At 43.2% G+C, this 51248-nt stretch carries 50 protein-coding genes and 1 pseudogene; 46 read left to right on the top strand and 5 right to left on the bottom strand.

The window, feature by feature from the left end; genetic code table 11:
* The 16 genes and pseudogenes from RT269_RS14975 to mscL all read left to right on the top strand — a co-directional run.
* Window positions 1–719: pseudogene (locus tag RT269_RS14975) on the top strand (thymidine phosphorylase); the annotation flags it as partial.
* Between the two features lie 17 nt (window positions 720–736).
* A complete protein-coding gene (gene deoC, locus RT269_RS14970; protein ID WP_313183722.1) occupies window positions 737–1387 on the top strand; it encodes a deoxyribose-phosphate aldolase in 651 nt (216 codons plus the stop codon).
* A 256-nt stretch (window positions 1388–1643) separates the two neighbouring features.
* Window positions 1644–2150 (top strand): CarD family transcriptional regulator, encoded by a 507-nt coding sequence (locus RT269_RS14965; RefSeq protein ID WP_313183721.1) that lies wholly within the window; start codon window positions 1644–1646, stop codon window positions 2148–2150.
* 27 nt (window positions 2151–2177) lie between these two features.
* Window positions 2178–2993, top strand: a complete 816-nt coding sequence (locus RT269_RS14960) for an alpha/beta fold hydrolase (protein WP_313183719.1) — start codon at window positions 2178–2180, stop codon at window positions 2991–2993.
* Between the two features lie 65 nt (window positions 2994–3058).
* Complete coding sequence (locus RT269_RS14955; RefSeq protein WP_313183718.1) at window positions 3059–3703, top strand: hypothetical protein; 645 nt, start codon at window positions 3059–3061, stop codon at window positions 3701–3703.
* Between the two features lie 425 nt (window positions 3704–4128).
* Complete coding sequence (locus tag RT269_RS14950; protein ID WP_313183716.1) at window positions 4129–4695, top strand: thymidine kinase; 567 nt, start codon at window positions 4129–4131, stop codon at window positions 4693–4695.
* Window positions 4696–5031: 336 nt separating this feature from the next.
* Window positions 5032–6525, top strand: a complete 1494-nt coding sequence (locus RT269_RS14945; protein ID WP_313183714.1) for a PTS transporter subunit EIIC — start codon at window positions 5032–5034, stop codon at window positions 6523–6525.
* Window positions 6526–6540: 15 nt separating this feature from the next.
* Complete coding sequence (locus RT269_RS14940; RefSeq protein WP_313183713.1) at window positions 6541–7188, top strand: N-acetylmannosamine-6-phosphate 2-epimerase; 648 nt, start codon at window positions 6541–6543, stop codon at window positions 7186–7188.
* A gap of 128 nt (window positions 7189–7316) precedes the next feature.
* Window positions 7317–8129, top strand: coding sequence for a MurR/RpiR family transcriptional regulator (locus RT269_RS14935; RefSeq protein ID WP_313183711.1), 813 nt, complete (start codon window positions 7317–7319; stop codon window positions 8127–8129).
* Window positions 8130–8299: 170 nt separating this feature from the next.
* The gene (locus tag RT269_RS14930) at window positions 8300–9220 is read left to right on the top strand and encodes a YIEGIA family protein (RefSeq protein ID WP_313183709.1); all 921 of its coding nucleotides are present in this window, start codon (window positions 8300–8302) and stop codon (window positions 9218–9220) included.
* Window positions 9207–9398, top strand: coding sequence for a capping complex subunit for YIEGIA (locus RT269_RS14925; RefSeq protein WP_313183707.1), 192 nt, complete (start codon window positions 9207–9209; stop codon window positions 9396–9398). Before RT269_RS14930 ends, RT269_RS14925 begins: the two co-directional genes overlap by 14 nt.
* A 20-nt stretch (window positions 9399–9418) precedes the next feature.
* Entirely contained in the window at window positions 9419–11743 is a 2325-nt protein-coding gene (locus tag RT269_RS14920; protein ID WP_313183706.1) for a xanthine dehydrogenase family protein molybdopterin-binding subunit, read from the top strand.
* The gene (locus RT269_RS14915; protein WP_313183705.1) at window positions 11740–12570 is read left to right on the top strand and encodes an FAD binding domain-containing protein; all 831 of its coding nucleotides are present in this window, start codon (window positions 11740–11742) and stop codon (window positions 12568–12570) included. Before RT269_RS14920 ends, RT269_RS14915 begins: the two co-directional genes overlap by 4 nt.
* A 24-nt stretch (window positions 12571–12594) precedes the next feature.
* Window positions 12595–13065: a (2Fe-2S)-binding protein gene (locus tag RT269_RS14910; RefSeq protein WP_313183703.1), complete on the top strand. Its 471-nt coding sequence runs from the start codon at window positions 12595–12597 to the stop codon at window positions 13063–13065.
* 79 nt (window positions 13066–13144) lie between these two features.
* Window positions 13145–13351, top strand: coding sequence for a hypothetical protein (locus tag RT269_RS14905; RefSeq protein WP_313183702.1), 207 nt, complete (start codon window positions 13145–13147; stop codon window positions 13349–13351).
* 158 nt (window positions 13352–13509) lie between these two features.
* The gene (mscL, locus tag RT269_RS14900; RefSeq protein WP_313183701.1) at window positions 13510–14004 is read left to right on the top strand and encodes a large conductance mechanosensitive channel protein MscL; all 495 of its coding nucleotides are present in this window, start codon (window positions 13510–13512) and stop codon (window positions 14002–14004) included.
* 33 nt (window positions 14005–14037) lie between these two features.
* On the opposite strand, the gene RT269_RS14895 is transcribed toward mscL, so the two are convergent.
* A complete protein-coding gene (locus tag RT269_RS14895) occupies window positions 14038–15714 on the bottom strand; it encodes a S8 family peptidase (protein ID WP_313183700.1) in 1677 nt (558 codons plus the stop codon).
* 179 nt (window positions 15715–15893) lie between these two features.
* On the opposite strand from RT269_RS14895, the gene RT269_RS14890 reads away from it, so the two are divergent.
* The 17 genes from RT269_RS14890 (at window position 15894) to hslO (ending at window position 33727) form a co-directional block, all read left to right on the top strand.
* Window positions 15894–17567, top strand: a complete 1674-nt coding sequence (locus RT269_RS14890; RefSeq protein WP_313183698.1) for a S8 family peptidase — start codon at window positions 15894–15896, stop codon at window positions 17565–17567.
* Window positions 17568–17707: 140 nt separating this feature from the next.
* Window positions 17708–18232 carry a hypothetical protein gene (locus RT269_RS14885; RefSeq protein WP_313183696.1) on the top strand — a complete coding sequence of 175 codons (525 nt, stop codon included), beginning with the start codon at window positions 17708–17710 and terminating at the stop codon, window positions 18230–18232.
* A gap of 450 nt (window positions 18233–18682) precedes the next feature.
* Window positions 18683–19156: an acyl-CoA thioesterase gene (locus tag RT269_RS14880; RefSeq protein WP_313183695.1), complete on the top strand. Its 474-nt coding sequence runs from the start codon at window positions 18683–18685 to the stop codon at window positions 19154–19156.
* Between the two features lie 202 nt (window positions 19157–19358).
* Window positions 19359–19844 (top strand): GNAT family N-acetyltransferase, encoded by a 486-nt coding sequence (locus RT269_RS14875; RefSeq protein ID WP_313183694.1) that lies wholly within the window; start codon window positions 19359–19361, stop codon window positions 19842–19844.
* 39 nt (window positions 19845–19883) lie between these two features.
* The gene (locus RT269_RS14870; protein WP_312425611.1) at window positions 19884–20141 is read left to right on the top strand and encodes a hypothetical protein; all 258 of its coding nucleotides are present in this window, start codon (window positions 19884–19886) and stop codon (window positions 20139–20141) included.
* 774 nt (window positions 20142–20915) lie between these two features.
* The gene (locus RT269_RS14865) at window positions 20916–21170 is read left to right on the top strand and encodes a hypothetical protein (protein WP_313183692.1); all 255 of its coding nucleotides are present in this window, start codon (window positions 20916–20918) and stop codon (window positions 21168–21170) included.
* 179 nt (window positions 21171–21349) lie between these two features.
* Window positions 21350–23026: a peptide ABC transporter substrate-binding protein gene (locus RT269_RS14860; RefSeq protein ID WP_313183690.1), complete on the top strand. Its 1677-nt coding sequence runs from the start codon at window positions 21350–21352 to the stop codon at window positions 23024–23026.
* A gap of 135 nt (window positions 23027–23161) precedes the next feature.
* Complete coding sequence (locus RT269_RS14855; protein WP_100042159.1) at window positions 23162–24100, top strand: ABC transporter permease; 939 nt, start codon at window positions 23162–23164, stop codon at window positions 24098–24100.
* A gap of 2 nt (window positions 24101–24102) precedes the next feature.
* Entirely contained in the window at window positions 24103–25008 is a 906-nt protein-coding gene (locus tag RT269_RS14850) for an ABC transporter permease (RefSeq protein ID WP_313183688.1), read from the top strand.
* A 10-nt stretch (window positions 25009–25018) separates the two neighbouring features.
* On the top strand, window positions 25019–26008 hold the full coding sequence (locus tag RT269_RS14845) for an ABC transporter ATP-binding protein (RefSeq protein WP_313183687.1): 990 nt from the start codon (window positions 25019–25021) through the stop codon (window positions 26006–26008).
* Window positions 26009–26017: 9 nt separating this feature from the next.
* Window positions 26018–27010 (top strand): ABC transporter ATP-binding protein, encoded by a 993-nt coding sequence (locus RT269_RS14840; protein ID WP_313183685.1) that lies wholly within the window; start codon window positions 26018–26020, stop codon window positions 27008–27010.
* A gap of 17 nt (window positions 27011–27027) precedes the next feature.
* The gene (locus tag RT269_RS14835) at window positions 27028–27795 is read left to right on the top strand and encodes a copper homeostasis protein CutC (RefSeq protein WP_313183683.1); all 768 of its coding nucleotides are present in this window, start codon (window positions 27028–27030) and stop codon (window positions 27793–27795) included.
* The gene (locus RT269_RS14830) at window positions 27774–28535 is read left to right on the top strand and encodes a DeoR/GlpR family DNA-binding transcription regulator (RefSeq protein WP_092250318.1); all 762 of its coding nucleotides are present in this window, start codon (window positions 27774–27776) and stop codon (window positions 28533–28535) included. The genes RT269_RS14835 and RT269_RS14830 overlap by 22 nt, the downstream gene beginning before the upstream one ends.
* A gap of 61 nt (window positions 28536–28596) precedes the next feature.
* Complete coding sequence (locus tag RT269_RS14825) at window positions 28597–31176, top strand: transglutaminase-like domain-containing protein (RefSeq protein ID WP_313183681.1); 2580 nt, start codon at window positions 28597–28599, stop codon at window positions 31174–31176.
* A gap of 227 nt (window positions 31177–31403) precedes the next feature.
* Window positions 31404–31913: an SEC-C metal-binding domain-containing protein gene (locus RT269_RS14820; RefSeq protein ID WP_313183680.1), complete on the top strand. Its 510-nt coding sequence runs from the start codon at window positions 31404–31406 to the stop codon at window positions 31911–31913.
* 178 nt (window positions 31914–32091) lie between these two features.
* Entirely contained in the window at window positions 32092–32850 is a 759-nt protein-coding gene (locus RT269_RS14815) for a class I SAM-dependent DNA methyltransferase (RefSeq protein ID WP_313183679.1), read from the top strand.
* A gap of 1 nt (window position 32851) precedes the next feature.
* Window positions 32852–33727 (top strand): Hsp33 family molecular chaperone HslO, encoded by an 876-nt coding sequence (hslO, locus tag RT269_RS14810; protein WP_313183677.1) that lies wholly within the window; start codon window positions 32852–32854, stop codon window positions 33725–33727.
* Window positions 33728–33836: 109 nt separating this feature from the next.
* Here the strand turns inward: hslO and RT269_RS14805 are convergent, their stop codons facing one another.
* On the bottom strand, window positions 33837–34034 hold the full coding sequence (locus tag RT269_RS14805) for a cold shock domain-containing protein (RefSeq protein ID WP_025233342.1): 198 nt from the start codon (window positions 34032–34034) through the stop codon (window positions 33837–33839).
* 220 nt (window positions 34035–34254) lie between these two features.
* Between RT269_RS14805 and RT269_RS14800 the strand changes: the two genes are divergently transcribed.
* Window positions 34255–34800 carry a DUF5662 family protein gene (locus RT269_RS14800; RefSeq protein WP_313183676.1) on the top strand — a complete coding sequence of 182 codons (546 nt, stop codon included), beginning with the start codon at window positions 34255–34257 and terminating at the stop codon, window positions 34798–34800.
* A gap of 160 nt (window positions 34801–34960) precedes the next feature.
* Window positions 34961–36301, top strand: coding sequence for a PQQ-dependent sugar dehydrogenase (locus RT269_RS14795; protein WP_313183674.1), 1341 nt, complete (start codon window positions 34961–34963; stop codon window positions 36299–36301).
* Window positions 36302–36439: 138 nt separating this feature from the next.
* Here the strand turns inward: RT269_RS14795 and RT269_RS14790 are convergent, their stop codons facing one another.
* Window positions 36440–37534 carry a ribonuclease H-like domain-containing protein gene (locus RT269_RS14790; RefSeq protein WP_313183673.1) on the bottom strand — a complete coding sequence of 365 codons (1095 nt, stop codon included), beginning with the start codon at window positions 37532–37534 and terminating at the stop codon, window positions 36440–36442.
* Between the two features lie 239 nt (window positions 37535–37773).
* Between RT269_RS14790 and ruvA the strand changes: the two genes are divergently transcribed.
* From ruvA to RT269_RS14755, 7 genes are all read left to right on the top strand, one after another.
* Window positions 37774–38385, top strand: coding sequence for a Holliday junction branch migration protein RuvA (ruvA, locus tag RT269_RS14785; RefSeq protein ID WP_313183671.1), 612 nt, complete (start codon window positions 37774–37776; stop codon window positions 38383–38385).
* A gap of 20 nt (window positions 38386–38405) precedes the next feature.
* A complete protein-coding gene (gene ruvB / locus RT269_RS14780) occupies window positions 38406–39404 on the top strand; it encodes a Holliday junction branch migration DNA helicase RuvB (RefSeq protein WP_313183669.1) in 999 nt (332 codons plus the stop codon).
* Window positions 39405–39536: 132 nt separating this feature from the next.
* Window positions 39537–39905: a cell division protein ZapA gene (locus RT269_RS14775; protein ID WP_025233336.1), complete on the top strand. Its 369-nt coding sequence runs from the start codon at window positions 39537–39539 to the stop codon at window positions 39903–39905.
* 122 nt (window positions 39906–40027) lie between these two features.
* Window positions 40028–42163, top strand: coding sequence for a U32 family peptidase (locus RT269_RS14770; protein ID WP_313183729.1), 2136 nt, complete (start codon window positions 40028–40030; stop codon window positions 42161–42163).
* Between the two features lie 7 nt (window positions 42164–42170).
* A complete protein-coding gene (locus RT269_RS14765; RefSeq protein ID WP_313183667.1) occupies window positions 42171–43496 on the top strand; it encodes an FtsW/RodA/SpoVE family cell cycle protein in 1326 nt (441 codons plus the stop codon).
* Window positions 43486–44913 (top strand): peptidoglycan D,D-transpeptidase FtsI family protein, encoded by a 1428-nt coding sequence (locus RT269_RS14760; protein WP_331664164.1) that lies wholly within the window; start codon window positions 43486–43488, stop codon window positions 44911–44913. The genes RT269_RS14765 and RT269_RS14760 overlap by 11 nt, the downstream gene beginning before the upstream one ends.
* Before the next feature lie 134 nt (window positions 44914–45047).
* Complete coding sequence (locus RT269_RS14755) at window positions 45048–45500, top strand: NUDIX hydrolase (protein ID WP_002603763.1); 453 nt, start codon at window positions 45048–45050, stop codon at window positions 45498–45500.
* A 93-nt stretch (window positions 45501–45593) separates the two neighbouring features.
* Here the strand turns inward: RT269_RS14755 and RT269_RS14750 are convergent, their stop codons facing one another.
* On the bottom strand, window positions 45594–46415 hold the full coding sequence (locus RT269_RS14750; protein WP_313183663.1) for a CZB domain-containing protein: 822 nt from the start codon (window positions 46413–46415) through the stop codon (window positions 45594–45596).
* Window positions 46416–46608: 193 nt separating this feature from the next.
* On the opposite strand from RT269_RS14750, the gene RT269_RS14745 reads away from it, so the two are divergent.
* The 4 genes from RT269_RS14745 to cysK all read left to right on the top strand — a co-directional run bounded on the left by RT269_RS14745 (window position 46609) and on the right by cysK (window position 50592).
* Entirely contained in the window at window positions 46609–46842 is a 234-nt protein-coding gene (locus RT269_RS14745) for a hypothetical protein (protein ID WP_025233331.1), read from the top strand.
* Window positions 46843–46874: 32 nt separating this feature from the next.
* Window positions 46875–47951 carry a 5'-3' exonuclease gene (locus tag RT269_RS14740; protein ID WP_313183662.1) on the top strand — a complete coding sequence of 359 codons (1077 nt, stop codon included), beginning with the start codon at window positions 46875–46877 and terminating at the stop codon, window positions 47949–47951.
* Between the two features lie 111 nt (window positions 47952–48062).
* A complete protein-coding gene (locus RT269_RS14735) occupies window positions 48063–49559 on the top strand; it encodes a carboxypeptidase M32 (RefSeq protein WP_313183660.1) in 1497 nt (498 codons plus the stop codon).
* Window positions 49560–49662: 103 nt separating this feature from the next.
* A complete protein-coding gene (gene cysK / locus RT269_RS14730; protein ID WP_313183659.1) occupies window positions 49663–50592 on the top strand; it encodes a cysteine synthase A in 930 nt (309 codons plus the stop codon).
* Window positions 50593–50653: 61 nt separating this feature from the next.
* On the opposite strand, the gene RT269_RS14725 is transcribed toward cysK, so the two are convergent.
* Window positions 50654–51248, bottom strand: a 595-nt coding sequence (locus tag RT269_RS14725; protein ID WP_313183657.1) for a YihY/virulence factor BrkB family protein, incomplete at its 5' end; no start/stop codon positions are given.

The raw sequence follows: 51248 nt of genomic DNA, 5'->3' as shown, positions 1-51248 counted from the left end.
GCGGAGCATTTATGAAGACCCTGGAAGACTCCATCACCCTGGCAGAGAAGATGGTGGCAATCGGAGAGCACGCAGGAAAGAGAACCATGGCTCTCATAACGAATATGGACATTCCTCTGGGAAGCCTGATCGGCAACAGCCTGGAAGTCATTGAGGCAGTGGAAACTCTTCATGGAAGAGGGCCTGAAGATTTAAGGACGGTTTGTTTAAGCCTGGCTGCCGGAATGCTCTATCTGGCAGGAAAAGGGAGTATGGAAGAATGCCGGGCGCTGGCAGAAGGAGCCATTGCCGACGGAAGTGCTTTGGCGCGGCTTATTGCCATGGTGGAAGCTCAGGGAGGGGACTCTTCCGTGATCAGAGACACTTCACTTTTTGCCAGAGTAGCCTTTGAAAGGGAAGTGAAAGCCTTAGAGAGCGGCTATATCACCCATATGAATACAGAGCAATGCGGGATCGCTTCTTCGCTTTTAGGCGCCGGCAGAGTTACGAAGGAGAGCGTGATTGATTATTCGGCTGGAATCGCCCTTAAGAAAAAGGCAGGCCAGAAGGTGGAAGAGGGAGAGACCATAGCCGTGCTTTATGCTTCAAAGGAAGAGCTGTTTGCGGCTTCTGAGGAGGAATTTTTAAAGGCAGTCACCATAAGCAGTCAAAAGCCGGAGGCAGAACCCTTAATTTATGCCAGCGTTACCAAAGAAGGCGTAAAACGCCTGACAGAATAGAAAGGTAGGAAAAAATAATGACAGATTTAGATATGTTGAGCTACGTAGACCACACACAGTTAAAGGCATTTGCCGCTTGGGAGGACATTGAGGAGCTTTGTAAGGAAGCTGTGGAATATAAAACCGCTTCCGTATGCATCCCTCCCTGCTATATCGGCCGGGTACATGAACAATTTCCAGGCCTTAATATCTGTACCGTGGTCGGATTTCCTCTGGGCTACAGTGTGACAGAATCAAAGGTCCTTGAGACAAAGAAAGCCATTGAAGACGGAGCCTCTGAGGTGGATATGGTAGTAAATATCAGTGATGTGAAAAATGGAGAATACGATAAGGTAGAAAAGGAAATCGCAGAACTGAAAAGAGCAACCGGCAAAAACATCTTAAAGGTTATCATCGAGGCCTGTTATCTTACAGAGGAAGAAAAGATAGCCATGTGCAAGGCGGTTACGGCAGCAGGAGCTGACTATATTAAGACTTCCACCGGATTCGGAACCGGGGGCGCGACTCTTGAAGATATTGAGTTATTTAAAAAGCACATCGGACCCGATGTAAAGATAAAAGCGGCCGGCGGGGTCAGAACCCTTGAGGATTTAAGGGCTTTTATTGAGGCTGGATGCAGTCGTGTGGGTGCCAGTGCAGCTGTTAAGCTGGCAGCACAGAAGCAGTAAATTATTTCAGGAAAATAAAATATATGTTCAACGCTCCAAAAGCGGCACTTTTACAAATGTCTGAATTTTGGAGCGTTTATTGATTATTTCTATACAATTTCCACAAGTAATAGCAAGGGGTTCTCTGGCTAAATTTCACGAAAATATTTAAATAAATAAAAAACACTGACAAAAATTTTTTAAAGTGTTAGACTTAAGATATAGAAATTGTAACTTTATGTATCAAAGTGTTGGCATTCAGGCAGGAGGAATAATTATGTTTCAGGTAAATGATCTAGTAGTATTCGGAACCCATGGAATCTGCAGGGTAGAGGCGGTAGGGAGCCTTAACATGTCCGCAGTGGACGATGACCGCCTTTACTATACGCTGAAGCCTCTTTATGAGGCACAGCAATGTGTTGTTTATACGCCCGTAGACAATTTAAAAGCACCCATGAGAGAAGTATCTACAAGAGAAGAAGCCATAGAGCTGATTAATCTGATTCCAGATACTCCAACTACATGGGTGCCTGACGAAAGGCAGCGAGAAGGAACCTATAAGGAAATCATGATGAAAAATGAGTGCTCAGGCTGGCTTCAGATCATCAAGACACTATATTTAAGGAAACAAAAGGGGCTGGTAGAAGGTAAGAAAAATTCGGCAAAGGATGAATTCTATTTTAAGATGGCGGAAGATCTGCTTTACGGTGAACTTGCGGTAGCTTTAGAACTGGAACCGGCCGTAGTGAAAGACATGGTGGTGACACGGGTGAGCGCTGAGTAAAACAGGAAAAAGAGGTATGAAACAAATATGATATGTAAGATAGATCATCATCCTGTTTACTATGAAGAAATTGGTTCAGGAAAACCAGTCCTTTGTATTCATGGGTTTCCAGAGGATCATAGAACAATGATAGGGTGTGTTGAACCAGTCATGGAGACTTTGGAACATTATCGAAGGATTTATATTGATTTGCCGGGATTTGGCAGTTCAGAGATGAATCCGAGTATAAAAAATGCAGATGATATGTTATCCTTTCTGATTAATTTTATAAAAGAGGTCATTAAAGACGAAAGCTTCTTATTAGTTGGTCAATCTTATGGCGGGTATTTATCATTGGGGCTGATGTCAAAAGCGAATCTAAATATTAGTGGGGTATTCTTATTATGTCCTTGTGTAATAAGTAAACATGAAAGCCGTAATCTTGCGCAAAAAGAAATTCTTGTTATAGAGCAGGATTTAAAACCTGGAGCCAGTGAGAAGGATGAATTTCAGGATTTTATGGATTATGCGGTTATTGCTACAACTAAAACATGGGAAAGATATAAAAGCGAAATCTTGCATGGTCTAAAAGATGCTGACATAGACTTTGTTAATGCATACCAAAAAGATGGATATGGTTTTTCTTTTGAAGCATCGCTAAAAGATATAAACTTCAACAAACCTATTGTTGTATTAACAGGAAAACAAGATAATTGTGTTGGTTATGAAGATGCATGGGGATTAGTAAAGCATTTACCGCGCTTGACCTTCCTGTGTCTTGATAAAGCAGGACATAATCTACAAATAGAAAATAAACCATTGTTTGATTTGCATTTTCACGATTGGCTAAATAACTGTAGTTAAGTAGTTTGGGTCAGTTTCCGGCTCCAATCAGGGAATAAGAATTTTATGTGCAATACGAGGTGGCAATGATAGACTTTTTCAATAGAGTTAGAAGACCAGTAGCCATACCGGGATCCCAAAAGATAATTGATTCATTTTCAATTCTGCTTGCAGGGATTATATTAGGAATCCTATCGAAAAAACTTGACACGACTGCCAGCAATTTATTGCCTTCTTTTCTTGAGTCACTCGACTTAAGGAATTTCTTTTCAAGAATGGGGGTTTGGATTTTTTTAGCTGTATTGATTTCTGTATATAGCAAAACCCCTTTAAGAGCAGCCGCTAATGTATTCTTATTTTTTACCGGGATGGTAAGCAGCTATTATCTGTATACGGTGTTTATTGCCGGTTTTTTCCCGAAATCCTATATGATGATTTGGGTTGCAATGACATTTCTTTCGCCTTTTATGGCATTTATTTGTTGGTATGCAAAAGGAGAGGGGATCATTTCAATTATTATTGCAGCTTTAATTTTAATATTTATAACCAGACAAACATTTGTCTTTGGCTTTTGGTATCTTGATCTTATAAATATCTTAGAGTTGTTTTTATGGGTGGGTACAATGTTTGTCCTGTATCAGACTCCGAAACAATTCACTAAAGTCGTGACAATAGGATTATTAATGTTTTTTCTCACTTCGCCGCTTAATTTATTTTGGGGAATGCTATAGTTTGATTTGATTCTTTAAAGTTGTTAAACAACCCAAAATGAATATATTGCCGAGTCAATCAATTGAATATGTATAGAAGACTACTAGCTGTCAGTAATTAAGTTAGTAGTTTTTTTGCAATAATTTAACCTCATTAAGCAACAACATTTCAATGATAAAATTCTTGAATTAGAAGTTAGGGCTTTTAACAAAAGGGCTGTAAAGTGTTATATAAAAGCAGGCTTTTTCAAAGTGCATTCATATATTAAAGAAACGCCCAACGGCATGGATACGTTTATATTAATGCGATATGACGAGAGTGGTTTATAACTAACTTAAATATTAGATACGCAGCTTTTGGGTTCCTGTTGCAAAACTGTTTCATGATTTTATGTTAAATTATCATGGAGCATGGATCTGTTTTATTTACAGTAAAGGAGAAATAAATGGCTAGATTGTTTTTCAGATATGGTGCGATGGGAAGTTCTAAGACGGCTAACGCACTAATGACAAGATATAACTTTTTAGAAAAGGGAAAAAACGTTTTATTAATAAAACCTGATTTAGAAACCAGAGATGAAAAAACGAAAATCAGATCTAGAATCGGGCTGGAAGCAGATTGCATTTTATGGTCTGAATTTAAATATGATGATTATAATTCAATCAAAGAATTGGATGCAATCATTGTGGATGAAGTACAATTTCTTTCTGAAAATGATATTGAACAACTTTCTAATATTGTAGATGAATACAATATTTCAGTTTTCTGTTATGGTCTCAGAACGGATTTTACATCCCATCTTTTTCCTGGATCCAAACGTCTGATGGAACTGGCAGATGAAATTGAGGAACTTAGGACCGTCTGCTGGTGCGGGAATAGCGCCAATATGAATGCAAGGATTGATAAAGACGGAAACATAATCAGAGAAGGACAGCAGATATTAATGGGGGCAAATGATAAATACATTTCATTGTGCCGCAAACACTATAAAGAAGGTAAAATCAGGCAATAGTTTATACGAAATCATATGCATATTAACAGCCGGGGCGATGGCCCCGGTTTAAAACACATTTTTCCACTGCTTTATGCTCATGGAGCAGTATCGTAATTGGCCATTTCCAGCCAGTTTCCCCACATACCATTGTTCTTGCGACATATCACATATTTCCCTTAACTGCTGCAATACCGGTTGAAGAACCTGGATTATTTTTCATGTATGATTAAAATAATTATTATCAAAAAGTGATTGACTAAAATTATTTTATAAAATATAATGAAATCAACCAAAAAGAAATGCATATTGAAACATTACTTGTACAATATGCGCCCAAGGAGGAGGTATATTATTATGTTTAAGCAGCTTCAAAAATTAGGTAAGGCATTTATGTTACCGATTGCCATTCTTCCGGCAGCAGGTCTCCTGTTAGGAATCGGTGGGGCAATGTCCAATCCAAACACAATCGCAGCCTATCCATTTTTGAACATCTTTGCTCTGCAGGCAATATTTACTGTTATGAGCAAAGCGGGAGAAGTGGTGTTTGGAAATCTGTCGCTAATCATGTGTATTGGTCTGGCAGTGGGGCTTGCGAAAAAAGATAAAGGAACGGCAGGTCTGGCAGCTGCGGTCGCGTTTCTTGTCATGAATGCATCGATCGGTGCATTGCTGTCCGTCTTTAAACCGGATGGAAACACAATTGATACCGGAGTTGTAGGTTCAATTGTTATTGGCTGTATGGTTACCTATTTTCATAACCGGTACCGGGATATACAGCTGCCTGCGTTTCTGGGATTTTTCGGAGGATCACGTTTTATTCCGATTGTATCCTCATTTGCGGCAATTTTTATCGGCGCTATATTTTTCCTGATATGGCCTCCTTTTCAGTCATTATTGATTTCCAGCGGCCAGACCATTGCAAGTATGGGCGTTTTTGGGACTTTCCTGTATGGATTTTTGATGAGGCTTTGCGGAGCAGTTGGCCTGCATCATATGATTTACCCTATGTTCTGGTATACGGAATTAGGCGGAGTTGCTACTGTGGCGGGCCAGGAAATTGCAGGTGCTCAAAAGATATTCTTTGCCCAGCTGGCTGATCCTGATTTTACAGGAATGTATACCGAGGGTACACGGTTTTTTGCAGGCCGTTTTGATACGATGATTTTCTGCTTACCGGCCGCATGTCTTGCAATGTATCACTGCGTTCCCCAAAATCGCCGTAAATTAGTATTCGGTTTATTCTTCTCGGCAGCCCTTACATCATTTTTAACCGGCATTACAGAACCAATTGAATTCATGTTTCTATTTGTAGCTCCTTGGCTGTATGTGATTCATGCATTTTTAGATGGTCTCTCTTTTGCGATTGCTGATCTTTTAAGCGTTCGTATCGGCAACACGTTTTCCGGCGGAATCATTGACTTTACCTTATTTGGAGTCCTGCAGGGCAATGCAAGGACTCACTGGATCTATGTGGTAGTGGTGGGAGTATTCTGGGCGCTTCTGTATTATGTGCTGTTCCGTTTCCTGATCACAAAGTTTAATATTCCGACTCCGGGCCGCGAGGCAGGAGAAGAAGACGAGGTAAATGTAGAGACAAAGGGTACAATCGCTGAAACGGCGGTTCGTGTACTTGCGGCTCTGGGCGGTAAGGAAAATATCGAAGATTGTGATGCTTGTATTACCCGTCTGCGTGTAGCAGTAAAGGATATTGCAAAGGTTGACAAAGAGGCCATAAAACGGGAAGGCGCAGCGGCCGTATTGGAGGTTAAAGGTGGCATTCAGGCAATATTTGGAGCGAAGGCAGATTTAATAAAATCAAAAATAAACGACATAATTGGCGAAGATTAGGGAGATGTAATACTTATGAATAGAGGTTTAATTGTATCCTGTCAGGCGCTTCCGGAGGAACCCCTGCACAGTTCATTTATCATGGGGCGTATGGCCCTGGCAGCAAAAGAAGGTGGCGCGGTCGGTATTCGTGCAAACAGCGTGGAAGATATTGAAGAAATCAAGAAGCATGTGGATCTTCCGATCATCGGAATTATCAAAAAGGTATATGAGGAAGGCAAACCTTATATCACACCCACATTTGCAGAGGTAGGTGCACTGGTTCGGACCGGTGTTGATGTGGTCGCTGTAGATGCTACCATAAATCAGGATGTGGATTTTCTATATAAGCTTCATGAGAAATATCCTCATCAAAAATTTATGGCTGACATATCAACGGAAGAAGAGGGGCTGCGTGCTGACGAGATTGGTTTTGATTTTGTAGGCCTGACACTGCTGGGATATACGCCTCAGTCTCAAGGACTGGATAAATTTCAGGTGCTTCAGTCTTTGATTGCAAAATGTAAGCACCCGGTAATTGCAGAAGGGAATTTCAACACACCGGAGCAGGCTGCAAAGGCGATTGAATCAGGAGCTTATGCAGTTGTTGTGGGTACTGCAATTACACGCCCCCAATGCATCACACGTGGATTTGCTGAGGCAGTATCAAAGGTTTTTAATTAAAATAACACCTTCCATCCTGTTTCCTCTAAAATCTTTTCGTTTTTATTAAAAAGTGATATAATAAGAACACTTTATTAATATGGGTTCAGTTTTTCACAAATTAAAGACGAAAGCATAAGAGGTACAATATGGATATTCTTTCATCAATTCAAAAGAAATATAATACATTTACTGATAAAGAACGTAGTATCGCTGATTACATTTTGAAGGAAGGCAATAACATTCGGAATATGAATATCTCTGTCCTTGCAGCTACCGTGGGAGTTTCAGACGGTACAATCACCCGTTTCTGCAAAAAGGTAGGGCAAAAATCTTTTGCAGAACTGAAAATCCAGCTTGGAAGCGCAGGGGCAGGAAACAAGATTGCTCACTCAGACGATCTTGTATCTCAGGTTTATGATTTTTATAGGACCGTAATTGAACATTCCAATCAGATGATTGATAGAAAGGCATTGGAGTACCTGGCTGACCAGATTGCAGCGGCAGGTAATATCTATATATTCGGAGTGGGATCATCGGGGCTGACTGCCTGTGAAACCATGCTTCGCCTGTCCCGCATGGGATTTCATGTACAAAGTGTGACAGACTCTCATTTGATGGTAATTTACAGTTCTATTTTAGGTCCCGGTGATCTGGTTATTGCAATTTCCATATCCGGTGAAACCGCGGAAGTTATCAATGCTGTCAGGGCGGCAAAACAAAATGGAGCAAAGCTCATCGGTCTGACCAGTTTTACCGACAGCACGATCGCACAGTGCGCTGATTTTTGTTTACCAGTAGTAAATCCTTTGTTTGTTGATCAGGAAAGGTTTGTAAACAGTCAATTATCTACTCTTTATACGATCGATCTTCTTTGTCTGATTCTTCTAAAGGATGAGGCCCGAAAGAAAAAGATGAATATTACAGTAGAAACCATTGTCAACCAGTCTCATTTAAAATGACCTGCTTTAAAATAAGCAGCGGATTCTCTCATATGGAAACCAGCGGCGGCTTTGAATTCCGATTTCAAAGCCGCCGCTGGTTTTATGCATATTGTAAAACAAAAAGGAGATAATAGACCAAAATAAGGATTGGAGAAATATGGTTTCACGAGTGATACCATGATAAAAATATGGAAAAAACACTGGCATTTCACGATCTTTTCATTATTTTGTGCGGTATAGTAATGGGTACTATTGCGCGGATTTTTACACTTCGTATTGATACACGCCAAAATCCCAGCTATCCTACCGGTGGCTTCATTAACATAGTGATAGGCATTCTGGCTTCTTCTCTGGGGGCTGTAGCAATTCCATCCCTGTTAAATAAAGAATTTACGGCCGTTACTTTTATTGCCTTAGCCATCCAGCATTTCCGGGATGTGAGAAAAACAGAAAAAGAAAGCCTTGAGGATCTGGAAAAAACAGAATATGCAAAAAGAGGGGCTGCTTATATTGATGGCATTGCCAAAACCTATGAATCCAGAAATTATTTATCCCTGCTTACTTCCCTGTTTGTTGTATTGGTTTTAAGTATTGTATCTGCTGACAGTCTGGTCATTAACATGATAGTTGCAGCAGTTAGCGGTTTTGGTATGATTTATTTTCTGACAAGAATAACAAAAGGCAAATGCATCGGTGACATCTGCGACATAAGAGAAGGGAAAATAACCATAGACCATTCGGATCTGTTTGTAAATGGCATGTATGTTACCAATGTACTGGGAACTGAGAGAAGCCGGGATTTGTTTTTAAAAGAAGGGATCGGCATTGTTATAGAGCCTAAAAATGATAAATTCAGAATCACGGTTGAGAATTATGGACAGAGACAGGCCATGCTTTTTGAGGCTACCCGGACCTTTGGCGTAAAACGGTACAGCTTTACCCGAAAAAATTATACGAATGGAGCGTTGTTATTGGCTTTTGTGCCAATTATCCGTGATCCTGATGCCATAATAGACGTAATCAAAAAGACGCCTGTACTGGAAAGCAGCAGAAAAATCACTACAATTATGGATATAGATATAGGAGGGAATATCAATGGGGAAGAGTAATCCGGAGATAATGGTTTATATAACAGATAACAAAGAAAGAATCATATCAGGTGATCCCTTAACCCTTTATATCCCTGATTCCAAGGAACGGGAAATATGTCTGATTGATTTAGGGAAGGCACTTCGGGCGGATGTGGTGCAGCTGAAAAACGGTGATCATGTATTAATAAGCAGGTAGAATTTTACAGGAGGCAGCCAATGGAAACCCAACTGGGAAAAGACACGGTAAGGAAAGAGGCAAAAGATAAAGTAGCAGGCGCAGCCCAATATACAAATGATATAACAGATTCACCAATGCTCTACGCCAGATTATTAACAAGCATTCATGCTCATGCCCAGATCATATCCATAGATACCAGGGAAGCCTCTGCCATGCCGGGAGTAAAAGCGGTCATTACTGCAAAAGACCATCAGGTCATCTGTGGATCCATGCTTAAGGACAGACCTCCCTTAGCCAGAGATAAAGTACGTTACTACGGGGAACCGGTTGCCGTCGTTGTAGCAGAGGATGAAATGCAGGCAAAGGCAGCAGCGAGAAAGATAGTTGTAGAATATAAACCTTTACCGGTTGTGAATTCCGTAAAAGAAGCTTTTAAAAGGAATCCGGTGATCATTCATGAAGCTCTCATGTCATATACAAAAGCCACAGAGGAAGTCTATCCTGTAAAAGGTACTAATATCTGCCATCATCAAAAAATCAGAAAAGGTGATATGCAGAATGGCTGGCTGGAAAGCGAAATTGTTGTAGAGGGCAGTTTTTCCCTGCCCCAGTCTGATCACGCCGCCATGGAAACAAGAGCAGTTCACTGCATGTTCATGCCAGATGGCAGTGTAACGATCAAGACATCATCCCAAGCTCCTTATGAGGTCAAGGAATTAATCAGTAAATTTCTTAATATTCCGGAGGGAAAGATTGTAGTCCAGGTTCCTCTGGTAGGCGGTGCATTTGGAGGAAAAGCATGTGTACAGCCAGAGGTGCTTGCAGTGATTGCGGCAATGAATGTGAAAGGGAAATGGATTAACCTTGCAAATACAAGAGAAGAAGATATGGTCACTTCTCCATGCCATTTGGGGTTGGAGGGATCCATAAGGATCGGAGCGAAAAAAAGCGGACAGATCATGGCGGCTGAAATGACATTCCAGATAGATACCGGTGCTTACTCTGACATTTCTCCTAAGATAACGAAAGCAATCGCTGTGGAGTGTGCCGGGCCCTACCGGATACCCAATATCCAATGCGATTGCTACAGCGTTTATACAAACCATCCCTATATAACCTCTTTCCGTGGGTTCGGTCATGAGGCACACAACTTTTGTCTGGAAAGAATGATGGATAAACTGGCTTTCGAAACAGGGCTGGATCCTTTTCAGCTAAGGCTTATAAACCTGGTTCAAGCCGGCGATTTAACTCCCACCCAGGTCAAAGTCACAGCCAGCAATACAGGGAATGCGGCAGAATGCCTTGAGAGGCTGAAAACAGTCATTAACTGGGAGGAAGGTGCCCGCATCGCAGACGAGAATGGTTTGGTCAGAGCAAAGGGGATCAGCTGCCTGATCAAGACCTCTGATACTCCCACAGATGCTGGCGCAAGCGCTGTTATAACTTTTAATTCTGACGGAAGCATCAATCTGGATTGCGGTGCTGCGGAGATAGGACCGGGAATGAAGACAACGGCAGCGCAGATATTGGCGGAAAAAATGAGAATCAGTGTCAATGACGTTTATGTAAAGCTGGATGTAAATACCCAGTCGACCCCATATTTATGGAAAACCGTTGCCAGTATGACAACTTTTCTGGTTGGACGGGCCGTATTGAATGCGGCAGATGATGCCATATCCCAGCTGATGAGTCTTGCAGCCATTGTCCTGCGTTGCCCGACGGAAGATCTGGACTTTGAGAATAAGATGATATATGTAAAACATGATCCTGAGCTTTATATCATGTTCGAAGACCTGGTAAAAGGCTACAAATATTCTAACGGCAATTCTCTCAAAGGGCCTGTGATTGGAAGAGGCAGCTATGTCATGAATCATCTGACGCCCCTTAATGAGGCATCGGGACGGGGAACGCCTGGCCAGAGCTGGACGGTAGGAGCCCAGGCCGTTGAAATTGAATATGATACCAGGCAGCATACTTACCGGCTGCTAAAAGCGGCTACTGTGATTGATGCGGGGAAAGTCATAAATCCCAAGACTGCAAGAGGCGTGGTTATGGGCGGTATGTGTATGGGACTGGGGCTTGGTACCAGTGAGGATTTCGTCTATAATGAAGACGGAATTGTAGAAGATACAAGCTTTCGCACCTATAAAATGATCCGATATGGAGAAAACCCGGAATATGTGGTTGATTTTGTAGAAACACCTCAAATTGATGCGCCCTATGGGGCCAGAGGTATTGCAGAGCACGGCATTATTGGAATACCTGCCGCATTGGCTAACGCTATATCATTGGCAGCTCATATTGATGTAAACCGGCTTCCCATTACGCCTGAATTCATATGGAGAGAAAGGATGAAACGATGATTCCTTTTGATTTTGATTATTATAAACCAGAAAGCATGGATGAAGCATTTAAGCACTATCAGGACTTGCTTATTAATAATAAAAAACCTCTTTATTATGGGGGAGGAACGGAAATTATCAGTATGGCCAGGGTAGGGGGGATAGAATTTGATTCGGTTATTGATTTAAAAGGAATACCCGAATGCAGCCAGCTTGAGGTTAGCGGTGGAAAATTCAGGATTGGAGCCGCACAAACCCTTACAAACATTGCAGAATACAATGCATATCCCTTATTGTCCAAAACCATAAAAAGAATTGCAGACCACACGATCCAGGGGAAGATCACCATAGGCGGCAATCTGGCCGGCACAATTAAGTACCGTGAGGCGGCCTTACCGTTAATGATAAGTGATTGCACCCTGCAGGTAATGACACGGAGCGGTTTGGCCGAAATGCCTTTTTCAAAGGCATTCAATGGAAAACTGCAGCTTAAAAAGGGAGAATTTCTGGTATCCATATTGATCGGAGAAAAAGATTTGAATTGCCCTTACAATCATGCAAAAAGGACAAAGCAGGAGAAAATAGATTATCCATTGATCACCATGGTGGCATCGAAAAATAACAAGGCCATAAAAACATCGATTTCCGGGTATGGCGATCATCCAATTATTTTATCCGAACGGATCATCAATCATAAATTATACAGCATGGAACAAAAGATCAAAAAAATTATTAATTTAGCCCATAGTGATTGCAAAGGTGATTTATCAGGAAGCAGGGAGTATAGAGAATTCGTATTGGAAAACATGCTTCAGGATATGTTTCGTAATTTTGAAAAGATCGGATGATCCTTTCAGGAATTGAGGGATTGTATGCATTTATCAGGTAATAGTATTATAGTTCTTAATGTAAATGGTGAAGATAAAACTGTTATGGTTAAGCCGGCCTATACTCTGCTTCATGTTCTTCGGGAGGAATTGTCATTGACCGGAGCCAAAAGCGGCTGTGAGAACGGAGATTGCGGCGCCTGCACGGTATTGGTAGATGACATGCCGGTCAAATCCTGCCTAATGCTGGCAGTGGAGGCGGCCGGTCATAGGATCACCACCGTGGAAGGGCTTAAGAATGCTCCGATACAAGATGCATTTATTAAAAACTGGGGATTTCAATGCGGTTATTGCACTTCCGGGTTCCTGATGGTTTGCCACGCACTGGCCAGGCACAAGCCAGATGCGGATGATCAAACCATAGAGGAATGGTTACAATCCAATCTATGCAGATGTACCGGTTATGAGGAAATTGAAAATGCCGTAAAATCAATATTATCAGGGAATTATAATTGAGAGAATCCGAACTTATTCGTATGATTCACATCTTGTCTGGTCATCCCATACAATATAGTATCATTATGAAATGAGGTATATGATATGGGATGTTCAAATTCTTGGTCTGGTGGTTGTAACTGCAACAATAATTGCAACAACTGGAATAATCGCTGTGATAATAGATGCCGTAACAAATGCAACGTTGATCCTTGTGCTGAAGCAAAAAAAGAAGCATATTGTGAAGGGTTCAGAGATGGATGTAACGATCCATGTTGCAGGAGTGGCAAAAGATAGGCGAGGCTGATAGCAGGATGAGCGGGTATCCGGTATTCCGGACCCGCTTTTTTATATTCATCCAACCGGCCGTTTTAGTTTCCGATTTACAGGATCTGCTTTTTCATGATATGATAATTTCAGAGTTAACCATTGGTTTCATAAATCTGTAAGAGAGGATGCATGTCTATGGGAAATAAAAAAGGTATTATAGCTGAGTTTAAAGAATTTGTTTTACGCGGGAATGTGGTTGACCTGGCAGTTGGCGTTATTATCGGTGCTGCTTTTCAGGCGATCGTCAATTCCCTGGTAAAGGATATTATATCTCCTTTGATCGGAGTGATTACCGGAGGAGTGGACTTCTCCAATAAATTTGTTCCTCTGTATGCTGCTCCGGCAGGTGCGGATGTTTCCACACTTTCCGCTGCACAAGCACTTGGTCCGGTATTTGCTTATGGTTCCTTTATCACGGCAGTAATCAATTTTATCATTATGGCTTCTGTTATTTTCATGATGATAAAAGTGATTAATACCCTGCGGGGAAAAAAGCAGCAGGCGGAACCGGCTGCTTCTACGGACAAGGAGTGCCCATATTGCTTTACCCGTATCAATGTAAATGCTACCCGCTGCCCCAATTGTACAAGCGAACTTCCCGTACAGCCTGATACAGTACAGGAAGATTAAAGGAATAGAAGACCGGGACGCCAGATCAGTAAATTACATGATTGAGGAAAAGAGTTCGAATACACGGTTTACATCCAATTGACCAAATCCCCATATATTGTTGGGATAGCTGTAGGCAGGATTTCGCTGTGCTCCTCTTATTATTATGCGGTTGACTTGTTCGCCTGTAATATAAGTAAAGTTGCCTTTATTCTGAGACCATTCAAAAATGATGGCAGTTGCACCCGCTGCAATGGCGGCAGAAGCGCCGGCGCCTGTTAAGGTCCCGTATTGATTTTCAGGAACCGCACAAGGGATCTGATAGCCTGGAGCTGCAATATCAGGTTTGACATAGCCGCTTCTTGTGAAACCTCTTCCTGATTCATCTAAGATATTAGAGGTCATCTGATTATAAGCGGCAGCAGTTAAGGTACGTCTGGAATTTCCGGGAGAGGTTATGGTGATATCCGGATCGGAATTTAAAAAAAAGGTCTCGTCTGATATCAAGTTTCCGCTGGGGAGCCAGGAATTAATAGTAAAAGGTTCATTTTCTATGTTTCGGACACGGAAGTACCAGATTCCGGGAAGGGGATTCTCAAACCGCAATAATATCAGCTGGTCGCCGCTTTCCCTTTCAAAAACCATATTATTCACCCATAAGATGCTCTGGCTGTTCTGGAAAACATGCCTATGGCAATCATTGAAGGAAGGATAAATCGAAGAGACCATTTCCCGGTCAGGTGCAGAAATTTCAATAGAAAGCCGACCTGGAATGTGTGCCCAGATTTCCATGGAAAACTGCTTGTCACTTCCTGCTATATTCAACTGGAAATCATTAAAGTGAGGCGTATATATGGTTCTGTTAAAATAGTGCCTGCCGCTGTTTCCCTGGTTACCTGCTGATATGGAAATATCCACATCAGGACGCTGAACCAGGCTCTCAAGGTAGGTGCTTAAAACCCCCCTGCCATCGTGGCTGCCCTGGCTGCTGCTTAAAGCTATGCATATTGCAAGAGGACGTTTTAAGCGCTGGCCTACGGCAATTAAATAGCGTACTCCAAGAACAATATCTGATTCCTGAAAACAATGTTTGTCTTCCGGAACAGAAAAAATCATTTTGAGATTTGACTTTGCTTCTTTTAATTTCACAACAACCAATTCTGAATTTGGAACAACGCCGCTAAAGGTGTTCCTGGTGTCCGGAGAGCCTGCAGCGATACTTGCTATGGCTGTACCGTGGCCAATTGTATCAGCGGAAGGAACAGCGGAAAGTGGGTTTTCATATAGCAGTGCGTCATTGATGGAAGCTTTGGTATATTCCGTACCGTAAGTAAACCCATTGGGAGGCGGCCCATTCTGAATGGTCTGGTCCCAAATGGATAGAATCCGTGTTGTTTTATCTTTATTCATGAAAGCAGGATGCCGGTAATCAATTCCGGTGTCTACGATGCCGATAATCACTCCTTGCCCTAATAAGGTATGATCATTTACTGGTGTGACGCTTACCATGTTGGGTGTTGGAGGTGCTGCGTCAGCAGAAATGGTATAAAGGGTCGGAAAAACATGGTAAGGACTTTGGCCGAGATCACATGGCTGCATATTATTTTTTGCTAGATGCAGCAGGGAAAACCTGTCATTGAGCAATGTAACCTCATCACTGATACCAAAGGTAGGAACTAATAAATTACTTATAATCAAGTCGTAATAATTATTGTCCAGAATTTTCTCCATAATTAAATCTCCCTGATAAGATCTGGTTAGAACATATAATATATTTTATGCAGCAATGCTTTCGATATGAGCGCTGCCTGCCTGCAGGTGACGCCCCTTATTTTCTTATACTCATAATAGAGGTACGGTTGCATAAAATATATCATATGTGCCAGTAGTATAGACAGGGAGGCCTGATCATGCAAAAAATATTGGATGACAATTATTATGACTTGATCATCAGTAATATAATGATTCCCACATATGATACCGGAGATAATATAACACCTATGGACTTAAGGCATTCTTTGGCTCATATCCCTGTTGATTCAGCGAATCCCTGCGACTTGGGAGTTTATCCTTATAATGCATTTCCTTCTTTGCTGACCTTAAGCTCCACCGTCAGCCTTGAAAAATCCGGTATCGGAACGGTTCAGAGAAATCCTTATCTGGCTTTATTCGGTCGGGGGGTGATTGTTGCGGTCATAGATACCGGAATTGATTACCAGCATCAGGCGTTTTTATATAATGACGGAACAACCCGTATTCTTTCCATATGGGACCAGACCATTCAGGATGGAACACCGCCAGAGGGATTTACGTACGGCACCGAATACACCAGGGAGTTTATCAATGTTGCACTTAAGTCGGAAGATCCCTTATCCATAGTCCCTTCTGTAGATACCAATGGTCACGGAACTGCAATCGCAAGTGTAATTGCGGGAAAACCGAGCCTGGAGCAGGCATTCAGTGGTGTTGTACCGGAATCCGACATTCTGGTCGTAAAATTGAAGCAGGCAAAGAGCAGCTTGAAAAAAATCTTTTTTGCTCCTCCAGACGCTGAATGCTATCAGGAGTCGGATTTAATCATAGGGATCGGTTATGTGACTTCCGTGGCTCAAAAACTGAACCGTCCCATTACCATATGCATTGCAATGGGAACAAACCAGTCAAGCCATGACGGACGGGGAGCGACCAGCTTCATTACCAATTATTTGGCGCAGCAGCCGCATATAGGAATAACGATAAGCACCGGTAATGAAGCAAACAAACGCAGGCATTACTTTAACAGCACCACAGCGGAACCCTTCCAGAATAGTTTTGAATTAAGAGTTGGGGAAAATGACAAACTGTTTGCCATTGAGCTATGGCCGTTTGCTCCGGCAAGGCTGTCAATCGAAATAACCGCTCCAAACAGAGAGACAACGGGGCAGGTTTTTCCTGCCCTGGGAGAATGCAGAAGATTTGCCTTCGTATTTAACCCAAGCGTCATATGGGTGAATAATTATATTTTTGAAGAAGAGACCGGGGACCAGCTCATATTGATGCGATTTCAGGATCCCCTTCCAGGAATCTGGAACATTCGGGTGCAGAACCTAGATAACGGACCATTTTCTTTTCATACCTGGCTGCCGTCAGGAGAATTGATTTCAGAAGACACCTTTTTTATAAATTCCAGTCCAGATACTACCATAACTTCACCGGCAAATGCAACCAATCCCCTGACAGTTACCGCTTATAATCAGTTTAATGATACCGTACTTCCTGAATCGGGAAGAGGCTATACACGAACAGGATTTGTTAAACCAGATATTGCAGCACCGGGATTTGAGCTTACCTGTGCAGTTCCGGGAAACCAATATGGCAGCATAACAGGAAGCGGGGCTGCGGCAGCTCAGGCAGCAGGGATTGTTGCCATGGTTTTTGAATGGGCTATTCCAAGGGGGAATTATACCAATATTACCGGAAACGACGTAAACCGCCTGCTTATACGCGGAGCAGAGCGAACCAGCGGAACTACTTATCCCAACAATATCTGGGGGTATGGACAGATCGATGTAAACACGCTGTTTGAAAGGCTTACAAATATTTAAGCGGACAACAGATCAATGGATATTATTGCAGCTTGTTTTTATTTTATGATTGAGGTTATTGAAAACATTCGATATAATGGAAAGGCTGGCTTTCGGGAAAATATGTTAAAAATAATAGGATACAGGAAAGAGGAGAAGGAATGGAAGATACGAAAAGGTGTGGGTTGGAAGCGCTTGAAAAAACGGCTGAAATCAGCGAATTCAAATGGTATATTTTTGATATCATAAATGAAGGACTGGAACAGGACGGAATTGAAAAAAGCCAATTCAGCCTGGATGAGGAGAAGGCAGATGCGGTCTGTTTCACAGTAGGGGATGGAAGTTTTTCTGTTTGCGGCAGAGGCAGAGAAGCAGCCAAACAGCACCACAATATTTATCATGCTGCCTGTGATTTTTTTAACAGAATCTATGAGAATGAGGGAAATGCAGAGAAGGCTGTGACTCGTTTCCTCATAAGAACTCTTGATTTACCGGCCCTGATGAAGAAGCCAAGCCGTTCCATGCTGATAGACCAGATCAGCAAATGTCAGGAAGAGGTCGATGCCCTGGAAGAAAAGATAAAAAAGGAGCCGGGAAAAAAGGAAGCAGCCTTGCTTTCCCTTAATCGTGTTTATTTAAAAGGATTAAAAGAGAAAATGGAAAGAAATTTTGGGGAGACGGTATAAGAAAAAATAATCTTTGTTTTATATGAATAAAACATCTGGATCAGGCCATAATAGGATTATACCAAAGATGAGTGAATACTTATCCTCCCCTTTTTAGTGAGAGAAGTCACGTAAACCAATGTTTATATGGCTTCTCTCATTTTTTTGCCGGAGTTTAAATGGTAAAACGGTTGCCAAACGGTTGTCCAAATGATTAACTTCAATAATGCCGCTGAATTAAATACAATATGAGCAGTCGGAGAATATAACCGGTTGCTTTTTTATGCTTAAAACAGATACTGTCAACTATCAATCATTATATTGGGGAAAGCCCATTAGTTTTCTTTTCGTAGGCTTTTTGTCTGAGGCAACATTTATCCAAACTGTTGACATTATAATATCTCTGGATTTATAGTATTAAAAAGTATATAAGTAATAAATTTGATTGTACAGCAGAAGAAGGGAGAACCAATGAAAGAATTAAAAACAGTAGAGGAATCCATGGTAGAGCAGGTTCACCTTTTGATGCCTATCCACATCAATGGAAGTGGCAGACTTTTTGGCGGGCAGCTTCTGGAGTGGATTGACGTTGTGGGCGCGATAACTGCTAAACGCCATGCTGAATGTAACACGACGACAGCTGCAATAGATAATCTTCAATTCAAGGCAGGTGCCTTTATTAATGATACCATTGTGTTGATAGGAAGATTAACCTATGTGGGTAATACCTCAATGGAAGTAAGAATGGATACCTACTCGGAGGATCTTTCAGGGATAAGAAAACCGATTAACCGTGCCTATCTGGTATATGTAGCGATTGATAAAGAGGGGACTCCTGTTAAAGTGCCGAAACTTAAACTTACGACAGAAGGACAAAGGGCTGAATGGGACAGTGCGGTAAAGCGGAATGATTTACGTAAATTAAGACGTAAGGAAGGCTTCTAAGAATATTTCCCCCAAAATACAATATGTAAATCTGTGCCGGAAATCTTCGCGTTGAAGGTTTATGGTAAACAGGAAAAATGATATTAACCAAGCTTAATTCTAAATGAAAAATTACGAATTAACAAACGAAACTTAACATTGATATTTATTGAGATTTGCTGTATTCTTCATATATAGATGAAACTAGAAAGGAATTTTAAATATGAAAACAGAAATAACAATCGCTTATGATAATATTAGTGAAATTAAAGAATTGTTTTTAGAGTATACTCATATGTTGGTTGAAAACGACCCTGATTTTGCTGAATATTTAAAAATCCAAAATTATGATTCAGAATTTGATCATCTGGAGGATAAATACGCACGTCCATATGGTAGATTATACATAGCAAAAGCAGAAGATGAAGCAGTTGGATGCATTGGTTTAAGAAAAATAGATGATGAGAATTGTGAAATGAAAAGGCTGTATGTTAAACCAGCATTCCGAGGACATAAAATTGCAAATAAGCTGGTGGAACTAATTATTGATGATGCGAAAGAAATCGGTTATAAAAGCATTCTACTGGATACACTGCCTTTTTTGGAAGGAGCGATACGGTTGTATAAGAAACTGGGATTTTATGAAATTGAGTCGTATAATAACAGTCCAATGGATAATTTAGTATATCTGAAGTTAGATTTGAATTAATAAATCATCATCAAAGAAAAACCAGAGAGGAAGGATGTTATGGAATTTTATTTTAAGTCTAAAGGTGCAAAAACCCATCTTTACCGGGAAAGTGGGTTTATCGATGAGGATCTGGGGGAGCTGACGGAAACATTTTCCGGTAAATTGAAGACTAAAAATTTTCTAGGTGAAAACTTTGAGTTGGAAGACATTTCTGGCTTTTTTTCAAAAGGAAACAGGTATTCCATTAAAAGTTCGAAAGGATTAAATGGTATTATTGAGAAAAAGGGCTTTGGTGACAGGTATATTTTAAAATAACGATGTTTTTATAGATGTGCAATAGATGGGGCATTGGAGAATAATCCAGTGCCTTTCTTCAAACTTTTAATTGTAATAATAGAATGAAGTAATTGAAGGTGTCCGCTATCCGTACCTAAAAGCGGCAGTCAGACTAAAAATCCTGGAAATAAAAAAATAGAACATATGTTTGCATTCGAGGCATATATGTGTTATAATATGCATAAGGATTAAACGAAAAAGTATTCCGTTAATACAGCAAGGAATCTGGACTTACGCCGCCGAGTTAAGTAAAAGTATCGAAAGAAGGCCGCTTAATGCCGCTTAATGCAGCTTAATGCCGCTCATTGCAGGATAAATGACAGGGCTTTCTGCAAACTAAGAAATCATAATAACCCAAAGTGATTAGTAAGGATATCTGTTGTTTCTGAAATTGTTAATTGCTTGATCCTGTTTTTCTTCATCTTTATGATCAAAGAATTCCTCTACTGAAGCATGATGCTCACTAAGCATTAACGCCACATGTTGATAATCAGATATTTCTTTTAAAATAGCACCCTACGATAAACTGGCATTTACTGATGCAAAAGATCTGAAAACATATAAACTGAAATATAGTTTTTCATTTGACCAAGAGAAATAAACCGGCAGGCGAAAGGCCAGTTGAATACCTTAGGGATACAGATACCGTATGATTCAATACCAGATAGAGGTTCTTTAGAAAATCACTATAATGTGGTTTTAATTTTTAATCACGAAACGAACATTTGTTCTATTATGAAAGGAGACTCGCGTATGATGATCACAAGAAACAACTTAAATGAAATATTGTTTGAAAACCAGGATGCAAGGCTGCTAATTGAACGGGTGGTTTCCCATACGCAAGCTACCCTGTATTATTACCATGACGATGAGATCACCGTAGAGAAGGCATTGGAGATATACAACCGAGCAATGAGAGCGGAAAAGGAAGATGCCTCCTCCTGTGTATCATTCCTGGATTTTTCCAGGGAAAAAAACAAATTGCTGTATTCAGGAAATCCCTGCTGATATGGTTTTTTGGATTCGGTTTATTTTCGACGGAAAATTAAAACGATTCGAAACAGGATGAAATAATAAAAAATATTGACATAAATAATAAAATTATGTATAATTCAAATAATTTCATAGGCGAAATGCCGATGAATTAAGACAAAACAAGAAAAACAATATCAAAAGGAGAGGGAAAAATGAAAAAAAGAGTATTAGCTTTAGGCACTGTAGCCTGTCTTGCTATTGGAACCCTGACAGGTTGTGGCTTTACAGGGTCAACCAGCAGCCCCACAACAGGAGGATCTTCCCAAAGTGTGGAATCAAGTGAAGCCGCTTCTGACAAAAAGGAGGCTCCGGCAGCCGGCGATCAGGTGCTTAGCGTATATGCAAATGCTGAGATCAAAACCCTGGTACAATGGGCGGCTTCTGATAATCAGTCATCAAAGGTAAACAATAACGCATTTGAAGGTCTGCTTCGCCTGGATGAAAATCATGATGCGCAGCCTGCACTTGCGGAAAGCTATGATGTTTCCGATGATAAACTTACATACACCTTTCATTTGAGAGACGGCCTGCAATGGAGTGATGGGACTCCTTTGACCGCTAATGATTTTGTATTTGCCTGGTTAAAGCAGATGAGTGCAGAAGCCACCAATGGCTACAGCTTCATCATGACAGACTATATTGTAAACGGCGCTGAGTATAACGAAGGCAAAGCCAGCGCAGAAGATGTGGGAGTAAAGGCCCTTGATGACAAGACCTTCCAGGTGGTTTTAAAAGCACCTACCCCTTATTTTTCACGGTTAACTGTTCTTTGCCAGTTCTTCCCGTTAAATGAAGCATATGTCACCTCAAAAGGCGACCAGTATGGTTTAAGCGCAGAGAACATGATTTACTGCGGCCCATATGTTATTACCAGCTATGATCCGGCGGTAGGAGCTACCTTGAAAAAGAATGATAAGTACTGGGATGCTGCAAATGTGAAGGTTGAAAATGCTCAGGTAAGGGTAATGAAGGATGCTTCTGCAGCCCTTAATGCTTATCTGGCTAATGAACTGAGCCAGGTGGCTCTTGATTCTGCCAACGTAGCCGCTTATCAGAATGATCCGGAATTCAGTTCTAAGAGCGAGTTCAGAACTGAGTATCTGCAGTTCTCCTTAAGCAATCCGGTTATGGCAAACAAAAATATCCGCAGAGCTGTTTCCATGGCTATTGACCGTGAGACCTTAGTTAAGGCGATTCTTGCTGATGGTTCTGCTCCAAGTGCCGGTCTGATTGCGGAAGGCATGTATGGAAACGATAGCAAAAGCTTCCGCGATTTAAACGGAAACATTTGCCAATTTGATCCGGAACAGGCTAAGAAATACTGGGAAGAGGGCTGTAAGGAATTGGGACAGACACCTACTCTTACGTTGCTGGTAAGAGATGATTCTGTGACAAAAGCGGTTGCAACCTACATACAGAGCGAATTAAATAAGAATTTAGGCATTGATATCGTGATCGATACCAAGACGGTTCAGGCAAGAAATGAATTAATGGATAACGATAATTACATGTTTGCATCTACCGCATGGGGCGCCGATTATGATGATGCCATGACATACCTTGATTTATGGACCAACGGTACTCCATACCGCGGCTCCTATCAAAATGAACAATATAATAAGCTGATTAACGACGCAAGAGTTGAAACCGATGACGCCAAGCGTCTGGATATGCTGCTGCAGGCGGAGAATCTTCTAATCGATGAGGATGTGATCGTTGCACCTTTGTACCATAGAGGCTCTGCAACCCTTACAAAATCCAATGTGAAAGGACTGATCAATCATCCTTTCGGGCCGGATGTGGAATTTAAATACGCTTATTTTGAGTAAGCCGCAGCGGACAGTGATTTGACCTGACCAACGGAATGCGGAAAATGAGAAGAGCCGTCCTTCCCTTTTCAAAATTGGAAAAGGGCGGCTCTTTTTAAAATCTCATGGGAATATGAATGCAAAGGAGGACACAGCATGATAAAATATATCTGCAAGCGACTGATATATCTGGCGCTGACATTATGGGTCATTGTAACAGCTACTTTTTTTCTGATGAAAAAGCTGCCAGGATCTCCTTTTGATGCGGAGCGCTTTAATATGATGTCTGTTCAGCAGCAGCAGGCCATTTTAGAGCAGTATGGGCTGAATGAGTCCGTGCCCCGGCAATACGTAAAGTATATGGGAAATATCCTGCATGGAGATTTCGGGACATCCTTTACCTATACTGGACAGAAGGTATCTACCGTAATCGGAGGAAGGATCGGCCCCTCCGCTTTGATTGGCCTTCAGGCAGTACTGATCGGTCTGGCTGTTGGTCTGACATTGGGAATTATCGCGGCGTGGAGACATAACAGCGGAATTGACTATTTCACTATGATCGTGGCTGTCCTTGGAGTCTCTGTACCCAATTTTGTAGCTGCGGCTCTTTTGCAGTATTACGTGGCATTAAAATGGGGGATCCTGCCCGTTGGTTTTTGGACTGACTGGAAATGTTCGGTACTTCCGTCCATTGCCTTATCCTTTTCTGCAACTGCCATGATTGCCCGGTTTATCCGGACTGAGATGCTGGAGGTGCTTGAGCAGGATTACATTGTCACTGCCAAAGCCAAGGGGCTTAGCCCAATGAAGGTACTCATGCGCCATGCGGTAAGGAATTCGATCATCCCTGTGGTGACGATTTTAGGGCCGATTGTTGTAAATCTGCTTACAGGCTCCCTGGCGGTTGAGAATATTTATACCATCCCTGGAATTGGCAGCTTATTTGTAGACAGTATAAAGGCTAATGACTATTCCACGATCATGGGAATCACGATTTTTTACAGCGCTTTCTATATTTTTGTAGTGCTGATCGTTGATATCGCTTATTCCCTCATCGATCCCAGGATTCGTCTGGCAGCCGGTAAGGAGGGGTAAGCATGGATGAATTATTTGTAAAGGCATATGTGGATGAATCGGAGAAAGAACATATTGCCCGACCCAATTTAACAGCCCTTCAGGATGGCTGGCTTCGTTTGAAAAAAAATAAGGCGGCAGTCGTTTGCCTGTTTACATTGATTGCAATCGGGCTTCTTGCAATACTGGCGCCGGAGTTTTCAAGATATTCTTATAAAGAAACGAATTATGACATCATTTATCAGATCCCCTCTATGAAGCATCTCTTCGGAACGGATCAGTTCGGCCGTGACCTTTGGGTCAGGACGTGGATGGGAACCCGCATTTCCCTTCTCATCGCCTTTGTGGCAGCAATTTTGGATTTGACATTGGGAGTGGCCTATGGAGCGGTTTCCGCTTTGGCCGGCGGAAAAGTGGATGCCGTTATGCAGCGGATCATTGAAGTATTGGTGGGAATTCCCCATCTGATCATCGTCATCCTTTTGATGATGGTTATGCCGGCAGGTATCTGGACAATTGTAGTAGCACTTTCCATTACCGGCTGGGTGAATATGGCACGCCTGGTCCGCGGATCCATATTAAAGCTTAAGAATCAGGAGTTCGTGCTGGCAGCCAGAGTACTGGGAACCAGTACTGCCGGAATCATATGGAAACATCTGATTCCTAATACCGTGGGAGTCATTGTCATTAATGCTATGTTTACCATTCCGTCCGCCATATTTACAGAAGCATTTTTAAGCTTTATCGGCATTGGCATGCAGGAGCCGAAAGCATCTTTGGGAGTTTTGATCAATAACGGTTACCAGGTGCTTCGCAATTTCCCCCATGTATTGATTTTCCCGGCAATCGTGATCGTCCTGATTATGGTATGCTTCAGCATTCTTGGAGACGGCTTGCGGGATGCTCTGGATCCAAGAATGAGAAAGTAGGTGATACGTCATGAGCAGATTATTGGAAGTCAATCAGTTGCAGGTACATATAAAGACACAGCATGGCGTAGTCCAGGCTGTGCGGGGGATAAGTTTTTATCTTGATGAGCAGGAGACTTTGGCAATCGTGGGAGAATCCGGCTCCGGCAAATCCATTTCCGTGAAAAGCATCATGGGCCTGCTTCCGAAGAATGGAAAGATTGTGGGTGGCAGTATTCTCCTGGAAGGTAAGGATCTTTCTAAATACAGCGAGCGGCAGATGCAGACGGTGCGGGGATCGGATATTTCCATGATATTTCAGGATCCCATGACCTCTTTAAACCCTACTATGACCATAGGGAAGCAGATTGTGGAGGTATTAAAAGAGCATCGGAAGGATATGAATAAAGTTCAAATGAAGAATCGGGCTCTTGAGTTGATTTCTCTGGTTGGAATTTCCAATCCGGAAACAAGGTTTGACCAGTACCCCCACCAGCTTTCCGGCGGCATGAGGCAAAGGGTCGTGATCGCAGTGGCTTTGGCCTGTGATCCAAAGATTTTGATCGCAGATGAACCGACTACGGCTTTGGATGTAACCATACAGGCACAGATTCTGGATCTGATGAAGGACTTGCAGAAGAAGATTAAAACCTCTATTATTATAATCACCCATAATCTGGGAGTTGTAGCGAATATTGCGGACCGGGTTGCCGTTATGTACGGAGGCCAGCTGGTGGAAAGCGCTGAAGTGCGTGAGCTGTTTTACCAGACGGAACATCCTTATACAAAGGGACTTCTTGCATCCATACCAAAGGCTTCCCATAAAGGAGGCGAGCTGACGGCCATTCATGGAACTCCGCCGGATCTTATGGATCCGCCAAAAGGCTGCCCATTTGCAGCCAGATGCACAAAAACCATGGAGGTCTGCAGACAGTATCCTCCGGAGGATATGCTTTGCGGTGAAAGCCACCATGCGCGCTGCTGGCTTCTTGATGAGCGGGCAAAGGCTTTCAGGGAATAGGAGGAAATCATGATGTCGGCAGATAAGAAACCATTATTAGAAGTAAAGCATTTGAAAAAATATTTCCAGGTGGGAAAAAATCAGATATTGAAAGCAGTGGATGATGTCAGCCTGGATATATATAAGGGAGAAACCCTTGGGCTGGTGGGGGAAAGCGGCTGCGGGAAGTCTACCTTTGGCCGGACCGTGATCCAGCTGTATGAGCCAACGGATGGCCGGATCGTATATGACGGACAGGACATTAACGGCAGTCTGGCGGCGGCGGAGCGCCATAGCTTTACAAGAAAGATGCAGATGATTTTTCAGGATCCTTATGCATGCCTTAATCCGCGGATGAAGGTCATAGATATTGTAGCAGAGGGAATTGATGCTCATGGAATCATGAGTGGAGAGGAACGGAGAAAGAAGGTACTTGAACTTCTGGAAACAGTGGGGCTTTCCGAAGAGCATGCAAACCGCTTCCCTCACGAATTCTCCGGCGGACAGCGTCAGCGTGTGGGGATTGCCCGGGCATTGGCTGTGGATCCGGAGTTTGTGATCTGTGATGAACCCATTTCCGCGCTGGATGTTTCCATTCAGGCACAGGTGATCAACTTGCTGAAAGAGCTGCAGGAGAAGAGAGGGCTTACCTATCTGTTTATCGCTCATGATCTTTCTATGGTTAAGCACATCAGTGACCGGATCGGCGTTATGTACCTGGGGTCCATGGTGGAACTGGCAGACAGTGAGAGCCTGTTTGAGGCTCCGCTCCATCCCTATACCCAGGCATTGCTTTCCGCAATTCCCATCCCTGATCCTGATGTGGAAAAGAGCCGCAGCCGGATCATGCTGGAGGGAAGCCTGCCAAATCCTGTTAATTTGAAGGAAGGCTGCCGGTTTTCTTCCCGCTGCCCTTATGCAGAGCAGCTGTGCCGGGAAAAAACGCCGGAAATGAAAGAAGTCAGGCCAGGGCATTTTGCAGCCTGCCACAAGGCAATGCAGGATGCCGGCAACAAAAAATAGATGGTTAGGAGATAATAATGAAAGACTATATCTTGGAGGTCTGTGTGGATTCTGTAGAATCCGCTAAAGCAGCGGTACAGGGAGGAGCCGACAGGCTGGAGCTCTGTGCAAATCTGGTGATTGGGGGAACGACCCCTGGCGTTAGTCAGTTTAATCAGATCCGCAAAGCCTGTGATGTTCCAATCAACGTTCTGATACGGCCCCGGTATGGAGATTTTCTGTATACAGATCATGAATTTCAGATGATCTCAGAGGATGCGCAGATGTTTCGGGATCTCGGCGCCGATGGGATTGTCGTGGGATTTTTAAAACCGGACGGGGATCTTGACATGGAACGGCTAAAAGTGCTCAGAGAAAAGGCGGGAACGGGAAATATGACCCTGCACAGAGCCTTTGATGTATGCCGGGATCCTTACAGAAGCTTAAAAGAGGCCATTGAGGCAGGGGTGGATACCATACTGACCTCCGGACAGCAGAATACCTGCATGGAAGGAAAAAAACTGTTAGGGGAACTGATGGGGCAGGCGGCTGGCCAGATCGACATTTTGGTAGGCAGCGGAGTCAATGTAGATGCCATTGCCTGCCTTATGGATGAGATAGATGCCCGGTGTTTTCACATGTCTGGAAAGACAATCGTAGACAGCGGCATGATCTACCGGAAGGAAAATGTAAATATGGGAATACCGGGAATTGGGGAGTATGATATTTTCCGTACAGAAGAGGAACAGATTCGCCGGGCAAAAAGGCTGATGGAGGAGAAAGCATGTTTACGGAAGAACGTTTAGACAGGATTTTACAACTTCTTCACGATCAGGGCATGGTGAAAGTAAAGGATTTAAGCGCCCTTTTTCAGGTGACAGAAGACTGCATACGAAAGGACTTAAAAAACCTGGAAAATGCCGGAAAGCTGAAACGGACCTATGGCGGAGCCTTATTATCCCAGGATTATCCTCTGAAACGGGATGTGATTGACCGGAGAGACACGAATATTGAAAAAAAGAATTTAATTGCTCAGAAGGCTTTTGAACTGATCAGGAGCAATGAAACCATATTTCTGGATATTTCCACCACGAATATCATGGTGGCGGAACGGCTTGCCAAATCCCACAAACGGTTGACCGTGGTGACGAACATGATCGATATTATGCAGACACTGGCAGTAAATCCGGATATTACCTCCATTGGGACCGGAGGAATCATGTACCGCACGGTAAACGGCTTTATGGGGGCAGCTGCCATTGAGATCATAAAACAGTACAGCTTTGACAGGGCCTTCATCGGGACCTGCGGCCTGGACCTTACGGACAACTCCATTACCACCTTAGGAGTGGAGGATGGTCTGACAAAAAAGGCGGCCATTGCCAGCAGCAGGCACAAATATCTGGTAATGGAAAAGGATAAGTTTTATTTTAATGATTCCTATAAATTTGCTCATTTTGATGATATAGACGGAATCATCACGGACTCCATGCCTGATGAGGCTACAGCCAGGAAGCTTTACTCTGCAGGAGTTACCATTCAGTAACTTCGGCCGGACTGTCTGGGTCAGAAAATAATTAATTGATTTCGCAAAGGAGAATATAGTCATGTTTTCAGAACATTTGCAGAGATATGCCCAGGAAAAATATGAGCTTAGACTTCCCTTTCTTGGAGGTCTTAAGGAAGAGATCGAAAGGGCGATGGAACGGTGTACTCCCATAGAACAGGTACTCATAAAATTTTTATATGGGACAATGCCCTTACGGGATGCCGGGGAGTATGATTTTGACGTGTTTCTTGGATTTGTCAGGCATTCCATCATGGTTTATGAACAAATGGAATGGTGTCAGGAAATTCCGGAAGATATGTTCCTCCATCATATTTTATATTACAGGATCAATACGGAGAATATCGAAGACTGCCGGAGATTTTTCTATGACAAATTGATTGACCGGATCAAAGGGCTTTCCGTAAGGGAAGCGGTGCTGGAAATCAATTATTGGTGTGCGGAGAATGGAACCTATGAGGCTTCAGACAACAGAACCATATCTCCTGTGACTGTGTATAAATCCGGGAAGGGCAGATGCGGGGAAGAATCCACGTTTGCTGTAACAGCTTTCCGGAGTGTGGGAATTCCTGCCAGACAGGTGTATACCCCCAGATGGGCTCATTGTGATGACAATCATGCATGGGTTGAAGTGTTTGTGGAGGGAAAGTGGCATTTCCTGGGAGCCTGCGAGCCGGAAGAAGTGCTGGATAAGGGGTGGTTTACCAATGCTTCCTCCAGGGCATTGCTGGTACACACCAGAACCTTTTCCGATTATTCCGGTGATTCGGTGACGGAATGCCTGGGGAAGGAAGATTTAATGGTTTATTATAATGGGACTGCAACCTATGCCCTGACCAAATCTTATGAGATCCAGGTCCTTGATGAGGATAAAAACCCAGCAGAGAATGTCCAGGTTTCTTTTGAGATTCTTAACATGGCGGAATACTGCAGCGTGGTAAACTTATATACAGACAGGAATGGAAAGGCTTCCCTTACCGTTGGTCTTGGAGATGTCCATGTCCGTGCAATGAAGGAAGGGTTATGCTGCGAGGCGTGGATTTCTCCGGAGGATGAAGATGAAACGGTTCTGGTGTTAAAGAAGGAAGAGGAGAAATCAGGAATAAATGCCTGGGTGGATGCGGACGTCAGCGCTCCAAAGGATTACCCCGTAAATCCGGTGAAGCTTACAAAGGAACAAAAGGAAAGAAACAGAAAACGAATCCAAGAGGCTAATCAGATGCGGGAAGGCAGGATCGCAGGGTACTTTAAGACGGAAGAGGCTTCCTCATATCCTGATGAAACAGAGATCCTCCGGTTGTCTGCCGGTAACTTTGACGAGATTTACAAATTTCTTTCCAAGGATCAAAATCCGGACCGTAGACCCATGCTTAACAGCCTGACTGTAAAAGATTATAAGGATGCCAGGGCAGAGATTCTGGAAAGCCATCTTACAGGGGCTGCCCCTTATCGTAAGAAGTGGGAGGAGAATGGACATCTGGATATTTATGTAAAATACATTCTTTGTCCGAGAGTTTTGCTGGAAGAAATGACCGATTACAGGGGATTTATTGAGGGATTTTTCAATGAGGACGAAAAGGAAGCATTCCGTAAAAATCCTGAAACCATTTGGGAATATGTGAAGCAGCATATTAGTTTTGAATCGAAGCTGGACTACAAGACGATTTGCTCCACTCCGGCAGGAAGCCTTAAGCTTTTACAGAGCAATCCCCTTAGCCAGAAGATTTTATTTGTCTCTATCTGCAGGACGTTTGGCATTCCGGCCCGGATCAACCCGGTGAATCTGGAAGCTGAGGTTTATGAGGCAGGAAGATTCGTATCAATATCGGGAGCGGATGAGATCGTAAAAGACAGGACCGAAGAGTCAGGAAAACTGGTACTTTATGGAGAAACAGACAATCTGTGGACCTATTACCAGACATGGACCATTGGAAGGCTAAAAGAGGGTCAGTTTGTGTCTCTTGATTATACCGGCGTGAAATTTTCCGGCGGCGTTTTAGAGCTGGACTTAGAGCCTGGTATCTACCGTCTGATCACCTCCGTCCGCCTTCCCAGCGGGAACCAGAACGCCAGCGAGTATGTTTTTGAATTAAAAAAGGATGAAGAAAAGTCTGTGACCATGCGCCTGCGCGCCGGAAGCCTGGATGATATGCTGGTTGATAACATGCTGGATGATTTCGAAGTAACCGTAAAAGAGGAAAATGAGAAAGAGAAGACGGTTCCGGCATCAGTGCTTATGGAAGGAAAGAGCAATATACTTGCTATCCTGTCTGAGGGCCAGGAACCAACCGAGCACGTTCTAAACGAAATGCTGGAACAGAAGGAAGCCTTGGAATCCCTTGATGCCCAGATCATTTTCCTGCTGCAAAGTGAAATGTCATTACAGAACCGGACCATCAGTAAAGTTCTGGAAGCAATTCCTCAAATAAAGGTGGGTTACATAAGCTTTGATGATACGGTAGAACCACTGGCCAGAAGAATGTATGTGGATCCGGAGAAGCTGCCTCTTTTAATTGTTACGGATCCTGGCTTAAAGGCGGTCTACGGATGTAGCGGCTACAATGTTGGAAGTGTGAATCTAATGATGAAGCTTCTGGATTTAAGCAGGAATAGGCTGTAAAAGAACATAAATGCATAGGAAGAGATGCAGAGAATTGTAAAATAAGAAAAAACATTTTGCAAAATATTTAAAGATGTTATATACTGTTTGTTGGAGTACTACTGGAAGTCAAATACCTTGCAGCAAGCCAGGGGCCATTTGACTCCGTTGGCAGTTGCCAAAGTCAAGTTTGCTTGATCTTGGCTCATTGCCTTCATGAGAATAACAGACAAAAGGATGGTTTGAACATGGCTATTTTAGAAAATTGGAGAAACTTGGCATACGGCGATGGGCTGGATGATAAAGGAAAAGAAGAATTATGGACCGAGTATTTCAAAGTAGAAAAGGGAATCTATGAGCATATTCTTTCCAAACCAGAGGAAGCGGTTGAGGGAACGGTAGAGGATCTGGCAAAGAGATATGGTACAGACGTCCAGACGATGACCGGATTTTTAGATGGAATCAATGAAAGCTTAAAGGGATATGAGAATCCTATTGAGACCATGGACGAGCAGACCGTGGTAAAAATAGAGATCGATCCGGAAAAGCTGTATTATAATATGGTAGAGGCTAAAGCAGAATGGCTGTATAGTCTTCCGGAGTGGGATGCAATACTGTCAGAAGAAAAGAAAAAAGAGCTTTATAAAAAGCAGAAAGCTTCTGGAACCATTGTTAAGGGAGCAAAGGTTGGAAGAAACGATCCATGTCCATGCGGCAGCGGCAAGAAGTATAAAAAGTGCTGCGGATCCAACCAATAATCCAATGCTGCCCTGGCAGCAGGATAAAGAGACAGGAAGGCAGGTACCTCTTTATGAGTTACCTGCTTTGTTTTTGGATACCTTAATAATGCCCAAAAAGCATGGGCAGGAAAGAGGAAACACCCTTCGGGTATACCTTAATGCCCAAAGAACATGGGCAGGAAAGAGGAAACTGTGAATGGAAGCGTACACTAGCTTTGCAGAGGTCTATGACCGGTTTATGGACAATATTCCATATAAGGACTGGTGTGAATACGTAACCGGTCTGCTGAATGAATATGGAATCAGGGAAGGCTTGATTCTTGACCTGGGATGCGGTACGGGAAGCCTTACGGAGCTTCTTGCGGACCGGGGGTATGATATGATAGGAGTGGACAACTCCGAAGACATGCTGCAGATAGCCATGGAAAAACGGGAAAAGTCAGGAAAAGACATCCTTTATCTTATGCAGGATATGAGGGAATTTGAACTTTATGGCACGGTGCGGGCTGTTATAAGCATTTGTGACTGTATGAATTATATTCTGGAATATGAGGATTTGGCGGAAGTGTTCCGGTTGGTAAACAATTATCTGGATCCAGGAGGAATTTTTATATTTGATCTGAACACTATATATAAATATGAAGCCCTTATGGGGGACTCTACCATTGCGGAGGACCGGGAGGAATGCAGCTTTATCTGGGATAATTATTATGATAAGGAATCCAGGATCAATGAATATGACCTTTCCCTGTTTATCAGGCAGGAGGAAGACTTATACCGGAAATATACGGAGAATCATTATCAAAGAGCATATTCCCTGGAGGAGGTAAAGATGGCGATAAAAGAGGCCGGCATGGATTTTGTGGCAGCTTTTGATGCTTTCACCAAAGCTCCCGTAAAGGATACCAGTGAAAGAATTTATATTATAGCAAGAGAATGCGGAAAGGAATTATAAAATGGCTGATTATATTGTCAGAGCTACGGCAGGGGATCATCAGATCCGTGCTTTTGCAGCTACTACCAGAGAATTGGTAGAACAGGCAAGACAAGCTCATAATACAAGCCCTATAGCTACGGCTGCCTTAGGCAGGCTTTTAACTGCGGGAAGCATGATGGGCATTATGATGAAGGGGGAAGATGATTTACTGACCCTAAAGATCCAAGGAAGCGGCCCTATGGAAGGCCTTACGGTGACTGCAGATTCTAAAGGAAATGTGAAAGGCTATGTCTACAATCCTGGCGTCATGCTTCCTCCCAATCAGGCAGGAAAGCTGGATGTAGGCGGTGCAGTTGGAGAAGGAGTATTAAGTGTAATTAAAGATATCGGACTCAAGGAGCCTTACGTTGGACAGACCATACTGGTGGGCGGTGAGATTGCAGAAGATCTGACTTATTACTATGCTTCTTCTGAGCAAACGCCTTCATCGGTGGCACTGGGCGTTTTAATGAACAGGGACAATACCGTAAAACAGGCTGGCGGTTTTATCCTTCAGCTCCTGCCGGGAGCCTCTGAGGAGATCATTGGAGGATTGGAGAAAAAGCTGGGAGAAATCACCTCGATCACAGATCTTTTGGATCAGGGATATACACCGGAAATGATCCTTGAACATATCCTTGGAGAGTTTGGCCTGGAACTGATGGAGCAGGTTCCTACCCGCTTTTATTGCAACTGTGATAAAGCCAGGGTGGAAAAAGCCTTGATCAGCATCGGAAGAAAAGAACTTCAGGAAATGATTGACGATGGGGAGAGCATTGAGGTGAACTGCCATTTCTGTAATAAAAATTATGAGTTTACAGTAGAAGATTTAGAAAGTCTGCGCGATAAGTCGTAAGACAAGGAAATCAAAAAGAGCCATCCGGTGGATGGCTCTAATCGTAATCATGTGAAACAATATAACTTCTTCCTGTATATTGAAAAAAGGTACACTGATAAGTCAATGATTATAATTTGGTAACGTTTGTAGCCTGTGGTCCTTTAGCTCCGTCTACAACATCGAACTCTACCGCAGCGCCTTCATCTAAGGATTTGAAGCCGTCCATGCTAAGACCTGAGTAGTGAACAAATACATCGTTACCCTGTTCGTCGGAAATAAATCCGTAACCCTTTTGGTTGTTAAACCACTTAACTGTACCTTTCATTATGATACCTCCAAAATGAATAAAAAATAAAAATTGTACTGTTACAGGATATCTGTAACCTCCCTAAGAATAGCATAAAAAGGGAGAGGTGTCAAACATTTTCCGTCTTAAAAATCAAGAAATCTTCATTAAAAAATAAAGGGGAAATAAGTAGTGAAATAGGAGAAATTTGTGGTAAAATGGGAAAAGATTCTTTTGCAAGGATAAAAAGGTGAATGCAATGAAATTTATGAATTTGTGGGGTCATTTTTGCACAATCAATATACATAAGATCAGAGTCATGAAAAACTGTTTTCGTGTGGGTCTTATTAAGCAGGGACTGCTTCATGATTTGTCTAAATACAGTCTGGAAGAGTTTGTTCCAGGCGTTCTTTATTACCAGGGGACCAGAAGCCCCAATGCTGCGGAAAGAGAGGACAAGGGTTTTTCAAGAGCCTGGCTCCACCATAAAGGCCGCAACAAGCATCACTACGAATACTGGATCGACTTTACCACAGATATGTCAGAGGGTCTGGTAGGCCATAAGATGCCCCTAAACTATGTCATCGAAATGATGATGGATCGGATTGCGGCATCGAAAACCTATAAGGGCAAGGATTACACCGACGCATCGCCTTGGGAATATTACATGCACGCGAAAAGCTACATGGTCATTGCCCCTGAGACAAGAAATTTGTTGGAGGAGCTTCTTTTGATGTTAAAAAACCAAGGGGAGAAAAGGACATTTTCTTATATCAGACATTTATTGAAAAAAGGAGATTACTAGCTTTCATAATACGAGAATTGATGGACCAAATTACCGGGAAGGCCGGCAAAATCCGGGAAACCTACCGATGAATATCTAGTACAGAACGGTCACTATACTTTTATAGTTATCATATATTGTAAATAATATATATAAGCGGAGATCTAAGGTGAATTTCGCTGTGAACAAGCACCTGCAGTGGTCATGCATGCAGCAAGCTCCATATAAACAGAGGGAGCTTGATCCAGATAGAATAAGTGTTCCTGTAGGTTATCAAATAGAAGTATTTGCTCAGGGATTAAATGCACCCATTGGTATGGTTTTTACAGAAAAGGGTGATATGTTAATTGCTGATTCCGGAATGGCTACAATGAATCCTAAAGTTATACGTATTAGTGATGGAATCATAGATGTTGTAGCCGAGGGATTTAATGTCCCCTTAACTGGTATCAATTATAAAAATGGATATATTTATGTATCGCATAAAGGTGTTGTATCTGTTCTTAGTCCGGATGGTACAAGACAGGATATTATAAGCGGCTTGCCAAGCAATGGAGATTTCAGTAACAACCGCGTTGAGTTTGGTATAGATGAGAAAATATATTTTGGACAGGGAACAACAACGAATTCCGGTGTAGTAGGACTGGATAATAGCTGGGTTCATGAGCATCCTCAATTACATGATTATCCAGGTACCTATATATTTCTTAACTACACTAATTTTGAAACTGAAAATATATTGATACCAGCCATGAGGACGGCTGTTACCGGATCTTTTTCCCCTTTTGGAGTTCCCAATATTCAACAATATCAAGTAAAAGAAGGCAGAACTTTAGCCTCTGGCAGTGTTTTAAGGGCAAATATGGATGGATCTGGTATAGAACAGGTTGCATGGGGGCTTCGTAATCCGTTTTGTATGAAATTTGATGCCTTGAAACGGCTGATCATATCAAACCAGGGAATGGATGCAAGAGGAAGCAGACCGATTGCCAATGCATTAGATGAATTGCATTTGTTAAATATAGGTGCGTGGTATGGCTGGCCAGATTACACAGGAGGAGTTCCTGTGACATTGCCCAGGTTTACTCCGATCAGAGGCAGAAAACCGGAACCATTGCTTCATACCATTCCATCCATACCGCCGACACCAATTGCAGTTTTTCCGTCGGGATCCAATATAATGGGATTTGATTTTAACGAGTCATCAGATTTTGGACTGATTGGCGATATTTACATTGCGTGTTTTGGTGGAATCCATTACGAAGAGCCTAGCGATAATATACGTTCAGGTGTAGGACATAGGGTGTTGAAAGTTAATGTTGTTAATGGAGAAATAGCGACATTTGCTATCAACAAATCAGGATTTCCGGAAGAAAGGGGGTTGAGCAGGCCCACTGATGTTGTTTTCGGACCTGATCATTCAATGTATATATCGGATATGGCGATCGCTGATTTAGATATGCAAGATATTTATTTACCAAACACAGGAGTAATTTGGAGAATAAGAAAAATAAGGCTTTAGATATCATTTAAGGGAAGTCATTTGGCTTCCCTTAAAACATCCAAATGTTCAACATTGATTTAAATAAATGCTTCATATATAAGACGTGTCCAGAAAGCATTCCCTAAAGTGCCGGAAACCAAGGAAAATGATTTTAAATTAACGGCACAGGGTATCCAACAGGTGACGGACGTAAATACGAAGCTTTTCACCATCCTCAAAGAAGTCCGGTTCATAGGAGACATAAGTGATCTTATCCTTGAATTCCATTTGCAGGCTGGGTGTCCACAAGGAGGAAAACTGGGGAAGATAACAGCCGGCCCTGCGTGTGTAGCATGTCTTAGCCGTAGCTTTTATCCGGGCTTCCTTATCCACATATTCCGCCACACTTTTGTGAATGGCCTTGTCTTCATAAATCAGATAATAGTAATTTTTATAATCAGGATAAAAATATTTCAATTCACCCTCATAGAGGTCTATGGTTATGGTCAGGTGTTCTCCTTCCGCCTCCATGGAGACCAGGGAATTGGATTTGGAAAATCCAACAGGAACGGCAAATCCATTTTTGCAGGTAAGCCGTAAAGAGTGGAATTCCCGGCCGAAGATGTCCTCCTGGCTTAAAAACTCCTGATGTTCAAGGAGAAAGCTGTGCTCTAAAAAGTCCGGGTAATTCAAGATAGGGAGGATCAGCGGCATTCCTTTTAAATCATCTTCATTATGTAATATTAAAAGATCAAATAGAAATTTATCATGGGAAATAAGATAATCTTTATAAACTTCGATCAGCTGCCCGCCGGAATAAAGATCCTTCCGCTCAACTTTTAAAAACTCCTCAATGGCTTTTTGCTTCATGGAAGGAAGTCCAAGAAGCCCCCGGTAAGGGCGTATTTTTTTGTAAATATCCAGGCTTTCCACACTGGAAAAATTATAAGGCATGCCATGGGCAAGGCAGCGCTTCAAAAGATAGGGAATATCGAAACCATCCCCGTTAAAATGTATGACTGTTGTAAAATTTTCTAAGAATTTAAAAAAGGTATAAAGCACTTCTTTTTCCGAATCCAGGGTGTCAGCGAACCACTGGACCAGGTTCCAACAGCCGTTTCTGTAATAAACACACCCGATCAGATAAAGGGTAGAATACGCCCCGGAGAAGCCTGTGGTTTCTATATCAAAGAACAGCAGATCCTCTTTCCGGCCGATCCGGCCAAAGGGATATGTCTCATGAAATGCAATGGTTTTCTGTAAGGTGATCATGTATGATTCCGCCCTTTCCTTAGTACTGTCCATGTTTTTTGAACAGGGCAAACCCCGCTTTACCGGGTGTATGAGGATACCCGCAGGGTATTTTCTCTCCCAATATTATAGCGGAAAGGCGCCGGTCCGTCAACGGAAACAGAATATTTGTTCGACTATCCGCTTGCATAAGAACTGGCTGTATGCTATGATAAATAATAAAGATAAGATTTCCAGCATAACAAAAGGAGACAGAGGTCGTGATTTCTTTCGTAAAAGGGCCATTGGTTGAACTATTTGAAGATACCGTTGTTATAGAGAGCGGGAACGTGGGATATGAGATACATGTTCCCATATCCGTGATTCAAAATATGCCGGGAATCGGCGCAGATACTAAGTTGTATACATATTTTCAGGTAAGAGAGGATGCCATGTGCCTCTACGGTTTCTTAAACCGTCAGGATCTGCTGATGTTTAAGCAGCTCATAAGTGTGAACGGGATCGGTCCCAAAGGAGCCTTGGGAATTCTTTCGGCCCTTGATCCGGATGATTTAAGAAGGGCCATTGTTTCAGGAGACGCCAAAGCCATATCCAAAGCGCCGGGGGTTGGAGCAAAGACTGCTCAGAGGATTATATTGGACTTAAAAGATAAGATTGATATCGCTGGAATTCTCCCTTCCGGGTTTGCGGAACAGGGGAATGGGCCTGTTTTATCCGGCGGCGGGGTAGCAGGAGAAGCCATGGAAGCGCTGGCGGCTCTGGGATATTCCGCAGTTGAGGCGGGCAAGGCGGTTCGTCAGGTGGAAGTGACGGAATCCATGACGGTGGAAGATGTGCTTAAGGCCTCCTTAAAGCATCTGGCATTTATATAATATAACGGGTAAAGGCAGAGATGGAACGTAGAATTATAACCACAGAGATAACAGAAGAAGATAAAAGAATAGAACCAAACTTAAGGCCCATGTGTCTTGCTGAGTATATTGGACAGGAAAAGATACGTACCAATTTAAAAGTATACATTGATGCCGCCAAAGCCAGGGGGGAATCCCTGGATCATGTTTTATTTTACGGGCCTCCCGGCCTGGGAAAGACGACTCTTTCAGGGATCATTGCCAATGAAATGGGCGTCAACATGAAGGTCACATCAGGACCTGCAATCGAAAAACCGGGAGAGATGGCCGCCATACTGAACAATCTCCAGGAAGGGGATGTGCTGTTTGTGGATGAGATCCACCGCTTAAACCGCCAGGTAGAAGAGGTTTTGTATCCAGCCATGGAAGATTTTGCCATAGATATCATGCTGGGAAAGGATTCTTCTGCCAGATCCATAAGACTGGATCTTCCTAAATTCACTTTAGTGGGCGCGACTACCAGAGCGGGGCTTTTAACCGCTCCATTAAGAGACCGGTTCGGTGTGGTGCAGAAGCTGGAATTTTATACGCCGCAGGAGCTAAAGATTATTGTTTGCCGTTCCGCCAGGGTCTTACAGGTGGAAATCGAGGAAGATGGGGCGGCAGAGATTGCCAAGCGATCCAGAGGAACCCCAAGGCTGGCCAACCGCCTGTTAAAGAGAGTTCGGGATTTCGCCCAGGTAAAGTACAACGGTGTTATTACAAAAGAAGTGGCGGATTTTGCCCTGGACATTTTAGATGTGGATAAGTTTGGCCTGGATTATAATGACCGGGCGATCCTGACCACAATGATTGAGAAATTTGCCGGCGGTCCGGTAGGACTGGATACCCTGGCTGCTTCTCTGGGAGAGGATGCCGGGACGCTGGAAGATGTTTATGAACCGTATCTTCTGATGAACGGCTTTATTAACCGCACCTCCAGAGGGCGTGTTGCCACGGAACGGGCATACGAACATCTTGGAATCTCCTTGGGATCATGATCTGCCTGAATTATAGAACTTTCCTATTATTCAGCCGTACTTTTTGGACATAAAGGTATGCAGGCAGGGCTTTTCTATCTGTACAAAATATGTTATAGTAAAAAGGAGCAAATGAAACAGGGAGAGAACAGCATGGATTCCAAACGCAGTACAGAAGTTTTAATAGATGGCAAGATTTATGCTTTGGGCGGAAGTGAGGAAGAAAGTTATATCCACCGCCTGGCAAGCTACATCAATGAGATGATTATAACGCTGAAGCATCAGGAAGGGTTCACGAAGCAGAGCGCAGAATATCAAAATATCATGATTCAGTTAAATATGGCGGATGATTATTTCAAGGCCAGAGAACAGACTGCCAGGCTGGAGCAGCAGAAGGCGGAGATGGAGAAGGAGATCTATAGCTTAAAGCATGAACTTGTAGCCACTCAGATGAAGCTTGAGTCGGCAAAGCTGGAGCTGGTGGAAACCAGGAAATCTGCGGATTCCGGTAAGAAAGAATAAGTCAGGAGGGGATGTTGGGCGGCAGGGCCGTGACATCCTCTCTTTCATCAATAAAGGGTAAACAGGAGGAACTTGTGAAGAAAGCAGTTGAAATTCTTGCTCCGGCAGGATCGTTTGAAAGTATGAAGGCAGCGGTGGCGGCAGGCGCCGATGCGGTCTATATGGGCGGCAGCCGGTTTGGGGCAAGGGCTTTTGCGGAAAATCCCGAAGAGGACAAGCTGCTGGAAGCTATTGATTACGTCCACCTTCATGGGCGAAAGCTGTACATGACCGTTAATACACTGATGAAGGAGCAGGAGATAGGGGAGCTTTACAATTATCTTGTTCCATATTACAGGCAGGGCCTGGATGCAGTCATCGTACAGGATATGGGAACCTTCCGGTTTATCCGGGAGAATTTTCCGGAACTTCCCATTCATGCAAGTACTCAGATGACCATTACCGGCGCTTATGGGGCCAGGATTTTAAAAGACTTAGGAGCTGACCGGGTTGTTACTGCCAGGGAATTATCCTTGAAGGAGATTGCAAAGATCCATGATCAGGTGGATGTAGAGATCGAGAGTTTTGTACATGGCGCATTATGCTACTGCTATTCCGGTCAATGCTTATTCAGCAGCCTCATAGGAGGGCGAAGCGGAAACAGGGGAAGATGTGCCCAAACCTGCCGCCTGCCCTACGAGGTGAAACGGGAAGGCCAGGTTCTTGGAGGAAAAGATGACCGTTATTGCCTCAGTCTCAAGGATTTGAGCACTTTGGATATCATTCCGGACATGATAGAAGCCGGAGTCTATTCCATGAAAATTGAAGGAAGGATGAAGAGTCCAAGGTATACGGCTGGAGTCGTGAGCATTTACCGAAAGTACGCGGACCTTTATCTGGCTAAAGGAAGAGAGGGATACCGGGTCGAAGCGCAGGATAAAAAAATCCTTCTGGATCTATTTGACCGGGGAGGTCAGACCGAAGGATACTACAAGCGCCAAAATGGCCGGGATATGGTGGTCTGGAAAGAAAAGCCTGCTTTTCGGGAAGGCAATCAGGAATTGTTTGATTTCCTAGATAAAAACTTTGTAGAAAAACAGGTAAGAGAGCCAGTGGCTGGTACCGCACTTCTGGAAGAAGGACAAATGGCTTCTTTGCGGTTAAGTGCCTGCGGTCATAATGCCGCTGTCGCAGGCGAGATCGTGCAGACCGCTCAAAATCAGCCTGTAACAGAGGAAAAGGTAAGGAAACAGCTGGATAAAACCGGAAATACACCTTTTTATTTCGAAAATCTTGATATTAAGATAAAGGGGAACATATTCCTGCCGGTTCAGACTCTTAATGATCTGCGCAGGCGCGGATTGGAAGCCTTGGAATATGAGATTCTAAAAGATTACAAGGAGAACAGGCAGGCAGAACCGGTGAAAGATGTAGAAGACGCTGTTTATAGCCGAAAGTCTGAGTCGGAAGTCCCAAAACTTACGGTTTCTCTGGAGCGGCCGGATTGCTTGGAAGAAGCGGTTTCCAGCACTGATGTAAAAAGAATTTATATTGATGCTGCAGAATTTAAGCCGGAACAATGGAAAGCGTCTGTGGAAGCATGTCACAGGGCCGGTAAGGAGTGTATGCTTACCATGCCTCATATTTTCAGGATCAGGGCAGAACAGTTCTTTGATAAACATTTAACGGAGTTGAAAGCCGCTGCATTTGACGGATTTCTGATCCGTTCTCTGGAGGAAACCGGTTATTTAAAAGAGAAAGAAGTCAAGGGTACCCTGGTATTTGATTTTGGCATGTATGGGATGAACAATTATGCCCAGGAGATGCTAAAAGAGCTGGGAGCGGACGAGCTTACCTGGCCGGTAGAATTAAACAGCCGGGATTTGGGAAAACTAAAAGTTCCTGGGGAGCTTTTGGCATACGGCCGGCTGCCTATGATGGTGACCGCCCAGTGCCTTCATCAGGGTATGGAGCAATGTGACAAAACACCGGTCGTATTGACATTAAAGGACCGGATGGGGAAAGCATTTCCTGTAAAAAACCATTGTGCTTTCTGTTATAATTCTATTTATAATTCAGCGGCCGTCTCCCTTCTTGGCTTAGAAGAGGCGGTAAAGGGATTATCTCCCTCATGGTTACGGCTTCAGTTCACAACAGAGAACAAAGCACAGACAAAAGCGGTGATACAAAGCTTTTCTGACGGATTCCTTTACGGAAGAGAAGCAAAGTTGCCGTTTGAAGAATTCACAAGGGGTCATTTCAAACGCGGTGTAGAGTAGGTGACATATGATTAATCTGATTATTGACGTCTCCAGATATCTGATGATACTGTTGATTGCATTATACACATATTTGAATTTTCGTTTTTTTTCCTTTCCGGATGAAATCAGGAAAAGGAAGATTTGCAGACGCCAGAATTTTGCTATGTTTCTCATTCATCTGCTTGCCTATCTGGTCATCTGGCTGGAGACAGAGGATGAAAAGATGCTGGTATTTTACGTGGCCCAGGTAATCTTCTTTTTCAGTTACCTTTTCCTGTACCGGCTGATTTACCGCAAGGTATCCAGGCTGCTGGTCAATAATATGTGCATGCTCCTTACCATAGGCTTTATTATGCTGACCAGGCTTTCTTTTGAACGGGCCATGAAGCAGTTTGTCATTGTTGCTGCCGCGGCTGTGGTGACATTTGTCATCCCCTTTGTCATTGACAGAGTATGGCAGTTAAGTAAGATTCCATGGGTCTATGGAATTGGAGGAATTCTTCTCCTGGGAATTGTATGTCTTGCCGGAACCAGCAGCTACGGCGCCCAGCTTTCCCTGGAGTTTGGAGGTTATTCCTTCCAGCCCACGGAATTTGTAAAGATCATTTATGTCTTTTTTGTAGCCACTATGTTTTACCGCTCCACCAGTATAAAGACAGTTCTTATTGTTACTTCGGTGGCGGCCCTTCATGTGCTCATTCTGGTGGCGTCCAAAGATCTTGGAAGCGCCCTCATTTTCTTTGTAACTTATGTTTTCATGCTCTTTGTGGCAACAGGAAAATGGCGGTATCTTCTGGCCGGGGCCGGAGGAGGGGCTCTTGCCTCCATGCTGGCCTATCAGCTGTTCGGGCATGTAAGGACCAGAGTATCGGCATGGTTAAATCCCTGGTCGGATATTGCAGGGAAAGGATACCAGATTACCCAGTCTTTGTTTGCCATTGGAACCGGAGGCTGGTTTGGTATGGGGCTGTACCGTGGGATGCCAAGAAGGATCCCGGTGGTAGAAAAGGACTTTATATTTTCAGCGATCTCGGAAGAATTGGGAGGCATCTTTGCCCTGTGCGTCCTTCTTATCTGTCTGGGATGCTTTTTACAGTTCATGATGATTGCCAGCCGGATGCAGGCGGTATTCTATAAGCTGATTGCATTTGGCCTTGGAACGATTTATATCATTCAGGTATTTTTAACTGTGGGGGGAGTAACGAAATTTATCCCTTCCACAGGAGTAACGCTTCCTTTAGTCAGTTATGGAGGAAGCTCCATCCTAAGCACCTTTATCATCTTTGGAATCATCCAGGGACTTTATATACTCAAACGCAATGAAGAGGAAGAAGAAAAATATGAAGGCTAACCCGAATCCAAAAGCAAATCACCATATCCTGATACTTACCTATGGGGTCGTACTACTTTTTGTAGGGCTTGCGGCTTATTTTGGTTACTTTTTGCTTGTGAAAAGCGACAGTGTGATCAATAATTCCTATAATGCCAGACTTGACAGCTTTGCCGACCGGGTGGTACGCGGAGAAATCTACAGCAGTGACGGCAGGATCCTTGCAAGGACTGAGATGGATGGAGAGGGAAAGGAAACAAGAGTTTATCCCTATGATTCGCTGTTTGCCCATGCGGTGGGATATTCCACCAATGGAAAGACCGGTCTGGAAGCCCTGGCTAATTTCTACCTCCTGACAAGCCATGTAAATATTGTAGAGCAGGTGGCAAATGAGCTGTCCGGCAAGAAGAATCAGGGGGACAGTGTTGTCTCTACTCTTGATGTGGATCTTCAAAAGACGGCTTATGATGCCTTAGGTAAGCGAAAAGGGGCGGTGGTAGTGATGGAGCCGGATACCGGCAAGATCCTTGCCATGGTATCCAAGCCGGATTATAACCCTAATACCCTGGCTGCAGACTGGAGTCATCTGGTGGCGGAGGAGAACACTTCCGGACAGTTATTAAACCGTGCGACTCAGGGACTTTATCCTCCGGGGTCCACCTTTAAGATAATTACGGCATTGGAATATATAAAGGAAAATCCGTCTAATTATAAGGATTATACCTTTGACTGCAAAGGGATTTATAAAAATGGGGATTATACCATCCGGTGTTACCATGAGACAGTCCATGGACATCAAAATCTGGAACAGGCATTTGCAAATTCCTGTAACGGAGCTTTTTCCAATCTTGGTTTGCAGCTGGACTTAAATGGGTTAAAGAATACTGCGGACCAGCTTCTGTTTAATACGGATCTGGACTTATCCATTGCAAGCAGTAAAAGCTCCTATACCATGGGAGGCGGTGCTGATACGTGGCAGATCCTTCAGACCGCCATAGGACAGGGCCAGACTCAGATCACGCCTATTCATAATGCCATGATTGTTGCTGCCATTGCCAACGGCGGAACTCTTATGAAGCCATATTTTATTGACCGGGTGGAAAACGCAGGGGGAGATGTTATTAAGAAATTCATGCCTCAGTCCTATACGAGTCTAATGACTGCTGTGGAAGCTTCTGAATTAACCGAGTTTATGCGGGATGTTGTAACAGAGGGAACAGGCTCCGCCCTTAGGACCGATGCCTATACGGTAGCCGGAAAGACCGGATCTGCGGAATTTGAAAAAGGTAAGGAAACCCATGCATGGTTTGTAGGATTTGCTCCGGCAGAGCATCCAAGAGTCGTTATAAGTGTAATTGCAGAAGAGGCCGGCTCAGGCGGGCAGGCAGCAGCTCCGATTGCCAGAGCTCTTTTTGATGTATATTTTTCCAAACAATAAAAAGAATGCTAGTTGTTTACAATAATTACGCACTTGCATATGAATCCAAAAAGAGGTATACTAGAGCCAGTCTGTGTGACACACCAAAACCGGGCTTCCTATGGGAGTTACGGTTTCACTCTGGAGGAATTGCAATGATAGAAGCAACGAGTTGTGGCGGTGTGGTTATTTTTCGAGGTAAAATTCTGGTTTTATATAAGAATTACAAAAATAAGTATGAAGGTTGGGTTTTGCCAAAGGGAACAGTAGAAGCGGGTGAAGAGTATAAGGAGACGGCTCTCCGGGAAGTAAAGGAAGAGACAGGCGTAAGTGCGTCCATAATCAAATACATTGGTAAGAGCCAGTACTCTTTTAACACGCCTCAGGATATGGTGGAGAAGGATGTGCACTGGTATCTAATGATGGCCGACAGCTATTACAGTAAACCACAGCGGGAAGAATATTTTATTGATTCAGGATATTACAAGTTCCATGAAGCGTATCATCTTCTAAAGTTTTCTAATGAAAAACAAATATTGGAAAAGGCCTACAATGAATATCTGGATTTAAAGAAGAGTAATTTGTGGGGCAATAAGAAGTATTTCTGAAAGGTCAGTCCAGGGAAGTACCTGGGCTTTCACTGGGAGAGCCGGAAAAGTGTAACAGTAACTTTTCCGGCTCTTTTCATATGGTATCCTCTATTAATAAGCAGCTTCCAGTTCTTTTAATTTGGCTGATAAGGACTTTGTGTTCAGTTCGAAGATAAGACCTTCGCTTTTAGGACTTTCCATTACCTGATCGATATAGGAACAATGGCTTACCATGGGATCCTGGTCCCTGCCTGCAATCGCATCAAGTTCTTCAACGGAAACGATCTCGTCAACCACGATTCCCCATCGGATGCCATCCAGTATAAGAACCATCTCTTTGTAAATCGTTGAACGGAATAAATCCTTTGTCTGGTCCAAAAGGTTGAGTATGGTTGGCATGGATTCTTCCTTGACCCGTTTTAAAATCTTAAGGAGACATTCCTCTTTCTGGCAGTTATCGCAGTCTTTTTTGCAGCGGTCTGCTTCATCGGCAGCCATATGAAGCTTTTCATGAGGCTCCTCTATTTTTCGCAGATGATTGGTGATGGAAAGGTTGTCGGTTTTAAAATTGTCATACCACTTTCCCAAAGCGCACTGATGGGGATCTGTTGCCAAGTGGAAGGATCCGCCTTCATCAATAAAACGCTCCAGTTCCTTTACCCAATTAATGTGGTCCTGTTTTCTGGCATCAATCATATCTTCAAAATCCCTGCACTCATCGGAAATGGATTTAAGTCCAAAAGTAACCCGTAAGTCAAGCATTTGTATGACTTCGTTCCGGTATTTGAACATTCCGGTCACATTGGCCGGAGCGGCCGGTATTGTGCTGTAGTTTGGCAGCTGTACAATGGTTGATATGTATTTACTGTTGATGCAATAGAGGGAACCGGCAATTTTAAATAAAATATACGGACATCTGATCTCTTTTTCCATTTTCTGATAGTACCTTCCCTTTTTTTATACTTGATATCTGTATTATATAGCCTATTGCTACATAGTTCAACGTCTTTTGAGGAAAATTATATTTTAAAACTTAATGATTGGACTATGAATAAATGGAAATTCAGAGTATAATGGAAGGGAATATCTGATCGGGATAGCATATATTTATCAGGGAGGAAGGATCATGGTAAAAGTAAGCTCTTTAAGCCGCAGCATCAATGCGTTTTATGTGGAATGGAGTGCTCTCAATCACTACTTGTCATCCTATGAATGCGAGCGGAATGGAGTACCATACATCGGTTTTGGGGACCCTCGCGTCCAAAAACTGTGGAAGGGATTATCTGCCCAGGAGCGAAAAGAAGTCATGAAACGCCTGGGCGCGAAAAATGAAACAGAACTGCAGAATTATTTTACCTGATTTTGTTAAGATTTGGAGAAATGGAGAAATACATGTCTGAAAGAAAATTTGTAGTCGTTGACGGTTCCTCTATGCTGTCGACCTGTTACTACGCGGTTTTTCCTAGGGAGATTATGTTTGCAAAGTCAGAGGAGGAGAAACAGAAGCATTATGATAAGATCCTCCATGCAAAAGATGGCACTTATACCAACGCCATTTTCGGTATGCTTAAGATGGTAGTCTCTCTGATGAAAAAGCAGCAGCCGGATCACATAGCCTTTGTATTTGATAAAACCAGGGATACATTTCGCAGAGAACTGTACCCGGATTATAAGGGAACCAGGGGAGCGACTCCGGAGCCGTTAAAAAGCCAGTTTGTCCTGATGGAAGAGATCTTAAAAGACGTGGGCTTTCAGGTGCTTTTAAGTGAACAGTATGAAGCGGATGATTATGCCGGAAGCCTGGTCATGAAATTCCGGGAGGAGATTTCCATGATCCTTCTTACCAAGGACCACGATTATCTTCAGCTGGTGAACGATGAATACAATGTCCGTGCGTGGATGGTTCAGTCGCGGCAGGAGAAAGCGGACGAGCTGTACAAAAAATATTATTCTTTTTACGGTGTAAAGAAAGATGAGGTCAACCTTCCTGAAAAGGTTTTTGAATATACCTCTGATACGGTTTTGAATGAAGAGGGTGTCCGGCCGGAGCAGATTGCAGATTTAAAGGGAATCCAGGGAGACCCTTCTGATAATATCCCGGGAGTAAAGGGAGTCAGCAGTGCGGTGCCTCCGCTTCTTCGGGAATACGGCACAGTGGAAGAGATATACCGTTCCATTCACGAGGCCGAACCTGATAAAAAGAGCCTGAAAGCACTCCAGGATTTCTGGAAAAATGAATTGGGAATTACCCGTTCTCCTTATAAAGCGATGACAAAGACCAGTGAAGAAGAATTGTGCGGGGAAAAGGCAGCCCTGCTTTCTAAAACCCTGGCGACCATGAAAACGGATATTCCTATTGATATGGAGCTTGAGGATTTTTCTGCTGAAGCATATCAGGAGGAAAAAGTCAAAAAATGGCTTAAATCCCTTGATATTAAAGAAGCTTCCATTTTTGGTACCGGAAAATAATAGTTTAAAAAGTATTTTTTCATCCTGCCTGGAGACACTCATACAGAGCGTCCCTGATTTTGATTCAAAAACCAGGCTCATTACTTAGTAGAAATAAAGGAGAAACAGATTATGAGCAAATCTTATGAGATTTTGTCCTCTTTACTTGAAAAAACGATGGCACTTCAGACTTCCCTTGTTCTTTTTGAATGGGATAATGAAACTCTTGCACCGGAAGGTGCCGGTTCCTACACTTCAAGGGTAATCGGTGCACTCTCTGAGGAATATTACAGGGTTATGACAGGGGAAGAGATGGGAAAAGCCATTGCCGACTGCGAGGAAGATAAGAGCCTGTCCGATGTGGAGCAGGCTATTGTCAAGGGAGCGAAGGAGGCAAGAGAAGAACTGGTTTGCATTCCGTCAAATGAGTACCGGGAAAATGCCCAGCTCATTGCCGAGGCAGCCAGAATCTGGTCAAAGGCAAAAAAAGAGGAAGATTTTGATTCCTTTGCGCCGACACTTGAAAAAGTTATCGGATTTAAAAAGAAATTTGCTTCTTACCGGAAGAAGGAAGGCCAGAAGCTTTATGATGTCATATTGGATGAGTTTGAAAAAGGATTTAATATGGAGCTTTTGGATGAATTTTTCAGCCGGCTTAAAGAAGAAATCGTTCCCCTTTTAAAAGAAATAAAGGAGAATGGAAAAACCATTGATGATTCCTTTTTATCAGGCGGTTATCCTGAGGAAAAACAAAGAGAAATGGCACACTATCTCGCCGAATATGTTGGTTTTGACTTTACAAAGGGTGTGCTTGCAGAAAGCGCCCATCCGTTTACGACAAATCTCCATAATCACGATGTGAGAATTACTACCAGTTATCGGGAGAAGATGGATAACGCCATGTTCTCCGTGATCCATGAAGCCGGTCACGGGATTTATGAACTGGGAATCAGTGATGAGATCACCCAGACACCGGTAGGGCAGGGGACATCCATGGGAATGCATGAATCCCAGTCCCGGTTCTTTGAGAATATCATAGGCCGCAGCCAGGCTTTCTGGACTCCTCTTTATGGAAAGCTTCAGGAACTTTATCCTGAAAAACTAAAGGAAATCTCCATTGAGAAGTTTATGGAAGCAGTTAATAAGGTGGAGCCAAGCTTTATCCGGACAGAGGCCGACGAACTTACCTATAATCTTCACATTATGATCCGTTATGAAATTGAGAAAATGATTATGGAAGAAGACGTGGACTTAAAGAAGCTTCCGGAAATCTGGGCAGATAAATATGAAGAATATCTTGGGGTACGCCCGGAAAATCCATCAGAGGGAATCCTGCAGGACATCCACTGGTCTCAGGGGCTGATCGGTTATTTCCCGTCTTATGCCCTGGGAAATGCTTTTGGAGCACAGCTATATTACCATATGAGAAAAGAAATGGATTTTGACCAGCTTCTTGTAAGTGGAAAGCTTGATGTTATAAGTGATTATTTAAGAGAACATATCCACAAGTTTGGTAAGCTGAAAACCAGCCGTGAGATATTAAAAGATACTACTGGAGAGGATTTTACCCCGGATTATTTCATTCAGTACTTAAAAGAAAAGTATTACAGCCTGTATGAGCTGTCATAAAGCCATGGCCGGGCCTGTTCCTCCCTATGTAGTGAAGGATTCAGACCCTGCCCTGCTGAAATAAAAAGGGAACGCATAGTTCGCAGTTGAAAAGAGGATGAATATGGAAAATATCAAGAAAAGTGCATCAGAACTGATCGGCCATACACCCCTGGTAGAATTCTCCAATTATGGTAAAAAGCACCATGTGGCGGCTGTCATTATAGCAAAGCTGGAATATTTTAATCCGGCAGGAAGTGTGAAGGACCGGGCGGCTCTCTATATGATTCAGGATGCAGAAAAGTCCGGCACCTTAAAGCCTGGCGCCACGATCATAGAACCGACTTCCGGCAATACGGGCATCGGTATTGCGAGCATAGCTGCTATGAGAGGTTACAGAGCGATTCTTACCATGCCGGAGACCATGAGCGTGGAACGGCGTAATCTTTTAAAGGCCTATGGAGCGGAAATTGTATTGACAGAAGGATCAAAGGGAATGTCTGGCGCCATTGCAAAGGCGAAAGAACTGCAAACAGAAATAACCGGTTCCATTATTCTGGGTCAGTTTGATAATCCGTCCAATTCCAGGGCTCATTATGAAACCACCGGCCCTGAAATATGGGAAGATACCGATGGAACGGTCGATGTTCTGATCGCTGGTGTGGGAACCGGAGGTACCATTACCGGAGCAGGAGAATATTTAAAAAGCAAAAATCCTGAGATAAAGGTGATCGCAGTAGAACCAGCCGCCTCGCCGGTTCTTTCCGGCGGAAATCCTGGACCTCATGGAATTCAGGGAATCGGAGCCGGATTTATCCCATCGATCTTAAATACAGATATTTACGATGAAATCATATCGGTAGAAAATGGAGATGCATACGAGACGGGAAAGGAAATCGCGCAGACTGAAGGGATTTTAGTGGGAATTTCCTCCTCTGCAGCCGTATGGGCAGCAAGGGAAGTTGGGAAACGTCCGGAATATGCCGGAAAAAGGATTGTTGTTATTCTTCCCGATACTGGGGACAGATACTTATCCACTCCTTTGTTTACCTGAACAATAAAACTGTAAATATGAAAAACCAGGGCTGCCTTTTTCTGCAAGCCCTGGTTTTTGATTAGGAGCGCATATGCTCCTTCCAGTTTAAGGAATAATAGTAATTGATTTCAGCACCATAAAACAGGATGCAGATACAGGCATAAATCCACAGCATTAACAGCACAATGGCTGTAAGGCTTCCGTACATGACCGAGTAATTGCCGAAATTATTAAAATAAATGGAAAACGCAAAAGAAGAAGCGATCCAACCCAAGGTACAAAAAGCGGCTCCGGGCAGCTGGCTTAAAAAATGCTGCTTTTTTTCCGGAACATAAGTATAAAGGACAGCAAAGCAGATCGTCAGCATGAAAACGAGCATGGTACGAAAGGTAAGAACATACTGTGTGATCTCGGCCAGAAGCGGAAAGTGGCGGTTCATAAAGCCCTGAATGGTGCCTCCAAGGACCAGCAGAACAAGGGTCAGGAGACAGATGATCATAAAAATGATGGTATAGCCGGCGCAGATGATCCTGGTCACGATATAGTTTCTCTTTTTCTCCTGGCCAAATACCCGGTTTAAGCCCCGCTCAATGCTGAGCATCCCCTTGGAAGCGGACCACATGGCAGCCACTGCGGTCGCGGAAAGGACAGCTACCGGAGAATTCGTATAAAGG

The sequence above is a fragment of the Lacrimispora sp. genome, from assembly GCF_032078915.1.
In the GTDB taxonomy this organism is placed as follows: Bacteria; Bacillota; Clostridia; order Lachnospirales; family Lachnospiraceae; genus Lacrimispora.
Note: the sequence above shows the minus strand (reverse complement) of the source record. Positions and strands in the feature narration are given on the sequence as shown.

Bases quoted from the DNA above. Each gene is read 5' to 3' on its own strand.
- RT269_RS14790 (WP_313183673.1), bottom strand. From the start codon at position 37,534: ATGATCACCTTACAGAAAACCATTGCATTTCATGAGACATATCCCTTT.
- RT269_RS14905 (WP_313183702.1), top strand. From the start codon at position 13,145: ATGATATGGGATGTTCAAATTCTTGGTCTGGTGGTTGTAACTGCAACA.
- RT269_RS14735 (WP_313183660.1), top strand. From the start codon at position 48,063: ATGAGCAAATCTTATGAGATTTTGTCCTCTTTACTTGAAAAAACGATG.
- RT269_RS14825 (WP_313183681.1), top strand. From the start codon at position 28,597: ATGTTTTCAGAACATTTGCAGAGATATGCCCAGGAAAAATATGAGCTT.
- RT269_RS14760 (WP_331664164.1), top strand. From the start codon at position 43,486: ATGAAGGCTAACCCGAATCCAAAAGCAAATCACCATATCCTGATACTT.
- RT269_RS14755 (WP_002603763.1), top strand. From the start codon at position 45,048: ATGATAGAAGCAACGAGTTGTGGCGGTGTGGTTATTTTTCGAGGTAAA.
- RT269_RS14840 (WP_313183685.1), top strand. From the start codon at position 26,018: ATGATGTCGGCAGATAAGAAACCATTATTAGAAGTAAAGCATTTGAAA.
- RT269_RS14915 (WP_313183705.1), top strand. From the start codon at position 11,740: ATGATTCCTTTTGATTTTGATTATTATAAACCAGAAAGCATGGATGAA.
- RT269_RS14920 (WP_313183706.1), top strand. From the start codon at position 9,419: ATGGAAACCCAACTGGGAAAAGACACGGTAAGGAAAGAGGCAAAAGAT.
- RT269_RS14745 (WP_025233331.1), top strand. From the start codon at position 46,609: ATGGTAAAAGTAAGCTCTTTAAGCCGCAGCATCAATGCGTTTTATGTG.
- deoC (WP_313183722.1), top strand. From the start codon at position 737: ATGACAGATTTAGATATGTTGAGCTACGTAGACCACACACAGTTAAAG.
- RT269_RS14865 (WP_313183692.1), top strand. From the start codon at position 20,916: ATGATGATCACAAGAAACAACTTAAATGAAATATTGTTTGAAAACCAG.
- RT269_RS14820 (WP_313183680.1), top strand. From the start codon at position 31,404: ATGGCTATTTTAGAAAATTGGAGAAACTTGGCATACGGCGATGGGCTG.
- RT269_RS14835 (WP_313183683.1), top strand. From the start codon at position 27,028: ATGAAAGACTATATCTTGGAGGTCTGTGTGGATTCTGTAGAATCCGCT.
- RT269_RS14875 (WP_313183694.1), top strand. From the start codon at position 19,359: ATGAAAACAGAAATAACAATCGCTTATGATAATATTAGTGAAATTAAA.
- RT269_RS14910 (WP_313183703.1), top strand. From the start codon at position 12,595: ATGCATTTATCAGGTAATAGTATTATAGTTCTTAATGTAAATGGTGAA.
- RT269_RS14960 (WP_313183719.1), top strand. From the start codon at position 2,178: ATGATATGTAAGATAGATCATCATCCTGTTTACTATGAAGAAATTGGT.
- cysK (WP_313183659.1), top strand. From the start codon at position 49,663: ATGGAAAATATCAAGAAAAGTGCATCAGAACTGATCGGCCATACACCC.
- RT269_RS14860 (WP_313183690.1), top strand. From the start codon at position 21,350: ATGAAAAAAAGAGTATTAGCTTTAGGCACTGTAGCCTGTCTTGCTATT.
- RT269_RS14850 (WP_313183688.1), top strand. From the start codon at position 24,103: ATGGATGAATTATTTGTAAAGGCATATGTGGATGAATCGGAGAAAGAA.
- RT269_RS14925 (WP_313183707.1), top strand. From the start codon at position 9,207: ATGGGGAAGAGTAATCCGGAGATAATGGTTTATATAACAGATAACAAA.
- RT269_RS14930 (WP_313183709.1), top strand. From the start codon at position 8,300: ATGGAAAAAACACTGGCATTTCACGATCTTTTCATTATTTTGTGCGGT.
- RT269_RS14935 (WP_313183711.1), top strand. From the start codon at position 7,317: ATGGATATTCTTTCATCAATTCAAAAGAAATATAATACATTTACTGAT.
- RT269_RS14855 (WP_100042159.1), top strand. From the start codon at position 23,162: ATGATAAAATATATCTGCAAGCGACTGATATATCTGGCGCTGACATTA.
- RT269_RS14950 (WP_313183716.1), top strand. From the start codon at position 4,129: ATGGCTAGATTGTTTTTCAGATATGGTGCGATGGGAAGTTCTAAGACG.
- RT269_RS14885 (WP_313183696.1), top strand. From the start codon at position 17,708: ATGGAAGATACGAAAAGGTGTGGGTTGGAAGCGCTTGAAAAAACGGCT.
- mscL (WP_313183701.1), top strand. From the start codon at position 13,510: ATGGGAAATAAAAAAGGTATTATAGCTGAGTTTAAAGAATTTGTTTTA.
- RT269_RS14880 (WP_313183695.1), top strand. From the start codon at position 18,683: ATGAAAGAATTAAAAACAGTAGAGGAATCCATGGTAGAGCAGGTTCAC.
- RT269_RS14770 (WP_313183729.1), top strand. From the start codon at position 40,028: ATGAAGGCAGCGGTGGCGGCAGGCGCCGATGCGGTCTATATGGGCGGC.
- RT269_RS14890 (WP_313183698.1), top strand. From the start codon at position 15,894: ATGCAAAAAATATTGGATGACAATTATTATGACTTGATCATCAGTAAT.
- ruvB (WP_313183669.1), top strand. From the start codon at position 38,406: ATGGAACGTAGAATTATAACCACAGAGATAACAGAAGAAGATAAAAGA.
- RT269_RS14870 (WP_312425611.1), top strand. From the start codon at position 19,884: ATGGAATTTTATTTTAAGTCTAAAGGTGCAAAAACCCATCTTTACCGG.
- RT269_RS14805 (WP_025233342.1), bottom strand. From the start codon at position 34,034: ATGAAAGGTACAGTTAAGTGGTTTAACAACCAAAAGGGTTACGGATTT.
- RT269_RS14895 (WP_313183700.1), bottom strand. From the start codon at position 15,714: ATGGAGAAAATTCTGGACAATAATTATTACGACTTGATTATAAGTAAT.
- RT269_RS14945 (WP_313183714.1), top strand. From the start codon at position 5,032: ATGTTTAAGCAGCTTCAAAAATTAGGTAAGGCATTTATGTTACCGATT.
- RT269_RS14765 (WP_313183667.1), top strand. From the start codon at position 42,171: ATGATTAATCTGATTATTGACGTCTCCAGATATCTGATGATACTGTTG.
- RT269_RS14800 (WP_313183676.1), top strand. From the start codon at position 34,255: ATGAAATTTATGAATTTGTGGGGTCATTTTTGCACAATCAATATACAT.
- RT269_RS14955 (WP_313183718.1), top strand. From the start codon at position 3,059: ATGATAGACTTTTTCAATAGAGTTAGAAGACCAGTAGCCATACCGGGA.
- hslO (WP_313183677.1), top strand. From the start codon at position 32,852: ATGGCTGATTATATTGTCAGAGCTACGGCAGGGGATCATCAGATCCGT.
- RT269_RS14740 (WP_313183662.1), top strand. From the start codon at position 46,875: ATGTCTGAAAGAAAATTTGTAGTCGTTGACGGTTCCTCTATGCTGTCG.
- RT269_RS14830 (WP_092250318.1), top strand. From the start codon at position 27,774: ATGTTTACGGAAGAACGTTTAGACAGGATTTTACAACTTCTTCACGAT.
- RT269_RS14750 (WP_313183663.1), bottom strand. From the start codon at position 46,415: ATGGAAAAAGAGATCAGATGTCCGTATATTTTATTTAAAATTGCCGGT.
- RT269_RS14845 (WP_313183687.1), top strand. From the start codon at position 25,019: ATGAGCAGATTATTGGAAGTCAATCAGTTGCAGGTACATATAAAGACA.
- RT269_RS14940 (WP_313183713.1), top strand. From the start codon at position 6,541: ATGAATAGAGGTTTAATTGTATCCTGTCAGGCGCTTCCGGAGGAACCC.
- RT269_RS14815 (WP_313183679.1), top strand. From the start codon at position 32,092: ATGGAAGCGTACACTAGCTTTGCAGAGGTCTATGACCGGTTTATGGAC.
- RT269_RS14965 (WP_313183721.1), top strand. From the start codon at position 1,644: ATGTTTCAGGTAAATGATCTAGTAGTATTCGGAACCCATGGAATCTGC.
- RT269_RS14775 (WP_025233336.1), top strand. From the start codon at position 39,537: ATGGATTCCAAACGCAGTACAGAAGTTTTAATAGATGGCAAGATTTAT.